This is a genomic window from Chroococcidiopsis sp. TS-821 (assembly GCF_002939305.1).
GTDB lineage: Bacteria > Cyanobacteriota > Cyanobacteriia > Cyanobacteriales > Chroococcidiopsidaceae > Chroogloeocystis.
In genome coordinates, this window is record NZ_MVDI01000013.1 from 57,245 (window position 1) to 114,613 (window position 57,369).

Consider the following 57,369-nt stretch of genomic DNA (forward strand, 5'->3'; position numbering starts at 1 on the left):
CACGATATTGTTATTGCAAATCACTTTCTGTGGTTATTGATAACGTAAAGAATAGCAGCTAAAGATAAGTCAAATTTGTGTTGAGGTTAGCATGAATGCCCGTTGGGAATTTTGGATCGATCGGGGCGGTACATTTACCGATATTGTGGCAAAAAGTCCCGCAGGCAAGTTAGTTGTTCACAAGCTGTTATCAGAAAATCCCGATCGCTACACTGATGCTCCTGTACAGGGTATTCGAGATATTTTAGGCATTGCACCTGATGCACCCATTCCCGCCGAGCAAATCGCTGTGGTGAAGATGGGCACAACGGTCGCAACGAATGCACTGCTCGAACGTAAAGGCGATCGCACAGTTTTAGTCATTACCAAAGGATTTGGCGATGCTTTGCGCATTGGCTATCAAAACCGCCCAGATATTTTTGCGCGGCAAATTGTCCTGCCAGAAATGCTCTACGAGCGCGTGATTGAAGTTGCAGAACGCTACACTGCTCAAGGTGAAGAACTTATCAAACTCGATCTCGATGCCGTACGCTGTGACTTACAAGCGGCTTATGAAGATGGTATCCGTGCGTGTGCGATCGTGTTGATGCACGGTTATCGCTTTCCGGCGCACGAGCAGGAGATTGCCACTTTAGCGAGAACCATTGGCTACACTCAAGTATCAGTATCGCACGAAGTTAGCCCGTTGATGAAACTCATTAGTCGAGGCGATACGACAGTTGTAGACGCTTACTTATCTCCAATCCTCCGCAGGTATGTAGACCAAGTATCAAGTCAGCTATCAGCGAGCAGTAAGGCAACCAACCCTTGTTTGATGTTTATGCAATCTAACGGTGGGCTGGCAGATGCTCAAACATTTCAGGGAAAAGACAGCATTTTATCAGGACCTGCGGGCGGAATTGTTGGGGCGGTACAAACAAGTTTGATGGCTGGTTTTCATAAAATTATCAGCTTTGACATGGGGGGAACGTCTACTGATGTCGCGCATTACAACGGCGAGTACGAACGGACTTTTGAAACTGAAGTGGCTGGAGTGCGTTTGCGTACTCCGATGATGGCGATTCATACGGTAGCGGCTGGCGGCGGTTCAATTTTGCAGTTTGATGGCGCGCGATATCGTGTTGGACCAGAGTCGGCGGGTGCAAATCCAGGACCTGCGGCGTATGCGAAGGGTGGTCCGTTGACCGTTACCGACTGCAATGTGATGCTGGGAAAACTACAACCAGAGTTCTTTCCCAAAGTCTTTGGTGTCAACGGCGATTTGCCGCTGGATGCGGAAGTTGTGCGGCAAAAGTTTGCCGAATTGACAAGAGAAATTGGCGATAATCGCACGCCAGAACAAGTCGCGGCGGGTTTTTTGGCGATCGCTGTCGAAAAAATGGCAAACGCGATTAAAAAGATTTCGTTGCAGCGCGGGTATGACGTCTCTGATTATACTTTGTGCTGCTTTGGCGGTGCGGGTGGACAACACGCTTGTTTGATTGCAGATGCGTTGGGAATGAAGCAGGTGTTTATTCATCCGTATGCGGGGGTATTGTCTGCTTATGGGATGGGACTGGCGGACGTGCGGGTGATTCGCGAACGTGCGGTAGAAGAGGTTTTATCTGAGGAGTTGGATTTAAAAGAGACGTTGGCGGCGTTGGAGGTTGAGGGGAGAGGGGAATTAAACCACAAAGACACGAAGGACGCAAAGGAAAGAGGTGTTGAGGTTTTATCAAAGGTGCATTTGCGGTATGAGGGGACGGATGCAGCTTTGGTGGTGGATTTTGGTGATGTGGAGGTGATGCGACGCGAGTTTGAGGATTTGCATCGTCAGCGTTATGGGTTTATTGCGCCGGAGAAGCGATTGATTGTTGAGGCAGTCTCGGTTGAAGTGGTGGCTAAGCAAGATGTTCCTGTGGAGGAGGTGGTATTACGTAAGGACAATAAAAAAGCTGTGCCTGTTGCTACGGTGCAAATGTATGCGAGGGACGCTTGGTATGCTACGCCTGTGTATCAACGCGAGGATTTGCAGCCAGAAGAGTTGATTTCTGGTCCAGCGATTATTGTGGAAGCAACGGGGACGAATGCGATCGAACCAGGCTGGAATGCGCAAGTGAACGATCGCAATCATTTAATCCTCAAACGCTCGACAAACTCAAATGACCAATTCCCAATGACCAATGACCAATTCCCAACTCACCCCGATCCCGTCATGCTGGAAATTTTTAATAATTTATTTCGGGCGATCGCTGAACAAATGGGAGTAACGCTGCAAAATACAAGTTCTTCGGTCAATATTAAGGAAAGGCTGGACTTTTCTTGCGCAATTTTTGATGGTGATGGACAGTTGGTTGCTAATGCACCACACATTCCGGTTCACTTGGGTTCGATGAGTGAAAGCGTGCAAGCACTCATTGGCGATCGCCGAACTACGCTCAAACCTGGAGATGTTTTTGCTTCTAATAATCCTTACAACGGCGGTACTCACCTTCCTGATATCACTGTCATTACTCCGGTATTTCCCGCAAATCACGACAAACCTCTTTTCTACGTCGCCTCGCGCGGACATCATGCTGATATTGGAGGGATAACTCCTGGTTCTATGCCGCCCAATAGTACTACTGTAGAAGAAGAGGGCGTTTTGCTCGATAATTTTCAGCTAATTGCTGATGGTCGATTTAGAGAAAAAGAGCTGTTGTCACTTTTAGAAGGCGGGCGTTATCCAGTACGGAACCCTAACCAAAATATTGCCGATCTAAAAGCGCAAATTGCAGCAAATGAACGCGGCGTTCAGGAACTCCAAAAAATGGTAGAACACTATCAATTGGAGACTGTACAAGCTTATATGAAGTTTGTCCAAGATAACGCTGAGGAATCAGTAAGACGTGTTATTAACGTTTTACAAGATGGCGAATTTACTTGTTATTTAGATAACGGTAGTGCCATTAAAGTAGCTATTTCTATTGATAGATCTACTCGCAGCGCTCGCATTGATTTTACAGGAACTTCACCGCAACTCGAAAGTAACTTTAATGCTCCATCTGCAATATGTAAAGCAGCAGTTTTATACGTTTTTCGGACTTTGGTAAATGATGATATTCCGCTGAATGCAGGATGTTTAAAACCTCTAGAAATTATTATTCCTGAAGGTTGTTTACTCAATCCACGTTATCCTGCTGCTGTTGTTGCAGGAAATGTTGAAACTTCTCAAGCGATTACGGATGCATTGTATGGTGCTCTGGGCGTAATGGCAGCCTCGCAAGGAACGATGAATAATTTTACCTTTGGAAGCGATCGCTATCAATATTACGAAACAATCTGCGGTGGTTCGGGCGCGGGTAAAGATTTTGATGGTACTGACGCTGTCCACACTCACATGACAAATTCTCGCCTTACCGATCCGGAAGTTTTAGAATGGCGTTTTCCTGTCTTATTAGAAAGTTTCAGCATTCGCCCCCATAGTGGCGGTAAAGGACTTCATCAAGGCGGTAACGGTGTTATCCGTCGCATCCAATTTCGCGAACCAATGACAGCTGCAATTCTTTCAGGGCGTCGTGTTGTTCCGCCATTTGGTTTATACGGTGGAGAAAATGGCGCCGTTGGAAAAAATACGGTGGAACGCAGCAATGGAACAATCGAACAATTGGGAGGTACTGCAACGGTAGAAATGCACCCAAAAGATGTGTTTGTGATTGAAACTCCTGGCGGTGGTGGATTTGGTAAATAATAGCGTTCGACTTTAATCTTGATACAATTTGACCGTTTTGGATGCAAAGAAGAACCTATTTAAATTAAATTGATTAGCTGCATTTGAGAACGCATCGTGCAGAAATCAAGATTTTTATATGAGTGAAGAGGTAACCTATCACTATAGCAGAGGTCAGAATTAAATATCATACTTATTGAGTTTGAACAAGGCATTAATGGGAGCGCGATCGATAATCTTAGCAATTCCACCATTTTTCCTGGTCAACCAGAGGCTTCGGCTTCCCCAGTTATCAACAATCAAGCTTTCAGTTAAGTTTATTTTCTACCCACTTACTTATCTTGTTTGTTCCTCTATATTGTTACAGCGATTCTCTATCATTAGACCGATTGCTAGCTGGCATGTTCTTTTAACATAATTTAAAACAAGAAGAAAATTACACAGAGGAGCATTACCTTGGCTGAAGAATTTAAAACAGGTGACAAAGTAAAGTGGAAAACTTCACAAGGTACTACAACAGGTGAAGTTAAACAAAAACTCACTTCGCCAACTGATATTAAAGGACATCATGTTGCTGCGTCAGAAGAGAGTCCTCAATACCTTGTAAAAAGTGACAAATCAGGTAAAGAAGCTGCGCATAAACCTGACGCTTTAGAAAAGATTGAGGAATAGTTTTTATGAATAAGGATGATACATCAGTTATTGATGAATTTTATAATGTTGTGAATATGTCCCCCAAGGAACTTAGTGCTTGGTTAGATACCGAAGAGTCGCAATCGGTTGGACAAAAAGACGGCGATGATGAATCAATTGGTCATAAATCTGGGAAACGCATTGTTGAACTTTTACAAAAGAAAAAAAGCGACTATACTGATGACGACTTAGCGCACATGAAGAAGGTCATTAGTTACGTCCACCGCCATACAGCACAAAAGCCATCCAGCGATCTAGAAAACTCGCGATGGCGATACTCTTTAAAAAACTGGGGACACGATCCTTTAAAGTGAAAATCGATAATCTTTTAGGAAGCCGCCCAGTCATTTTCTATCAACCAAACCAATGCGATGGTTCGAGACCACATTGCGTCGCTTCTGGAAGGTGGCGATTTACCCAATCAGCTTTCTCCTGCAAGATCGAGTAAATACCCTGATGAATCAGGTTTTCTAATTGTATTTGTTGCAGGGAACTTGGTAACTGATAATTGAGTATGATTGATTTTTGTTCTTTGTCGAGCGCGCTATAAACACACGGAATTCGATTAAGAACGTAAGCAATTAATTCTTGTCTTAAATCTGGAATTGCAAAGGCTTTTTGGTAAGGATGACACGGATACGTATCTAAAACGTTTTCAATTTCAGTAATGACTGCTTGTTGTGTTAAATTGACTACTGTTTTCAGCATCTTTAATTTTCACCTCCAATTCAATTGATGCTATATGCAGATTACAGACTCTTAACTGTCGTAACTGACACTCCTCTGGAGGTTAGCAAGGAGGCTTAGAATATTAGCGCGTTTGTCTAAAGTCATCGACGAGCCCCATCATAACTTGCCAACAGAATTTTATTTTGGAGAAATTGAAAAATTGGCTTTGTAAAAAAAGACAGCAATATCTGGATAAAACCTAACGCACTACTACCTTTATATATAAACTATATTAGTTTTCAGCGATGTTAGCGCAGCACAAATCTATACAAAACAAAATATTTTAAGCAACAGGCTCAAGCATAACTGCTGAAAACATATCGAAAAATACATTGAACAAAAAGTTAGGTAGGGTAAGTAACTTAACTCAAGGCTGGATGAGTAATACAATAGACAAGGGGAAATTAGCTAAATTTTACAAATCAATAAATCAAAATCAATTGAATTTATTTTGGCTAATTGATTGGTATTCAAAAATACCTTTAATAGAACGAAAAATAACTGATAAGCAATTGAGTATATAAGTTATGAATGCTCGTTGGCTAGATACATTATGCTCTTGCTATCAGTAGATTACGATGAAGACAATATACGCGTAACTTTGAGTTGGCTCGACAAATTGAGTGGAAAACGACTGTGAATGAGTACTCACCTGCAAAAGCAAAGAGTAGAATAAGGTAGCAAGGGTCTTGGAGGAAGCGACGTTGGACGAGCTAAGAGCGGCGCTAGAATTAGCCACTGAAGAAGAGTTAGAGCAACTGACACATATCTTATTTCGTCGTAAATTTAATCCGCTTGATTATTTACACACTCCTGAACCAATAGAAGTGCAAAGTCGCGATCGCTCTTCATGGCTCGACGCCATTGAGCAACGATTTCGCTATTTAGCTGCGGATGGCATGACTGTGTTGCAAGGGCGTACGGAACAAGTCACCTATCGTCAAACATTAATTCGAGTGTGTCGTTATTTAAAAATTCCGTTTTCGAATAGCCTAACAACAACTGATCTAGAGGCAGAAGTCTTTTTAAATCTATTAGGGCGTGCCTGGCGGCAACTACCAGCGCGCGAGCAACAAAGCTTAACAAAGCGAATCCAGCGATCGCTGACACAGCTGCATGCCGAATTTCCTTCAATTGTCCAGCAAAATCCGCTAGCGCTACTGATTAAAGGTGGGAGCGCTTTAGCTGTCAGTTCAGTTTTAAAACCAATTCTACTCCAGCAAATTGCCCGACAGTTTGCCATTCATTTTGCGAGTTATCAAGTTGCTAAACAAGCGCTCGTGAAAGGTGGTACTGCCGCAGCAACGCAGCTTCAGACTCACTTAGCAATGCAAGCGGCACAACGCGGTATGGCGATGAGTGCTGCGCGATACGGTGCAGTTCGCGGCGCGTTCGCCTGTGTCGCACCAGTACTGTGGACGTGGTTCTTTGCTGATTTAGGATGGCGCGCGATCGCCACAAACTATGGTCGTATTATTCCCACGATCTTTGCGCTGGCTCAAATTCGCCTAACTCGTGCTGAGTACTGGCAGCCTGCATAAAAAAATTGGAGATTGCCAGATGGGCAAGCGCAACCAAATATTACAATCGCACCCTGTTACTCGTTTGCGACTTGCCTGGAACTTTGCTCAGCTAGGATTACTGACTTTTTCTCTAGTTCCAATTTTGGGAGCTTTAGGGATATTTTTAGCCTTAGTCACTACTTGGCGACACAAGTACCGCCAAATCATCCGCGAACCATCAAATTGGGGGTTAGCTGTTTTAGCAAGTTGGCTGATTGTGACAACGATTTTTGCGGACGATCGCTTAGCTGCAACGTTGGGTTTATTCAACTTCTTACCTTTTTTTCTGTTATTTGCTGCCTTCAGTACGCTGATTCAAACACCAACTCAGTTGCGGCAATTGTCCCAAATCTTGGTAATCTCTTCTATCCCTGTTATTGTTCTGGGGTTCGGGCAATTATTACTCAGTTGGACAACACCCGCAGCGTTTTCAGGCTTTCTCGGTTGGACACTCGTCGCGCAAGGTAACCCTCCTGGGCGCATGGCGGCTGTTTTCATGTACGCCAATATACTTGCTGGCTACTTGGTTATTACATTTATTCTGGCATCGGGGCTATTTCTCGCGCGCATTCAAGGTACAGCCGTGCCAAGAGATTACTGGTTATCAGCAAGCACAAGTGAAACTTTCTTACTCATGGCAGTTATTGGAAATTTCGCGGCGCTGATATTGACAAATTCACGTAATGCTTGGGCGATCGCCTGCTTGGCAATTCTTGCTTTTGCACTTTATCAAGGGTGGAAATGGTTAGTCGCGGGCGTGAGCGCGATCGCAAGTGCAATCTTATTAGCTGCGTTTGCCCCTGTACCGTTGAGTAATCTATTGCGAACGATTATTCCTCAATTTTTCTGGGCAAGATTAACCGATCAATTCTATCCCAATCGAGCAATTCCTTTTTTACGTACGACTCAATGGCAGTTTGCCCTGTCTTTGACGCACCAACGTCCCCTCGTTGGCTGGGGATTGCGTAATTTTACACCTCTGTATCAAGCTCAAATGCATGTTTGGCTAGGACATCCACATAATTTTTTTCTCATGTTCGCCGCAGAAACAGGAGTTTTAGGTATTATTTTCTTAAGTCTTTGGGTTGGTTGGATTTTGTTTCGTGCTATTCGAGTTTTGCATACTTGGCACTTGAGCAACTTAGACCCTAGCACGCCAACTACTCAACATAAAATAATTTTCTTTAGTTATCTTGTCGCTTTTTTTGCTTGTGTGTTGTTCAATACTGTAGATGTCACAATTTTTGACTTACGCCTTAATACCTTAGTTTGGATACTACTCGCTGCAATTTATGGTGTTGCCAAACATACGCGTAGTTCTCAGCTTGTGCATTAATTTGGTACTGAAAATCTAGCCGCGAGTGTTAAGTTTAGTTTCAATAGCTAGACGTATACTAGATTATATGAAAGCTAGAGAAATCCTTCGTATTTGATTTCTGCTACGCCGCTCGCGGTCTTGGCAGAGATATAGCTTTAAAATAGACAAGAAGTATTGTGAGCTATGCTGAATTAAACTGCTGTGAGTCAAGACCAGGCAATACCTCAACAAAAGCGCGATCGCACAGCGTTTTGCTATCAAAACAGTCATTACGCACTGCTAGGACTTCACCCTTCAGCCTCTGCGATCGAAATTCGCCGCGCCTATCGAGAACTGAGTAAACGCTACCATCCTGACACCACAGACTTACCCAAAGCGACTGCTACGGCAAAGTTTCAGCAACTTAATGAAGCCTATGCAACGCTCAGTAATCCAGAGCGGCGCCTGCAATACGATTTAAAAATTGGCTATTCGCGAGTTGCCGTTATCCAAGCGCCGGTTGACCTCAACCGTCCTGTTGCACAAACTCCGACTTGGCGATCGCGCTCAGCTTACCTCGATCCGACGGATCGCCCTTTATCATCGGGAGAGATTTTTGCTTTATTTTTGTTACTGTTAACTTTTGTGGGCTGCGTCATCTTAGCAATTACAGTTGCAATCACGCGGGGAGATAGCTTGCCACCCACAGCTAACCTACAACCTCCCATCGCGGCGCAACACATTAGATCCAACCTATCAAATCAAACTCCTTATGCCTCTTCCTCCCGCTGATACTCCTTTATACAACCACGCCTTACCCAACATTGAAGAATGGCTAAGAAGCCAAGGTTGTCAGCAAGATAGCGAGCAACTGCACTGCTGGTACATACAACGCCCTGATTGGGAAGCTGAGCTAGTTCTTGATGTCGATCAATTAACTGTACGCTATACCAAGGTAGGCACGACATCACAAGATATCCTCCGCTCGTTCAAATACTCTTTGAGCCGTGAAGATGTCGAGCAAGCTGTTTTTTCAGGACCTTGATTGAAGAGGTCAGGGGAGTTACTCGTTAGTTAAGTGTTGAGTAAAAAAATCTATATAACTCAAAGCTCAACACTAGCCACTAACTACTACTCACTCCTTAGACTTTGCCAAATCGGCGTTCGCGCTGCTGATAAGAGCATAATGCTCGGTGAAACTCTGCACGGTCGAAATCAGGCCATAGCGTTTCGGTGATATAAATTTCCGCATAAGCCATTTGCCATAGGAGAAAGTTGCTAATGCGCATTTCGCCACTTGTGCGAATTAATAAATCAGGATCGCCAATGCCAGCAGTGTATAAATGACGTTCAAATAAAGCTTCATCAATGTCATCAGGTTGTAACAAGCCTTGCTTTACTTGATGCGCGATCGCGCGACATGCGTCTAGAATTTCTTGTCGTCCACCGTAGTTAGTTGCCACTGTAAATTGAATTCCGCGATTGTGTTGCGTTGCGGCAACCGCCCGCGCAATTTCGGTTTGTAACGATTGTGGTAGTGCACTCAAGTTGCCGACAAACTGAATGCGGACGTCTTCTTCAATCATTTCGCGCAATTCTTTACGCAACACCCGCTCAAACAATGTCATCAAAAAGTCAACTTCCTCTAGCGGTCTTCCCCAATTTTCTGTAGAAAAAGCATAGGCAGTCAGAGCAGCTACTCCCCAGTCGCGACAACAGCGTAGCAAATCTTTTAAGACATCAACACCTCGCTTGTGGCCCACGATCCGAGGTAATCCTCGATGCTTAGCCCAACGACCATTTCCATCCATAATGACTGCCACGTGCTTGGGCAGGCGTTCTCGTTTTAAATCTGGGGGCAAATCTTGTAACACAATTGGCTTTACAGTCATTTTTTGTTTCGATGAGAAGCTGATGATAAACCGAGTAAACGCGATACAAATGCCACGCCTTGATTGCTAACTTGGCGAACCCAACTTAGCACACTAGGGGCAACAGCTTCACGCTCCACAGGCGGGGAAAACTTAGCTTCTAATAATTCCTTCAGTTTACTGCTGGTGAGCGGTCTATTTAGTATTCCTTTTTCAGCAAAAGAAATAGAACCTGTTTCTTCGGAAACAACAACGCAAATACAATTATCTGGAACGCGTTCTGTAATTCCCATTGCTGCTCGATGACGAGTCCCTAGCTGCCGCGAAGCCGTGCGTGCAGTCAGTGGTAAAATAACCGCCGCAGCAACCAGCCGCGAACCGCGAATCAACGCAGCACCATCATGAAGTGGCGTTTTCGGGTGAAAGATTGTTTGGATCAGTTCCTTAGACACTTCAGCATTTAGCTGTACCCCTGCTGAATTAAAATCTGCTTCATCAATTGGACCATTCGTTTCTAAAACAATCAACGCGCCAATCCGGTTTTGTGAAAGTTCTTTAACTGCCTCGACAATTTCATCTATCACGTTATCTGGCTTAGCGATCGCGCGGCGCGACGGTTGCCATAAATGCCCTAAATCGCCGCGCCCTAGTTGTTCCAAAAACCGCCGAAAGTCTGATTGGTATGCAACAGCGATCGCCACTGCACAACCAACAACCAACTTTTCCAGCACAAAATTTAATAGCCGTAACTCTAATCTGCCACTGACTACCGAGGCTAGCATCAGGAGAATAAACCCCCGCACCATCCACAACGTCCGACGCTCGCCAATAATCACGAGCACCATGTAAGTTAACCCCAGTACTAACCCTAAATCAAGAATGTGAAGCAACACCGACTGCGTCCAGCCAAGGTAGATCAGCCATTGCTTCCACAAATCTCTCATGATCGGGGTTCAGGGGTTTAGAGGTTATGTCACGTCCGGTTCAAAACTTCTTGTTAAGGCAGCAAAGGATGAGAGGAGAAAAGTTTTTGGATTTTCTGCATAGATTCGGGAATAAGAACTAATTAGCGGGATTTTGATGTTGGAGATTAAGCAGGAAAAAATGCGAGGGATATAGAACAAGCTATTCTATCTTCCTCGATTTCAGCGCAAAAATTCCCTGAGTTATGCCTCACTCGATAATCTTGCAGGAAGACAGTCTTGCCGGATCAAGTCTTGATAAGTTTCGCGCCGCACAATTAAATTAGCTTCTCCATCTTTGACGATGACTGCTGCTGGTCGCGCCAAGCGGTTATAGTTTGATGCCATGCTGTAGTTATATGCCCCTGTTGCGAGAACCACCAAAATATCTCCTGGTTCAGATGGCGGTAAAGTTGCTTCTTTAATTAGAATATCGCCAGATTCACAGTGTTTACCGGCGATTGTAACTGTTTGTGTCGCGGGTACAGACATCTTATTGGCGAGGACGGCGCGATAAACTGATTGATAAGTAATCGGACGCGGATTATCTGACATTCCACCATCTACAGCAACGTAGGTACGAATTCCTGGAATCGTTTTTGATGCCCCTACGGTGTATGCAGTAACACACGCTGCACCGACGAGCGATCGCCCTGGTTCGCAGAGTAACTTTGGTAGTTCTAGCTGTTGCACAGTACAAGCGTCTTTAATCGCTGCGCACACAACCTTCACCCATGCATCAATACTCGGCGGATCGTCAGCTTCGGTATAGCGAATTCCTAATCCACCACCGACGTTCAATTCTTCAATTTGTAAGCCATAACCGCTCGCTTTATCTAACCATTGCACCATCACCCCTGCTAAATCTCGATGAGGTTGCTGCTCAAAAATTTGCGAACCAATATGCGCGTGTAAGCCTACGCAATTCAACGCCGAATGCTGACTAACAAACGCAAAAACTTCATCTAATTGATTGGGATCAAAGCCAAACTTACTATCTAAATGCCCCGTGCGAATATATTCATGCGTGTGACATTCGATTCCTGGTGTCAACCGCAACACGATCCGAATTGGATAATAGGTAGTGGGTAATGGGTCACTGATGTCTTCACGATCGCCTACTACCGATGACCAATTACCTAGCGTTTGCAACTCGTACCAATTATCAACAACAATTGTACAGCCTGAATCAATGGCTAATTTGAGTTCTTCTAAGGATTTATTGTTGCCATGAAGGTAAAGTTTATCGGGACTGACGCCTGCTTGTAACGCAGTGTAGAGTTCGCCGCCGGAGACGACATCAATGCCCAAACCTTCTTGATGTGCGATCGCGCATACGGCAAGACAACTCCACGCTTTTGAAGCATAAAGTACCTGCGACTCTCCTGGATAATACTTTTGAAAAGCTTCGCGGTACTGGCGACAAGCGGTACGCAACGTGTCCTCATCCAAAATATAAAGCGGCGAACCAAATTGCTGGACGAGCGTTGTGACATCACATCCGCCAATTTCGAGGCGATCGCGGTTGTTGATGCGCGCGCTCAGTGGTAAAAGTTGTTGGTTAGGGGACGCCGCGCCAGTCGAATTCGCAAGATACTGACGACCAGATTGCACCCCAGCAGGATGAGTCGATACCATAGTTGTGGATGTTTTCCTTTTAACAGGCGTAAGTAGGGTTCGTTTCCCAGTGTACAAACTGCTGTGACTTTATTAGCACTTAAATTTCTCGCCCCTGAGCATCTCAAAGCCTTGCTAGAGCTAGACCAAGCGTGCTTTGGCGGTCTTTGGACATTGGAAGCCTACCAACGCGAGTTAGACAGTCCTAACAGCGATTTGATCGGTTTAATTAATCCGTTTGATCCCCAGTCATTACTGGGGATGGGTTGTGTTTGGGCAATTCTTGAAGAAGCTCATATTACCATTTTGGCGGTGCATCCGCAATACCAACGCCAAGGATTCGGTCAAGCGCTACTTTACGGACTATTATCTGTAGCTGAAGAACGCGGCTTAGAACGCGCTACTTTAGAAGTTAGAGTTTCTAACAGTGTGGCGATCGCGCTATATCAAAAATTCGGTTTCAAAACTGCTGGACGCCGGAAACGTTACTACAAAGATACAGGAGAAGATGCTCTAATTCTTTGGCATGGTGGTTTAGCGCAACCCGAATTTCCTCAGATTTTAGCGCGTTGGGAAGCGCAAACGCGAACTCGCCTCGCCCGCTGCGGCTGGGAGCTACAAATTGCTTTATGCGGACATTCCGCGGATTCACCCTTGACAAAAAAATAAATTTTTGCTAAAAAACTACTCTTGGAGCTTAACGCTAATAAAGGCAACTATTCAGAAACAAACTTCTTTGAGTTAGGCTTGTTGTCGAGGTTTTTTACTGTTAGATAAAATTTTGAGCTAGGTGCTTTCAGGGAACCTGACACAAAAGTTGTAAAAAGTGCAAATCTTCCCAAAAAAAGAGGGAAAACCGTGCTGTAGTTTGTATCATAATTTGACAGCCGGACATGAAGCCTATGCTAAAATCAGCGTACCGGCACGACTCAGGTATGGAAGAACGCCATGTTTGAACGCTTCACAGAAAAAGCTATTAAAGTGATCATGCTGGCCCAGGAAGAAGCTCGCCGCCTGGGTCACAACTTCGTAGGTACAGAGCAGATCCTCCTGGGTCTGATAGGGGAAGGAACAGGGGTAGCGGCTAAGGTGCTGAAATCTATGGGCGTCAACCTGAAAGACGCTCGGATTGAAGTCGAAAAAATTATTGGTCGAGGCTCTGGCTTTGTGGCAGTGGAAATTCCGTTTACCCCACGGGCAAAGCGAGTTCTGGAACTTTCTCTAGAAGAAGCACGCCAGCTAGGACATAACTATATTGGTACCGAGCACTTGCTACTCGGCTTAATCCGCGAGGGAGAAGGCGTTGCAGCAAGAGTACTAGAAAACTTAGGAGTTGATTTATCAAAAGTACGCACGCAAGTGATTCGGATGTTAGGAGAAACCGCTGAGGTATCAGCAGGAACTTCGCAATCCGGTCGCACCAAAACTCCAACACTCGATGAGTTTGGCTCGAACCTAACTCAGATGGCAGCCGAGGGTAAACTCGATCCTGTTGTTGGTCGTGCAAAAGAAATCGAGCGAGTTATTCAAATTTTAGGTCGTCGGACTAAGAATAATCCGGTATTAATTGGGGAACCTGGTGTAGGTAAAACCGCGATCGCTGAAGGTTTAGCGTCACGGATTGCCAACAAAGACATTCCCGACATCCTCGAAGAAAAGCGCGTCGTCACTCTCGATATCGGCTTGCTCGTCGCAGGTACGAAGTATCGCGGCGAATTTGAAGAGCGCCTAAAGAAAATCATGGATGAAATCCGTTCGGCAGGGAACGTGATTCTAGTGATTGACGAGGTGCATACGCTGATTGGTGCGGGTGCAGCTGAAGGTGCGATCGACGCAGCAAATATCCTCAAACCTGCCTTGGCACGAGGTGAGTTGCAGTGTATCGGTGCAACAACACTAGATGAATACCGCAAACACATCGAGCGCGACGCAGCACTAGAACGCAGATTCCAACCAGTAATGGTGGGCGAACCTTCAGTAGACGAAACAATCGAAATTTTGTACGGTCTACGCGAACGTTACGAGCAACACCACAAACTCAAAATCTCGGATGAAGCACTCGTTGCTGCGGCGAAACTTTCTGACCGTTATATCAGCGATCGCTATTTACCAGATAAAGCCATCGACTTGATTGACGAAGCAGGTTCTAGGGTTCGTTTGATTAACTCGCAACTTCCTCCCGCAGCCAAAGAGCTTGACAAAGAACTGCGTCAAGTCCTCAAAGAAAAAGACGATGCAGTAAGATCGCAAGACTTCGACCGCGCGGGCGAACTCCGCGATCGCGAGATGGAAATCAAAGCCGAAATTCGGGCGATCGCGCAAAGCAAAACCAATAGCAACCGCGAAGGAGACAGTGACTCTCCAGTGGTGACAGAAGAAGATATCGCGCAAATCGTTGCTTCTTGGACAGGCGTACCTGTCAACAAACTCACCGAAACCGAATCTGAGAAGCTGTTGCACATGGAAGATACCTTGCATCAGCGACTCATCGGTCAAGAAGATGCCGTCAAGGCAGTTTCCAAAGCAATTCGACGCGCCAGAGTTGGTTTGAAAAACCCCAACCGTCCAATCGCAAGCTTTATCTTCTCTGGACCTACAGGTGTTGGTAAAACTGAGTTAACAAAGGCGTTAGCAGCTTACTTCTTTGGTTCCGAAGAAGCGATGATCCGTTTGGATATGTCGGAATACATGGAACGCCACACCGTCAGTAAACTTATCGGTTCGCCTCCGGGATACGTTGGTTACAACGAAGGCGGTCAATTAACCGAAGCGGTACGCCGCAGACCATACACCGTAGTCCTATTCGACGAAATCGAAAAAGCACATCCCGATGTCTTCAACATGCTGCTGCAAATCCTTGAAGACGGTCGCTTAACCGATGCGAAAGGTCGCACTGTAGACTTTAAGAATACGCTACTGATCTTGACCTCGAACATTGGTTCTAAAGTGATTGAAAAAGGTGGTGGTGGTTTAGGCTTTGAATTTGCCGAGAACCAAGCCGAAGCGCAATACAATCGCATTCGTTCCTTGGTTAATGAAGAACTCAAACAGTACTTCCGTCCAGAGTTCTTGAACCGCTTGGATGAAATTATTGTCTTCCGTCAATTAACCAAAGACGAAGTCAAGCAAATCTCAGATATCCTCCTCAAGGAAGTGTTTGCACGCTTAACTGAGAAGGGAATTACGCTAGAAGTCACAGAACGCTTCAAGGATCGCTTAGTAGAAGAAGGATACAATCCAAGCTACGGTGCAAGACCATTACGTCGAGCAATTATGCGCTTACTTGAAGATAGTCTTGCCGAAGAGATCTTGTCTGGACGCATCAAGGACGGTGACACGGCGGTTGTTGATGTTGACGAGACAGGGAACGTCAAAGTGCTGGCTGAACAGCGGCGGGAATTATTACCTCAAGCTGTAGAACAGTCGTAAATCGTCGGTTTTATAAAGATTCAACGGTAGAGATGAGTACACTCTCTACCGTTTTTTAGTATTAATGTTGCTTCAGGAGCACTGACCAGAGTAAAATCCCGATCCCTGCTATACTTGTGAAATCAATACATCAGACAGAGGTTAAAGCCTACTGTAATCTGTTCGCTAGACAACTCCTACTAGCCAGTTAACCAAGCTGAAATAAATTAATAGCCCTAAAAAGTCTTTGATCGTTGTCAAGAAAGGATCGGCACCAGTAGCATGGTCAAATCCAAATCGCAACAATATCCAAGGTAGTATTGCTCCTAATACAGCTCCCAGCAGGACAACTGCAAATAGTGCTAGTCCCACAGCTATTCCTAACTGCGGTACATCATTGGGCAAACCTTGCCAGAAATAGGCAATTGCCCCCGCGGCAATGCCTAATACTAGACCAATTAAAGCACCAATGGTTGCTTCTCGTGCTAGATAAGGTAAAAAGCGTTGAGCATTAATTTGTCGCCAGGCTAGACCCCGTGCAAAAATTGTGGTGGATTGAGTTCCCACATTACCGCCCATATCCATCACTAGCGGAATAAAAATAGCGGCTGCTACCACCGCTTCCAAAGTTTCCTCAAATTGATCGATCACCCCACCTACCAGAAAACCCCCAATGAGGGTGATGATTAAAAACAACAGCCGCAGTCGAATCGCATACCAAATCGGTCCACTTACTAGTCGCTGACTCCAAACGCGATCGCGTCCTTGGAGATTACTACCGACTCCTGCCTTAGAGTAAGCTGCCTCGGTTGCTTCTTCATCGATCAGATCGATAATGTCATCAAAGGTGATCGCTCCTACTAGCCGTCCTTCGCGATCGACAACTGGAATGGCAGGTAAGTCGGAGTCTTTCATGACTTGAGCAGCATGAACTTCGCGATCGATAACTCGAACAGCAGTGTTTCCTTCGATCAGTGCTTCAACCGAAGTATCTGGATGAGCCTTGACTAGCGTTGCTAACCAAACATAGCCTTGATAAAATCGTTCAGGATTAATGACAAAAACTACTTGCAGCTCATCCGCTCGCAGTTTTGAGTTGCGGACAGCATTCACTGCATCTCCCGCTGACGTGTAGCTGCGGACAGCTAAATAACGAGGACTCATTAACCGCCCAGCACTGCGTTCTGGATAGCCTAACAGCGCGTTTACACTTTCACGGGAATCTGGGCTAAGGTCTGCAATCAATCGCTTGGTTACCTTGGCAGGCAGTTCTTCTAACAATTGCACTCGGTCATCTGGATCGAGAGACTCGATCATGTCTCTACTTTCAGGAGCCTCCATTGCCTGAATTAGGTCTGCCTGTTCGTCAGGATTAAGATTCTCAAAGACTTCAATCGCCTTATTTTTATCCAGTAACCGAAAGGCAAGTACTCGCTTTCTATAATCAATCTCATTGAGTGAACGCGCTAAGTCAACACTACTCATTTGATTGATAGTCTGCTTAGTTGACTCAACTGAGGATTGCTCTAATAGTTGGTCTAGAATGTTACTCCGCATCGCCGCACTTCTTTTTTGTTTTGCAAAAAGTTTCTTCAATTTTTTTTGATGTTATCAGCCAATACTGTAATAAGCAAACAACATATTTGGTATTTTGCTTATTAAGATAGCTCTATGTAATGTTAGATTTTGGCTTTAGAAAATTTAGAAATTCCTTGACAGTAAAATTAAGTTTAGGTTAAGAATCTCAAGACTCTTAATTAAGAGAGACGCACGTAGTTAAAGCTAACTGCCAAAACATTAACGATGCACTGCGAATCATTAGAAAACAAGCAACATATAACTTGACAACTTCAAGTAATCGATTTATCAATCCGTACAAAAAATAGATAATTATACTCAAATTTTATATCTCATACGAAAGGTAGAGTTGTGCTATTTCTTTGTGTTGCTCTTTTGCTAATTTTAGACTCCTTGAAAATCACGCGAAAAGCTGTCCTCGATTTTCTTGAACCAATTATTAAGTAGAGCGTATCAAGGGATTTTGTTTAAATAAAGTGCATTAACACTGATTATGGTTAAAGCTAATGAGTTGTTCGTTTTAGTAGCATTCAATCAGGGAAACTATCAGAACGATCGACAATTAACCATCAACACAAATAAAAAGTGCAAATAGAAAGCGATTGCTGGCTTAAGCTTATGGTAAAGAGTATCTTGCAGCGGGATAATATCAACGTTCTGGGTCGCGGTTGTTAGACGTTGATTTTTGCGCGCCGTTTTGGTACAGATCAAACTGCGTTGTTAGCACTCATTTTATTAACTGTTTGCGGAAGTTTACCCTTGCAAATAGAGCAAACGCTGCTCGTTAGTGCGATTATCTTCCTCGTTGGTATATCCTCTAGCGTTTCCAGCTTCCCTAACTACGACTACCCCTGCACTATTTAGTGATGTTAGTAATGCACTAGCGCAAAACCGGTGTCTTTACATACTTTGCAATCTTTAGTTTATCACGCAGATATTGCAAATAATGGGTTAGAAATTTTAGACAGTCTACGTCGTCAGAATAATGATGTCGTGCTTGATCGTGGATGTGCAAATGCCGAAAATGGGCGGTTTGACGACAACGCGTCAGATTTTTCAAGAGTTTGGAGCACAAACTACGTCCGAGAATTATTGCAATGACTGCGAATGCGATGCAAGAAGAAAAGGAAGAATGCCTTGCCGCTGGTATGAATGATTACATTAGTAAGCCGCTCCAAGTTGAAGAACTCATGCAAGCGCTACTGAAAGTGTCAAAGTCGCATACTTCTTTTTTGCTGAATTATCTGAGGCAACCTTCTAGAGTAAATGGCAAGTGCAAGCAAAAGTGACATACCACTGCACTGCGTCAAGCTGCGCATACACTTAAATCAAGTAGCGCTATGCTGGGAGCAATGACTCTCGCACAACAAAGTCAAGAACTAGAAACAATAAGTAAAAACAGAAATCTGAGTGAGATATTATCCAAAGTAAAGCAAATTATTGCTGAGTTTACTAGAGTCCAAGCTGCGCTGCAAGCTGAACTTCAAAGAGATCGGGAAAACATAGACATACAAACGTGCGATTAAGATTAAAACATAAAGCATCGCAATCCAAAGTTTACGCCCTGACCTCCGACCCCCGATTCCTTCTTTCTAGATATGAATACTACCGATCTCGAACAAGATCCGCCGCTCGTCCTCATTGTGGATGACGAGAAATTTACGCGGTTGCAACTTCGACTGGCAATGGAACAAGTCGGCTACCGAGTGGTGGAAACGAGTAATGGTGAAGAGGCGTTAGCCGCGTACGCGCAAGTACAGCCCGACATTATCCTACTTGATGCCTTGATGCCCAAGATGGACGGATTTACGTGTAGTAGAGCATTACAAATGCTTCCTGGAGGCGATCGCACGCCAATTTTAATGATTACTGCTTTAGAAGATCGAGAGTCGGTCGATCGCGCTTTTGCAGCAGGAGCTACTGACTATATCACAAAACCAATTCACTGGGCTGTACTGCGGCAGCGAGTGTATCGTTTATTACAAGCAAGTCGAGCAACCGAAAAATTACGACAACAGACAGAACGCGCGCGCGCAAGCGAAGAAAGACTGCGGATAGCTTTAGATGCTGCGCATATGGGAACTTGGGATTGGGATTTACTCAATAACAAGATTTCGTATTCGGCTACCGCAGCAGCTAATCTTGGAGTTGCGGAGAACGCGACGGTTGACACCTACGAAAGTTTTTTAAAAAGCGTTCATCCTGAAGATCGCCAAGTTGTAGAACAAGTCATCAATAGTGCGATCGCACAGCAAACCGACTACGACGTTGAATTTCGCGTAGTTTGGGCAGATGGTAGCGTTCATTGGATTGCGGCGCGAGGTCAAGTTTACTACAACGAGACAGGGACAGCGATTCAGATGACGGGAATTAATATGGATATTACCGATCGCAAACACGCTGAAACTGAATTACAACGGCAAATATTGCGATCGCAGCTATTTGCAGATATCGCGCTCAAAGTTCGGCGATCCTTGCACATCGAGGAAATTTTACAAACGACGGTAACTGAAGTGCAAAGACTATTGCAGTGCGATCGCGTTGTCTTGTTTCAACTGTCGTCGGACGGTTCGGGTAAAGTTGTTAAAGAAGAAGTTGTTCCAGGATGTACAGCAATTATTGGGCGCAACCTCCACGATCCTTGCTTTGAAAAACAATACCTAGATAAATATATTCACGGGCATATTAGTTGTGTTGCAGACATTTATAACTCCGACATTCAAGAGTGCTACATCGACTTTTTGAAACAATTTCAAGTTGTCGCTAATTTAGTTGTGCCAATTTTTATCAAAGAAAAACTGTGGGGTTTACTCATTGCGCATCAGTGCGATCGCCCGCGACAGTGGAGTCAATTTGAAGTTGATCTGTTGCGACAACTCAGCGATCAAATTGGCATTGCTTTAGCCCAAGCGCAACTCCTCGCAGACGAAACGCGCCAACGTCAAGAACTAACGCGCGCGAATGCAGAGCTACAACAGTTTGCGTCAGTTGCGTCGCACGATCTTCAAGAACCATTACGTAAGATTCAAGCTTTCGGTAATCGATTGAAAGTCATGTACGGTGACGTACTCAACGACCAAGGGCGCGATTATCTCGAACGAATGCAAAACGCTGCGCAGCGGATGCAAGCTTTAATCGATGACTTACTCACGCTTTCGCGGATCGCAACCCGCGCCCAACCGTTCGTCCCTGTGAATCTCACGCAGATCGCACGAGAAGTATTATCTGATTTAGAAATCCTCATCCAGCAAACCAACGGGCGCGTCATGCTGTGCGAATTACCCACAATTGATGCTGACGCGTTGCAAATGCGGCAGTTGTTACAAAATTTAATTGGTAATGCGTTAAAGTTCCATCAACCAGAGCAGCCACCAATTGTGAAGATTTATAGCCAAACGCTTGCAGATTGGCAAAGCAGCGAAGATGAAGAATCGCTAGATGCTAAGTGTGAAATTATTATAGAAGATAACGGTATAGGTTTTGACGAAAAATATCTCGACCGGATCTTTAACGTTTTTCAACGACTACATAGTCGCAGCGAGTACGAAGGAACGGGCATGGGTTTAGCAATCTGCCGGAAAATCGCCGAACGTCATGGCGGTAGCATTACAGCAACCAGTAAGCCGATGCAAGGAGCAAAATTTATTGTCACACTGCCCATCAAACATAATCGAGGAGATTGAATATCAGTGAGGAGGCGTCGCACACCCGTCACAATCTTAATGGCTGATGATGATGAGGACGACTGTATGCTAGCACGCGAGGCGTTTTCAGAAAGTCGATTGGCAAACGACCTGCACTTTGTGCGAGATGGCGAAGAGCTAATGGATTATTTGCATCAACGCGGCAGATACGCTGCGGCAAATAGCGCACCTCGTCCTGGGTTAATTTTACTTGATTTGAATATGCCGCGAAAAGACGGTCGCGAGGCACTCAAAGAAATTAAGGCTGACCCAAATTTAAGACAGATTCCTGTTGTTGTCCTGACAACATCAAAAGCCGAAGAAGATATTTATCGCAGCTACGATCTAGGTGCGAACTCATTTATTACGAAACCAGTAACTTTTGCCTCGTTAGTCGAGGTAATGCGAACCATAGGTAAATACTGGTTTGAAATTGTGGAATTACCGATAGAAGGCGCGGGAGATAGGCATGGATAATCGACCAATCCGAGTACTCCTCGTGGATGATGACGAAGATGATTATGTCCTCACGCGTGATTGGTTTTCAGACCAAGGCAGCAGCTTTGAGCTAGAGTGGGTGGCAAGTTATGATGCGGCATTAGCAGCGATCGCGCAAAATCGGCACGATGTTTATCTTCTCGATTATCGGTTAGGCGATCGCAATGGCTTGGAACTGTTGCGCGCAGCGATGCAAGCTGGCTGTACTGCACCGATGATTCTCCTGACTGGGCAAGGCGATCGCGAAATCGACGTCGAAGCTATGAAAGCTGGTGCAGCCGATTATCTTGAAAAAAGTCAAATTACCGCCTATGCTTTAGAACGTTCGATCCGCTACGCACTCGAACGCAAACGCACCGAACAAAAAATCCACGAACAAGCAGCATTACTCGATGTTGCTACTGATGCAATTAGCGTCCAAGCGTTAGATAGCACAATTTTATTTTGGAACAAAGGCGCAGAAAGATTATACGGCTGGACAGCTGCAGAAGCGTTGGGGAAAAAAGCCAGCGAACTATTGTATTTAGATGTTCCAGCGCAACTAGCGATCGCGCAGAAAATTGTTCTTGCGCAAGGCGAATGGCGCGGACAGTTATCGCAAGTGACTAAAACTGGTGCAGAAGTCATCGTCGAAAGTCGTTGGACACTGGTGCGTAATGAACAAGGACAACCGAAATCAATTCTGGTCGTCAATACCGATATCACTGAAAAAAAACAATTAGAAGCTCAATTCTTGCGCGCGCAACGTATGGAAAGCCTCGGTACGCTGGCAAGTGGCATCGCGCATGACCTTAACAATATCCTCGCACCCATCTTAATGACGGCTCAACTGTTGGAAACGCAACTCCACGACGAACGCAGTCAACGACTCTTACCTATACTCGTAAACAATGCCAAACGCGGTGCAGCATTAGTCAAACAAGTGCTATCTTTTGCCAAAGGGCTGGAAGGAAAACGCAGCATTTTACAACTGCGGCACATTATATCAGAAATTAAGCAAATTACAAAAGAAACTTTTCCCAAGTCGATTGAAATTTGCATCGATGTGCCCCAATCGCTGTGGACGGTTTCGGGCGATGCAACGCAGTTACATCAGGTATTAATGAATCTATGCGTGAATGCGCGAGATGCCATGCAAGAAGGTGGTACGTTGACAATTTCAGCAGAAAATTTAGAAGTCGATCAAAGTTACGTGCGCAAACATCTTGATGCTAAGGTGGGGTCTTACGTTGTCATTACTGTTGCAGATACAGGATGTGGCATTCCACCTGAAATCATGGATCGCATTTTTGAGCCATTTTTCACCACAAAAGGAATTGGTAAAGGAACAGGATTAGGACTTTCGACAGTTCTGGGGATTGTGAAAAGTCATGGCGGGTTTATTAATGTAGAAAGTGAAATTGGCAAAGGAACGCGATTTCAGATTTATTTACCAGCAGTAGAAGCAGTAGAAGCACTTGAGGTAGAGGATTTGGATCTGCCGCAAGGGCATGGAGAATTAATCTTAATCGTTGATGATGAAGCACCAATTCGCGAAACAACAAAAACTTCCCTCGAAACTTATAATTATCGCGCGGTGACTGCGAGTAATGGCATTGAAGCAGTTGCTTTATATGCAGAATATCGCGATGAAGTCAGTGTCGTGATTACTGATATGCTGATGCCTGCGATGGATGGTCCGACAACAATCCGCACGCTACAAAAAATGAATCCGATGGTGAAAGTAATTGCAGTGAGCGGATTAGCGTCTAAAGATAAAATAAATACGGTGGCGGCGGCGGGAGTCAAAAGTTTCTTGTCTAAGCCATTTACAACACAAGAATTACTACAAACAATCGATGGAATTTTGCACCCAAATAAGCGGGTGAGTAGCACAACGCAATTATCCACGCCTCTTTAAGCTTTGCTAGTGCCCATCAGATACAATAGCGCCATCCGCACCGCAACGCCACTTGTTACCTGGGTCTGAATCAAGCTAAATTGCGGATCGTCCATCAGATCGGAACTGATTTCGACGCCACGATTCACAGGACCTGGATGCAGTACTTTAACATTATGGTGACAAATCTGCAAGCGATCGCGGGTAATCCCAAAGCGCTGATGGTACTCGCGCAAACTTGGTAACAAATACTGCGTCATGCGTTCTTTTTGCAACCGCAGTGTCATCACAAAATCAGCATTTTGCAGTGCCGGTTCGACTGTCCAATGTAAAAACAATTTACCAGGAGTATTGGTAGCGAAATCGGCAAACAACTGCGGTAATAATGTCGGTGGTGCAGCTAGGTGAACTTCTGCACCACTTGCTGTTAAGCTCCAAATATTCGATCGCGCGACGCGTGAGTGTAAAATATCACCAACAATCGCAATTTTTTTGTCTTTTAAAAGTTCCAAGCGGGGGCGATCGGGGTCAATTAATGTACATATCGTAAATAAATCAAGTAAGGCTTGCGAAGGATGTTCGTGTTGACCGTCACCCGCATTTAAGACTCCGACTCTGACTCCCAGTCGGTCCATTTCATCCGCGATCGCTTGAGGAACTCCGGCTTCGCGATGGCGAATCACCATCATATCAGTTCCCATTGCTAAATACGTTTTTGCGGTATCTAAAATTGTCTCGCCTTTGGTTAGTGATGACGTAGAAGCTGCAAAATTAAGCGTATCTGCGGATAACCGTTTGGCTGCAAGTTCAAAGCTACTGCGAGTGCGTGTCGATGGTTCAAAAAATAAGTTCGCAACAACTTGTCCTTGCAATGTGGGAACTTTCTTTGTTCGTCGCGAGAGTACCTCACGAAAGCTCGCGGCGGTTTGTAAGACTGTATTGTATTCCTCCGGTGTAAAATCTGCAAGTGAAAGAACGTGATGGCGAGTCCAAGTGGTAGTAGCCATGAGAAGTCAGCGTTCGGGGGTTTGTGTTGGGATTGTATCAAATATTTTGCTGTGGTTAAGCTTTCCAACTTCTTGAGAAGCTAATCAAGCCAAGTGTGGCGCGCGCTTTCAGTAGTGAATTTATCAGGTTTTTTCTTGAAAAAAGTTAAATCAAACTACAGCTTTTAGCGTGTATGGATATGGATATTGAGGCGCTACTTCCCACTAACGTACAGTGTTGTAGATTTTGATGTTGTTTGAAGTAGATGTTGACCGAGGCGACGCGCGAGTGCCAGGATAGTGAAAGTAGGAGAGTACGACGAACCAATGGGAAACACCGCTGAACTTGCTACATAGAGATTGTCAGTACCAAACACTCGACAATTTGTGTCAACGACACCCTCTGCAGGATGACTAGCCATTCGAGTTGTACCCATGTGGTGGGCGGCGTCGGTCATTGTTTCCAAACTCGGCGGCTTGTTCCCGAAATCAAGGGTTCCCAGCCCAACTTCTGCAAAACGCTGCGTCAACAGCTGCAGGGTTTTCGCTAGAGAATACCGATCTTGGTCGGTAAAGCACCAATCAACCTCTAGCTTGCGTTGACCTAGTGCGTCGTATTCTGTGCTTAGCTTAACGCGACTGTCCTTGTAAGGAACCTGCTCAGTTGCAAATAGGACTCGGTAGCTGGCAACTCGTCCATTACCGTCTTGACACGTAGGACGACCCCGCAAGGTTCGCCATACGGAACCTATTATTGGTATCTCGTAAATCGGTCTCAGATTCACGATATGCTCAAGCAGCTTTTGCTCTCGTTGGGTGGCGTCGTCAAGCGCAAAGCATATACCAAAACGCGGTCTTGGGTTGTGTTGTAGTTCGCGCGCATATTGTCGAGTTAAAGGACCTGCCTGTAGCCTGCCAGTAGCGTGTTTCGGATGGTCAGAATAAAAGCGACCGACTAGATCGTATGCATTGCCGATTCCATTCGGAAGTTGACGATTTGAGGCAAGTAGCAGGCGCGCGGCTTCAAAAGCCCCAGTCGCAATAATCACTACTTTGCCCTCGACGATGAGTTCTCGACCTTCCAGCGATCGGCAAACAACGGCGGTTACGCGTTGGCAGGAATCGTCAAGTCTGAGCTCGGTTGCAGTCGCGCCTAAGACAACGTGCAAGTTTTGCGAGCGGCGCATCTCGTCACCAAAGCGATTTGCTGTGCGTGTGGGTGTTTGCTCCCAGTAGAAACTGCTCATTTTCAAGCCACCTGTGGTAAGCTTGGCTCGCAGAGCCATAATTTCAGGACGTACAGCTTCTGCCTCTAAATCACCAAAACCGTAATCTTTTGCTAGCATTCGGTAGTACTCCAACAGCTCGGCGAAGCGTATTGGCCAGCTACTGTTGGCAATCCACGGTCTACCCTCAATATCTAAGGGTTGCAGGTATTTCCATTTGCCTGTCCAGATGTTGCTTGTGCCACCAAACTGACGCACGCGACTGACTCCACGTAGCTCAGGTGGTAAGTATTGATGGTAGTAAGAGTTGGGATTTCGTTCGCGATGGCGTTTGCCTATGAAGACCGTATCATTCAATGCCTGAATCGATGGCTCGAATTGCTCGCGTCCACTTTCTACAAGTATCACCTCTCGACCATGACGCGCCAGGTATGTTGCTAACTCTGCTCCTGCGATTCCAGAGCCAAGTACAACTACCTGCGCCCGTAGTTGCAGTTGCTCGCCCAACTCAAGAATATCGGTAATCATATAACATCTACTTTGTTAAGGTCTTCAATGTTGAAGTATTTACTGCCACCGTCATCGTCGTGATTTATAAATTATCAAAAATTATCTAGTTGCTCAAAGAATTATTTAAATGCGATCGCATTTTTAATGTTAATGGCAGATGGGAATATAGCTATAAGTGACTTGAATTTCTTGCAGATTTTTGCTCAACGTACACCTGCCGAAGTAAGTCTGGGTTTAGTGACAATAAAACCTGGTAGCGATCCGCAGCAAGTACAGCTATTTAAAGGCTAGATTACCTAATGATGTCAAAGTATTAACGCATGAAGAGTTTGTCAAAACGGAAAAAACATAATGGACTAATAATACGCTAATTAGGTTTAGCAGAACCAACTGCGGCTTTAGATAGCAAATCAGGACGCGATGCTGTTGTGGAGTTAATGCAACAATTAGCGAAAGAACAGGGAACGACAATTTTACTAGTGACTCGCGGTAACCGTATTTTATATTGCAGAGCGCATCATATAGAAGACGGACAATTAGCTTAAAATACCAAACTTGCAACAGCAGTATCAGATGGTTGAAACAAAAGGTGCAGTTGTTGTTATAGGTACGTCTACAGGAATTAGTGCAGCGCGTGCGCTACGTCTAGATCAATCGAAGTTTCTGGCGTACGCACAGATGCACAAGCGTTGCATGCGCAAGCCTCGCCACAGTGGACGCCGATTTTTTTTGATGTGACGGCTCTTGACTCGATTACCGCCGCTACGCAAAAGATAGCGATCGCCGACAAATCTATACTTCAATCTGTATATTGAGCTAAATATATTTGCTTTACTTATATATTTAATAATTCAAATTTAAGTTTTAATTTTCTAAAGATAAAGCTTACTTTCAATTATGAGAAAAATATGAATCAACGATGAATCGAATATGAGAAAAAAACCATAGATTTTCGCTGAAAAATCAGGTAAAACAATAGAGTAACGAAAGAAGTTAACAAGATCAATGCAACCGACGGCTACTTTAATTTTAGCACTAGGATTAGCAGCAGATGCCTTCGCAGTTTCAGTTGCTAGTGGCTTAAAAATCAAATACGTCAAAGTGCGTAAAGCTTTGAAGATTGCAGTTTTTTTTGGAGGCTTTCAAGCTATTATGCCCTTAATCGGGTGGATGGCAGGATTTAGTTTAAGAACCATTTTAGCCGCAATTAGCCACTGGGTAGCTTTTAGTATTCTTTGTCTAATTGGTGGAAAGATGATTTATGAAGCCTATCAAGAAGACGAAGAAAAGGATTTTAACCCTTTGTGTAATTCTACCTTATTGGCGTTAGCTATTGGGACAAGTATTGATGCTTTAGCAGTTGGTTTAGGTTTTGCTCTTCTAGATAATTCTGTTTTTTCTATTATTACTGCCATCGGATTTGTTACTTTTTGGTTAACATTTTTCGGCGTTTTTATTGGTAATAAATTTGGCAATCTTTTTCAAAACAAAATTGAGATAATAGGAGGGGGAATTTTAATTGCAATTGGTGGTAAAATCTTAATAGAAAATCTGGCAAATGTTTCCGTTTAAATAAACACCTAGATATGCAGGAATATTCTGGCCGTATAAAGATAGATTAAAATACCAAAAACATCGACAATCGTAGCACTGAGAGGCGCGGACATCAAAGCAGGATCGAAGCCTAGAAATTGAAAGAGAAACGGTAAAAAAGCCCCAGAAATTGTACCAATAATAGAAATAGTAAATAGGCTAAAGCCCACAATTATTGCTACAGTAGGATCGTTTTGTAGCAGTAAAGCCTCTCCAATAACAATTAGCCCTAGCATTGCTCCCAGTAAAATTCCAGCGATCGCTTCTCTTCCTAATACAGGCAATAAGCGATTTTGAGTGGGAACATCCGAGTTGAGTCCGCGTACAACTACAGTTGCTGCTTGAATACTAACATTGCCACCACTAGCAAGCAGTAAAGGAATAAAAATCGCTAAAACAACAACTTGTTGCAAGACATCTTCTTGGCTTTCGATCACTGCTGCAGTAATAGTATTTGTAATGAGTAAGACAAATAGCCAACCTATTCTTCTACGGGTGACAGCTAAGGGATTGCTAGGAAAATAACTACGAGCATCTTGAGTTTCTTCTAAATTGCTATCAGCACTTGGTGCGTACAAAAACTGAAATAGCTGTTCTTTGTCGTCCTCAGATAAATTGTTGATAACGTTGCTAGTAAGTTGATTGTGAAAATCTTTTTTTAACTGTTGCTTTAACTCACTATCTAAGAGTTCATAAACTGCGATCGCTTGACTTCTATGTAGTAGATAGAAAGCTTGACTTTGCAAATGTGATGGTAATGCGGCAATTTGGTGAGCAATCTCTGCTGGTTGCTCTTTAGCGAGTAAGTCTGTTACCTGTTGAGTCTTATTTTCCTCCAAAAGCGTTAGTAAAGGGGGAACGATAGGTAGTGCATCTACTGTTGTTTGTGTAGATGAATCTCGATCGTGCAGCAAAGTGTTTCCTCCGAAGTGTGCTTTTATTTTAGAGTGCAATAAAAAAGTAGTGTGCTTCTATATAAGCAGCTTATAGCTGCTGAATACATTACCCAGTAGAAAGAGTTGTATCATTCTCAATTCCAGTACGCGATTAGAGGATAGCCAAACCAAAGATGACTCCTTCGCAATACATAAATTCCTCATTGCGCTGAGTTAGGTAAGTAGGCGATCGCTTTTAGACTGTAAGTTTAATCGGAGTCACCCCTTGACGTAACTCGCGCTGTCGATGCAGCCAAGACAGTTTGACCGGAATGCGAATTAAAGGCGCGAGGACACTTGCGCCCCAGCGAAGGAAAGCACTATTTTCTAAAAGTTCAGCTTGCGCTGCTTCTTGGCTTTGCAACCTTTGTGCTTTAATAATCTCAGGTTCTCTTTGAGACTGAACTTGCGGTAACGCCGCATCAATTTTTGCAGGGTCACCTTGAGTCAAGCAGGGTACTAAATAATTTGCCGCAGCGATCGCATCGCGCAACGCCATATTAATCCCTTGGGCGCGGATTGGTGACATTGGATGTGCTGCATCGCCTAGTAGTAGTACACCAGGTTGATACCACTGCGGACACCGCCCGACAACAACGGATAATAATACTGGTCGTTCAATTGTCGCTGCTGACTCGCGAAAATGTTCGGCTAGCCATGCTGGAGACGCAGAGGCAAAGATTTCAGCCCAGTTGTCAACTTGCTGCCAATCTTGCGAAAAATCTTTAGGAAGTGTCCAACCTAAGTGTAAATCTCCTTCGGAACCGCGAAACAATCCGAACGCGTAGCGATCGCACACAATCGAATAAAAGATATTCTCCGACGGCAAACGCGGACTATCGGCTAATTTGAACCACAAAATATCAAAGCTGTGCGATTGTTGCTCTAAAGCTAAGTTCGCGCGTTGCCGTACAATTGAATTGCGCCCGTCGGTGCCAATTACTAAATCTGCATCAAAAGAACGTCCATCACTTAGTTTGACGCCGCTAACTCGTTGATTCCACAATAAATCTTGTACCGCAGTTCCTTGAACAAACTCAAAATGAGGATAATTGCTAGCTGCATCCATCAAGGCTTCTAGTAAAGCTGGTTGCGAAACCAACGTGCAAGGCTGACCATTCGGTTCAATTGGTTCATCCACGCGGAAAAGCGATCGCTTGTTAATAATGATCTCCCAAGCATCTAAAGGTTGATGTGGAATGCGTTCTATAATAGGTAATAATTCCATTTGTGCGAGCGCATCCAAGCCACTCGGCATTAATCCTTCACCGCGAAAAGTTCGCCGAAAGTTACGCGCTGCTTCAATTAACGTGACACGAATACCGCGTTTTACCAACAGAAGTGCTAGCGTTGCACCCGCAGGACCTGCTCCGACAATGATGACTTGAGACATATCCTTAATTTAGCTTAAGAAGGCAGAAGGCAGGTGACAGGAGGCAGAAGTTGAGAACATTGTATTTCTGGTGCTACGTGTCTCAAAACATATCTTTTTTGTTTGTTTCCAGTAAATTGAGTACGTTGCAGCCATCAATATTGAGACAAAATAAATTCTTCTTTTCTACCTTCAGTCTTCTTCCTTCTACATTTCTTTCCTATATCAATCTTGAATAGACCTGCTGCAAGAAGACTAGAAAAGCGTGGCAGTTGGAAACAGGGGGTTGCAAAGAGGAGTAAAAGTATGGTGAGAGTCAACAAATCGAGGCACTGCCATGTCTGACACTGATTGACAAAACCTTTCAACCACAGAGTTCCAGCGATTATGTGGAATCAGTCGCGCTTTGTTGGACGAGATGGTTGCGGTCTTGCGTCCTGACGTAGAGCGCCAAGGTCGTCGTGGCGGACAAAACAAATTGAGCGTTGAAGACCAATTGCTTGTGACGTGAAAGTAGGGGCGTGCATCACGAGCGCCAGTTTCAGAGTGCCACCAGTTGGGGACGGCACGCAACGACGGTTAGTCGCATCATCAGGAAAGTCGAAGACTGGTTAATCAAATGTGGCAGGTTTCGATTGCCAAGCAAGCGTCACTTGTATCAACCTGGATGGGAGTGCAAGGTGTTCGTGGTCGATGTCGGTGAAATGGAAATCGAACGTCCAAAAAAACAAAAACGCTACTACTCTGGCAAGCAGAAACGTCACACAATAAAGTCATAACTGTTAGTCGAATTTGAAACTGGCAAGATTATTGCTACGGCAGTTGAGAAAGGGAAAACGCACGACTTCAAGCTACTCCAGCGCCGTCTTCTGCCATTTGTACCGTCGCAATTGTGTCTAACTGACCGAGGCTATCAGCGATTTGGCAAGCTCCATAGGAGTGCTTGCTTGTCTTCCCACCAAGCAACCGCGAAAATAACTACTGCTGGATGCCGAGCAGCAACACAATCGAGCGTTAGCTAGGTTGCGAGTGCGAGTTGAGCATGTGCTTCGCCGCTTCAAGATTTTCCGCATCTTTTCTGGGCGCTATCGCAATCGGAGAAAGCGCTTTGGCTTACGCTTAAATTTGATTGCTGGTTTGCTGAACTACCAACTGGCACATGCTGCTTGATTCATGCAGGAGGTCTAATGACCCCACCTTCCCCTTGATTGCTATAACAGTAAAACAGGTTAAAATGTCTCCAAAATCTCAACATTCAGCAACGCTCTTCTACCTCCTGCCTTCCACTATATATAACCACAGCACAAATTAGATAAATTTATACCGAGAAAAAACCGCAGCTTGACCCCAGTTTTGGTTTTCAGCATCAATCACATTCCAAATTATCCCATCTTCGATATAGAATCGCTGACCAGTTTTTGAGATGCGGACGCCAGAATAGTGACAATAACCTTTATGAGTTGTTTCTGCAAGTAGGCGATCGCGTTCCTGTTGTATCACCTCTTCAGCCGATTTGCGCGAAGGCAATGTCGTAAACTCTTCCCAAGAAAATTCCCACAGTGCTAGCGCCTGCTGATTGCCATAGTTAAAAATGGGGTCGGCTTGTATACCATGCGAAACGACAACAAACGGTGCAGTAAACAAAGCTTGGGCAATTTCCGCTGGTGTTCCCGTAATATCGAGTAAGGCATTCCCTGTCCAGTACTCAAAACTGTACATTAATCGCTGACTTTGACAGATAACTTCCTTCTGCTGCCAAACAAACATGAATCTCTATTACCAGTGACCCTTTACCAAAATGTTTTCAATGTCCCAATAACTTATCACGCAGATGCTTAATGCGATCGCGATACTTCGCTGCTTCCTCAAACTCCAAATTCTTCGCTGCTTCCTTCATCTGGGCTTCTAACTGCGCAATCAATTCGGGAATATCCGCTAACGGTAAATCATCCGCTTGTTCGTATGCTTCTTCGAGTTGCTGCGAATTCAACCGCCGCGACACTTCTAAAAACGACAAAATCGCATTATTTGTACGTTTAACAATCGGTTGCGGTGTAATGCCGTGTTTCTCGTTGTATTCTAGCTGAATTGCGCGGCGTCGCTCGGTTTCCGAGATTGCCTTGAGCATACTATCCGTTAGATTATCCGCATACAAAATCGCTTGTCCGCGAACGTGACGCGCCGCCCTACCAATTGTTTGAATCAGCGATCGCTCCGCTCGTAAGAAACCTTCTTTATCTGCATCTAAAATCGCCACTAAGGAAACTTCCGGTAAATCTAACCCTTCCCGCAGCAAGTTCACCCCGACTAAAACATCAAAATTGCCTTGACGCAACTCTTGCAAAATCTCAATCCGCTCAATCGAGTTAATTTCAGAATGCAGATACCGCACGCGAATTCCCTGATCTTGCAAATATTCCGTCAAGTCTTCTGCCATGCGCTTTGTCAAAGTTGTCACTAACACTCGTTCGCGACGTTCAACGCGTTCTTTCACTTCTCCTAAAAGATCGTCAATTTGACCTTCGGTAGGACGCACAAAGATTTCCGGATCGACAACGCCAGTGGGACGAATCACTTGTTCAACAACTCGACCTTCCGATAGCTCCAACTCCCAATCGCCTGGCGTTGCTGATACAAAAATACACTGATTAACCTTCGCCCAAAATTCTTCTGCTTTCAACGGGCGGTTATCGGCGGCGCTGGGTAAGCGAAATCCATGCTCAATTAAAACTCGTTTCCGCGCTTGGTCGCCATTGTACATCCCGCGAATTTGTGGAACTGTAACGTGCGATTCATCGACCACAAGTAACCAGTCGTCAGGGAAGTAGTCGATCAAACATTCTGGCGGTTCGCCTGGTTGACGCCCTGCTAAGTGACGCGAATAGTTTTCCACACCGTTGCAGTAACCGACTTCGCGCAACATTTCCAAGTCATACCGCGTCCGCTGATCCAAGCGTTGCGCTTCTAAGAGCTTGCTTGCTTGCTCTAATTCGGCTTTGCGTTGCTTGAGTTCAGCTTCGATCGCATCGCACGCTGCTTCTAAACGTTCTTCTGGTGTGACAAAGTGACGCGCTGGGTAGATATTCACCGCAGACAAGCTTTGAATAATTTCACCTGTTACCGGATCGACGTAGCGAATCGCATCAATTTCATCGCCAAAAAATTCAACGCGAATAATGCGATCTTCGTAAGCAGGACCAATTTCTAACACATCACCGCGTACCCGAAACCGACCTCGCCCCATTTCGACATCGTTGCGGCTGTATTGTACCGTAGCCAAATCGCGCAAAATCTGTCTTTGATCGACTTCCATTCCCATTTTCAAAGGAATTGCGGCTTTAAGATACTCCGAGGGAATCCCTAAACCATAGATACAACTAATCGAAGCAACAACGATCGCATCGCGGCGTTCAAACAGCGATCGCGTCGCCGAGTGTCGCAACATATCGATTTCATCGTTGATCGAAGCACTTTTTTCAATATAAGTATCTGTAACGGGAATGTACGCCTCAGGTTGATAGTAATCGTAGTAACTGACAAAATACTCGACTGCATTGTTGGGGAAGAATTCGCGTAACTCATTACAAAGCTGCGCGGCGAGCGTTTTATTGTGCGCTAGCACGAGCGTTGGTTTCCCAATTTTTTCAATCACCGCAGCAATGGTAAATGTCTTTCCGGTTCCCGTTGCGCCGAGTAAAGTTTGGTACTGATTTCCTTGTTTGACGTACTGAGTAAGTTGGGCGATCGCCTGAGGTTGATCGCCAGTCGGTTGAAATGGTGCTTGCAGACAAAATTCTGTCATACAGTTTTATGAATCCCTTCACTTATCTTTACATATTTAGTTTTCTTTATGCATACCATGCGAACTTATTTAGACCTAAAGAATGTTTTTTCCAGTAAACTCAAAATCAATCACAAAAACATTTTTCTAATTATTAACAAAAATTTGATATCAAGAGGAATAAAACTATGGTTGCAAGTAGTACTGCTCAAGCAAACGAAACGCTCAGCAACACCAATTCTAGTTCAGAATTATCTACGCAAATCAAAGGCGATCGCGTTCAATCAAGCCCCTTACCAGGTCAGCGTCCCATCGCCTCTAGCACGTTTGAAATTCGCGATACCGTTAATATTCTAGGGATGCGTCCTATCGTTTCTAGCGATCTTCAAGTTTCTGATACAATTAACTTAGCCGGAGTGCGTCCTATCGTTTCTAGCGATCTAAAAGTTTCTGATACAATTAATTTAGCTGGAGTGCGTCCTATCGTTTCTAGCGATCTAAAAGTTTCTAATACCATAGACTTGCTGGGGATTCGTCCTATTGCTTCAAGTGGAATAGAGGTTTCTAAAACAATTACAACTTCTGGAATTCGCCCAATCGCTGCAAATAGCTTAGAAAAATATGACGAGCTTATGGGTTACATAGATTAGTTTAAAAATTAATAGTCTCTTTTGGTAACTGGTGTTGTAAAAACGCCAGTTTTTTTGTGTATAAGTATGTTTCTCCTCATTTAGGTATAGTCGTCAACAAACTGCGACTTTTCTCATTCTTTATACTGATTACTTTAATATGTCTTCTGACAGAAGCATGTATTGTTGTATTTCGGATAAGTTGTAAACGTAAGCACAAACAAACTTTAAAGTTACTCGATAACGAGAAAAGTTTGTTGAGGAACAAGGAGAAAGAAAATGAGTTTAGAAGATAGAGCTAAAGCTACAGGTAAAAATATCGAAGGTAAAGCTCAAGAAGCTTGGGGAAACGTTACAGGAGATCCTGAAGACAAAGCGGAAGGCAAAGCAAAGCAAGCAGAAAGTGAAGTACGTCATGGTGTAGAAGACGTAAAAGATAACGTTAAAGAGAAGCTTGACTAATTGCTAATTAATTAACTTAAAAGGTCTAGGGAAACTAGACCTTCATAATTTATAAAGTCTCATAAAGTTAAACACAAATAAGCAATTAGTTTTGCAATTCTGTAAAAACAGGAGGAAAATTAAAGTGAATTTTATGCAGAGATTTCGTAAAGTTCTGACAGCGCTAACATTGGTGTTAGTTCTTACGATGTCTGTTGCTTGCAGCAGCGCAGTTAATGCAAAAGCCCCAAGAACAAGTTTACCACCAGCTGCAGATACAACAGGAAACTATGCATTGTTAGAGCGTGGCAATACTTCCGCAGGACAAGACTTTGGTAACTGGGTAGTCCAGACAGGGAGAGGATTAATCCAAGACGCCTACGTACGCGACCAAAACAAGTTGGGTGTTGTGATTACGCCCCAAGTGCGCCCTAACGAAGTAAGACCTTTAGCAAAATCACTGCTCCAAGGATTTCATCGGACTTTCCCTAATCAAGATTTAACAGTTTTGATGTACGCTCCTGATAAAAAACTGATTCTGACCGCTCAATACGATATGCAGTCAAATCAAATCAAATATCAATAATGCGGTAGATGAATCAACGATAGCTTGAGCAATCGGACAATTAGCTGCAAGAAACAAGTTGAAAGCACAACACGCCACAGCGCAAATTAAGCAAGGAGAGGAAAATGTATAACAGCGAGCAATACAAACGCCAAATAATGAATGACTTGGCGCAAGGCGATACCGAAACAATGGAAGAAGTATCCACAAACGAGCGCCAATACGAAAATTTCGATGATTTTGCACAACGCTCGTCGCACGCAGAACGCCGTCAACTGTTTGGACGTTCTTTGCACCCCGATCGCATTCCTCCTAGCCAAATGGAGCCAGAATTGCAAAAAGCGATCGCGCAAATTAAGCCCAATGAAAGAGACGATGTCGCCCGCGCGTTTTTCAAGCACCTTAAAGGAAGAGGGCTAAGCGATCGTCAACTCGAACAACAACTAGCTTTATCAACGCACAATCCTAATAAAATGACTGCGGATGATGTGAGTAAGCTTGCGACCTTTGTTTACCACAATCATCCTGACATCTTCCAAGAAGTCATGGCGGAGCAACCAGCTATTATCAAATTCCTCAGCAATCCGATCGTTGCTGCTGTCCTTGGAATTGCTGCGGCTAAATGGTTAGGTAGTCAACGTAAATAACTAGCGTCGTACCTATTTCTTCCCAATAGCTAAAAAGAGAGTAGATTTTAAACCACAATCTGCTCTCTTTCTTTTGTCTATTTTGTCAAAATAATCAACTTAAACTGTTGCTAATTCTGGAGTAGGACGCTTGCTGTTCCGAATACCTTCGATCGCTTCAGCGTAATCTTTAGCATTAAATACCGCAGAGCCAGCAACGATCGCATTCGCACCCGCTTCAATCACTTGCCAAGTATTATTAGCCTTTAAGCCACCATCAACTTCAATCCAAGGGTCGAGACCGCGCTCGTCGAGCATTTGACGTAGTTTGCGAATTTTAGGCAATACAGCAGGGATAAAACTTTGACCGCCAAAGCCAGGGTTGACGCTCATGATCAAAATCATGTCACAAAGCTCTAGCACGTATTCAATTAACTCTAGTGGAGAACTAGGATTTAAAACAACACCGGCTTTTTTGCCCAACTCTCTAATTTGACCGAGCGTGCGGTGCAAGTGCGGTGAAGCATTGTGTTCAGCATGAACGTAAATGTGGTCGGCTCCAGCCTTCGCAAAATCTTCAACGTATTTTTCTGGTTCCACAATCATCAAGTGGACATCTAATGGCTTTTGAGTAACAGGACGAATCGCTTCTACGATTAATGGACCAATCGTGATATTGGGAACAAACCGTCCATCCATCACATCAACATGAATCCAGTCGGCTCCTGCTGCATCTACTGCCCGAATTTCGTCACCTAGACGTGAAAAATCTGCTGATAGTATAGACGGAGCAACTACAATAGGCTTTTTGCTGGCTTGGGTCATGCTAATCGTTCTCCTGCTTCCTCGATTGTATGCATTTTAACAAAATCTTTAGTATTAAACGTGCGATCGCGAAAACTTCTCATAGCAATATTGCACTGCTTATAAAACAAAATTTCTTATCAATTTATGCAACGGCTTAGAAGACTCGCTACAAAATAAAGAAGTGAGGAGCAAGATTTTATAAATCGAGTCAGCAGTAGTTAATTATAATTTTTTGCCCAAAAGTGAGTAGATTTAGAAATCAATGGTAAGAAAACTTGTCTGGCTAGTAGGAGGGCTAAGCGCTTCCTGTATCAGTCTTCCTGTCTTCGCATTAGAAACCACCTCAGTAGGAGAAGCAGGAATTAATGCGTTACGATTACACAGTGCGCCTTACAACCTAATTGGTCGGAAAATCGGTATTGGTCAAGTAGAAATTGGACGTCCTGGACAATTTGGCTTAGATAAAGCTGTAGTGCGTAACCAACGCATGAGTTTAGCAGGTGTATTTTTGCGCAATCAGCCAGCGAAACCTAACACGAATATCGACCCACACGCGCAAAACGTTGCAAGTGTGATGATTAGTAACGATAAAGCCGTACGGGGTGTCGCACCAGGAGCGCGACTTTATTCAACTGCGGTTGGTTCGCTGAGAACAGGTGGTCAGCCAGAAGAATGCTTATCTACACAACATATTGCACAGCAAAACGGCGGTGATGTGCGCGCCATTAACTTTAGCTTCGGCGAGACGTTAGAGCGCGATCCGCGACCCAACGCACTTTTAGATGGTCAAGCTTTGCTAACGCAATGTATCGATTGGTCTGCTCGCGTTCATAATGTGCTGTATGTCATTGCCGGTAATCAAGGTAAAGGCGGAATTCCCATCCCTACGGATAACTTTAATGGTATTAACGTTGCGTTTACAACTCGCAGGCAAGGAATCTTCACGCGGCTAGATGTGTCTAATCTAAGCGATGCGATTTCCGGAGGTGTTGGTGGGAGACTTAATGGTCGGGAAGTCAATCTAGGTCCGCGACGCGCGATCGGGTTAGTTGCTCCTGGAAATAAAATTACGTTGCTCAATCCAGATGGTAAGACGACGCAAGTGAGTGGGACAAGTTTTGCCGCACCTCATGTCACCGCAACGGTTGCGTTGCTACAAGAATACGGCGATAAGCAGCTGAGTTCGCGTCAGCCAAACTGGAGTTTAGATGCGCGGCGTCAGGAAGTCATGAAAGCCGTCATGCTCAATTCGGCGGATAAATACCGAGATCCAGGAAATGGATTGCTGCTGGGAATGAGCAAAACCATTTTGGATAAACAAAATCAGCACTGGTTAAATTCAGATGCTTACCGCGACCCGAAAATTCCTCTACAAGCACAGATGGGAACAGGTCAACTCAACGCCTATCGCGCTTATCAGCAATTTAGTGCAGGTCAATGGCACCCCGCAAGACCGGTTCCCGCGATTGGCTGGGATTATCGAACAGTCAACGATAGTGCACATCACGATTACGTATTAGCGCAACCATTACAGCGCGATAGTTTTGTATCGATTACGTTAAATTGGAATCGCTTGGTAGAGTTGAACGATACAAACAAAAATGGCAGATTTGACGTAGGCGAAACTTTTCGCGATCGCGGTTTAAATAACCTTGACCTTTACTTGCTAAACGCTGATTCCGGCGCAATTATTGATACAACTTGCACTTCCACCAGCGAAGTCGATAGCGTCGAACACATTTTTTGTCGAGTCCCCAATACGGCTAGATACAAAATTCGCGTTCAGTTTCGGCAAAAAGTAAATCACGCTGTTCAACCTTATGCGCTAGCGTGGTGGACTGTACCGGCGAGAAATTGACCTCCGACAACTGTTGTTGCAAAAAACGTAACCACACGGCGATCGCTACCACAACGATGGCATAGTTCGCATAACGAGCTAAGGTGATAGTAGAATGCAGCCTTTCCTGCTAAGACGCTATGCAATTCGCCTCGGAAGACGTTATGTCCTGGCGGCGACAGGCATCATTTTTCTAGGAATTATGGGATGTTCCAGAATCGATCGCATCGATTCGGTTGTCGCCCAGCCTCGCTCCTTAAATCGTCAAGATCCCGATAATATACAAGTGACACCATCGGCAGTGGATAACAAATTAGTTGCGGCAAATACGCGGTTTGGGTTCAAACTCTTTTCGGAGATCTTAAGACAACAGAGCGATCGCAATATTTTTCTCTCGCCTACCAGTGTGGCAATTCTGCTAGAAATGCTCTACAACGGTGCTGCTGGCGAAACGCAACAAGCAATGGCGAAAACTTTAGAATTACAAGGCATTAGCCTCCAAGATATTAACGCTGCCAACACCGCGCTGCTTAACACGCTCGCAAATCCCGATGCAAATGTGCAACTGGCGATCGCAAACTCACTCTGGGCAAAGCAAGAATACCCTATTAGACCAGATTTTTTGCAGCGAACTCAAAGCTTTTACAAAGCACAAGTCAGCAATTTAGACTTTGATTCTCCCGATGCGACAAACACAATTAATCAATGGGTAAACCAAAACACGAATGGCAGAATCGAGCAGATTGTAGACAAGATTAATCCTGAAGACGTGCTGTTTTTAATCAACGCGATTTACTTTAAAGGTCAGTGGACCGACGAGTTCGACAAAAGCCAAACAACAGAGGCACCATTTTATCTAGCAAGCGGTACGGCAAAACAACACCCACTGATGTCGCAAACGGGTAGATACCGATACTACGAAAACCCACAGTTTCAAGCTGTTAGCCTACCCTACGGCGAAAATGGCAGACTCAGCTTATACGTCTTTTTACCTCGCCAAAACTCGAATCTATCAAACTTTTACCAACAACTCAATTCGGCTAACTGGGAACAGTGGCTAACTCGGTTTAACTTGCGCGAAGGTACTGTACGGCTACCGCGTTTTCAAATGGAATATGACGTAACACTCAATGATACCCTTAAAGCGTTGGGTATGGGCGTTGCGTTTGCAGATAATGCGAATTTTTCGGGTGTTGGTGACGATTTAGCGCTGAGTGAAGTCAAGCATAAAACCTTTGTCGAAGTGAATGAAGAAGGAACCGAAGCGGCTGCGGTGACATCAGGAAGAGTGATGGCGGTATCAGCACCCATTGCAGAACCTTTTGAGATGACGGTGAATCGTCCTTTCTTCTGTGCGATTCGCGATAACCAAACAGGAACCATTTTATTTATGGGTTCTATCGTCGAACCGCAAGCTTAGCTGTATCCAACGATCGGGTTTGCCTTTCTACACCTGATACGAACCTTTTGGGGGAAGCTCTTCAGTAGCTTGTTGTTGCGTGATTTCTACGGTTGTTTGCGAGGCATCGTGGCTTGGTTCAGCGGGGACATCATGTACGGCTTCGTGTTCAGAAGAACGCACTGCGCTTAAAGCCGTTTTAATCACAACCGCAGTTGGTACGGCGACGATTACGCCCAATAAACCACCGATTCTCGCTCCGGTTAAGACCGAAACTAATACCCATACAGGATTTAAACCTGTCACACTTCCCAAAATGCGCGGCGCAACTAGGTTATCGAGAATCTGCTGTACAATCACTGCCGCAATTAAAACGCGCGTACCTAGCCAAAAGTCTTGCAATGCGACCAGTAATGTGGTAATAGCAATACCCACAGTTCCCCCAAAGGGAACCAACGCCATAATACCAATCGTGATACCAAACAGTAACCCAAAGGGTACTTTTAACCATAGAAAGATCGCCGTGAGCGAACACCCCATGCACAAACCGAAAATTAGCTGTCCGATAAAGAAATTTTGGAAGCTAAGGCGTAATGTTTGCGAAAAAGGAGTGCGCAGCTTTGTCGGTAGCCATTGAACTAAACTTTGCCAGAGGTCATCGCCATGCTGCAATAAGTAAAATGCCAAGACCATCGTGAGCAAAAAGTCTAACAGACTCGTTAGCGTGACGACCGCGAGGTTTAAAACTTGCACCGCGATCGCTTGCAGTTGCCCTTTAACGCGATCGTTAATTTGTACCACCAAAGCATCAAGATTCAATGGTAAACCTTGATTTTCTGCCCACTCATTCAACAACATCAACTGATGTCGCCCTGAATCAATTAACTCTGGTAACCGCGCTACGAGTTGCTGGGCTTGCATCAATACTAAGGGTACGAGCGTCACCCCTACCGCCAGCAATATCGATAATGTCAACAAGAATACTAAAACCGCAACCTGTTCGCGCCTTGCGCCTTGGCGTTCCATCCAACTAACAGGATAGTTCAGCAAAAATGCTAACAGTGATGCCCCAACTACAATCACAATCAACGAGTGGAAGTAATCAAAAATCGTCGATACTGCCACAGCATTCAAAACAAGCAGGGGAGCGAACAGCGCGATCGCTAACAGCCGCCCAGTCGGCGTCATCACCTGCCACCAATTTAGGAGTTTGCGTGTTTGCATTTACCAACTGCCAAATAGAACAAACTCAATTTCTTTTTCCTTGCAGCCTATTATCTCTAACTCTATCGCTTTGACTCATCCATCTACCTCAGGATTCTGAAAACTGTTATGAACGATCGTCAAATCAGGGCAACTAGCCCTCTTAAGTTCACTCTACACGAGCAAAAGGGTAGGGAAAGGTTACTAGAGAATGAATTGGTAACTTCCTCCCAGCGTCAGCAGCCCACTCAAGATGCCCAGTTTTCCACTCCTCCTAACCGTCTATTATTATTGTTCTATCTCATTCCTGTGGTTGGCTTTTTTCCATCGCTTTGGACTTTGTATCGCCGTCAAGGGAGCAGAGAACAATTTGCACTTAGCCGTCTATCGATTACCTTAGCAGGTACTTGGTTGTTAGGTTATCTGTTGATGAGTTTTGGTGCGGAAACGTCTGATTTTCTGGCACTGCGCCTATTAATTTTAAACAGCTTTTTGACTTCGGGTTATTTTCTCGTCAGTCTTTGGTTAATGTTTTTGCTCATCCAAGGTAAAGCAGTGCGTCTACCAGGATTTAGTCAATGGGCGGAGCGCATTTTAAGTAAGCATTTGCCCTGATTCAAGAGGTTTGAGTGATGAGTGGTAAGTGGTGAGTCATACAAAACACTATTCTTCCTCTGCCCCTCTGCCCCTCTGCCCCTCTGCCCCTCTGCCCCTCTGCCCCTCTGCTTCCTCTGCTTCCTCTGCTTCCTCTGCTTCCTCTGCTTCTTCTACTAAGGGTGGTTAAACTGCACAAATCCAGTTAAACTCCAAACAGCAAAAACTCAAATTTCTAGCGAAAGTTCCGATATCCTGCTAGATGTGTCATATTTATTGCTATTTATGGCTCACTACAGTTGATACCTGAAAGCTAGCTCGATCTAGCGTCTTTTGCTCTCTTGTTCTTAAATGAACTGTTGTATTTGTTACGTGTGAGGATGTCTGTGCCAATTCATAAAATTTCTGCTCGCAATCCCTCTGTAGCTGCGTCTCCCCGAATTGTCCATACCAAGTATTCTTCCGCTAAGTCAGGGCGTTGGCTGTGGTTTTGGGTGGCAATGTCTGGTATCGCGATGTTGTCAGCAACGGCTGGAGCGCTGTTAGCTGTATCTTTATCCAGTACCCCGTTAATGCAATCGCGGCTTACCCCAGAACAAAAGGCAATCTTTGGGCGAGGCGATCGCATTTCTAAAACTGGTTTACGCCTTGCTGAATTGACTCGCCCTGTGAATATTCTCGTTTTAGGCATCAAGGTTCTCTCTTCGGATGTTGACGATCCTGATATTAGGTCAGAAGACTTAGGCTACCACGCACTTGTTAATTCTTTTGAAGGTCTTTCGGATACGATGCTGCTATTGCGGTTCGATCCAGAAACCGAAAAACTGGCAGTTCTTTCAATTCCTAGAGATACGCGTACCTATGTCGAAGGGCTAGGCATCACAAAAATTAATGCCGCGAATGCTCGAGGCGGTCCCGCACTAAGTGCACAAGCTGTCAGCGATCTTTTAAATGGCGTACCGATTGACCGCTATATCCGCATTAACGTTCAAGGTGTTGAAAAGCTCGTTGATGCTTTGGGTGGTGTTACGGTTTATGTCCCCAAAGATATGAAATATCAAGATGACAGCCAACATCTATATATCAATTTGAAAGCAGGAAGACATCATCTCGACGGCAATCAAGCATTGCAACTACTACGCTTTCGCTACGACGAATACGGCGATATTGGTCGCATCCAACGCCAGCAAATGGTGATGCGGGCTTTGATGGAACAAGCTCTAAACCCAGCAACTTTGGCGCGAATGCCGCAGATTATGTCGGTGATTCAAACGCATATCGATACTAACTTGACCGTTGAGGAGCTCATGGCACTCGTCGGCTTTGGCGTTCAAACAGATCGTTCGGATGTTGAAATGCTGCTGGTTCCAGGGACTTTTAGCACGCCAGACCAATACGTTGCAAGTTATTGGCTACCCGATAAAGAACGAATTGCCACAATGATGGCAAAGCACTTTAATGTGCCTACCGATTCAGAAATTGATGATGTCGATCCGGCAAGGTTGCGAATCGCAATTCAAGATAGTACAGGTAGCGATCGCGCGATCCGATCGCTAGCTAACTTTCTGCAATCATCTGGTTATCGACGCGTTTACGTTGCGAACCCTTGGAATGAACCATTAGAAGTGACGCGGATTGTGGCGCAGCAAGGTGATGTCGATAGCGCGCAAGCGATTCGCAATGCTTTGGGATTTGGTGAAATCCGCGTGGAAAGCACGGGTAATCTGCGTTCGGATGTGACAATTCAACTAGGTCAAGATTGGTTGCGAGTGCACGAAGCGCAGTAGATTAAATTTGCTGTGCAATCCATTCTTGTAATATCGGATTGACTTTTTCCGGTGCTTCATCTTGGGGACAATGCCCAACACCTTCAATGGGAATAAACGCTTTTACTTGTGGGTAGTTCGCTAATTGTTTACCCAACTCAAATGGTTCCCACGGATCGGCAGTTCCCCACAAGATAATTGCTGAACATGGTAGCTGTGGTAACAAATCTTCGGGTAATGGACCGGAAGAATACGCCGTAAAAGCTAAAAAAACGGCAACAGCACCTGGATCTTTGGTTGGTGCCATCAAAATATCAACAAGTTCATCTGTCACAACTTCCGCATTCGCATACGCCTGAAGCAAAATCTTGCGCACAGTTTTTGGCTTGGCAATTTGATGGAAGAAAAAGTTGCCAATCGGCTTGACGGCGAGGAGTCGTTGCACCAAAGGCGCACCAAAACGGCGATACCAAGGTAAAGTTGCCCGTTTGCGGTCGTGAAGCAGTCGCAACGAACAGTTTAATAGCGCAATACTTCGAGCGATATCTGGACGATCGACAACGGCTTGCATCACCGCAATACAACCAATCGAATTTCCTACTAAAAACGCCGGTTCGCCCACAACCTCACGGCAAAAATCGGCAATTTGCTGTCCCCACGTTTCAAACGTATACTGCATTTCTTCTGTGGGTTCCGGTTTGGCAGAACCACCAAAGCCAATTAAATCAATCGCATAGACACGGCAAGTTTCGGCAAGTACGGGAATGTTTTTGCGCCAATGCCACCAGGAAGCACCAAAGCCATGAATTAACACAACCGCAGGTCCTGTTGTGCCTTGCGTTTGATAGCAAATCGGAAACCCTTGCCAAATCCAAGTTTTCGTCGCGGTGAAGGATGGGGTGGAAACTGTCATAGATCTTCTAAATTAAGCGATCGCCTTAACTGTATTGTGACAATTCTTCACAAAATTCTAAATTTTATTTTATTATTTCTATTAATCTAGAAATATGGAATCAAATACGGCAAAATATGCAGATTTATTTGCAGCACTAGCGTCAGAACCTCGGCTAGAAATTATGCGCTTACTCTTTGCAACTTATCCGCAAGGAATGATCGTGAGTGATATTCAAGCCAAATTACAAATTCCCAATTCCACACTGTCGCATCATCTAGAGAAACTGCGACAAGAGCATCTCATCAGTTCTAGGAAAGAAAAGCAATATATTTGGTACGCAGTCAACACCAAGACAATCGAAGATTTATTAGCTTTTCTCTTTAACGGCTGTACGATCGCCCATCCTCGCAGTCAAGACAAGCTAGACCCTGTTCAGAATCCATTCACGGAGGCAGGATTTATGTTTGAAGGGTTCTTAAGTTCGCTCGAAAGCCTATTTGGTAGCGTGTTTGACCGCATTGTGCTGCCCAGAGGTTTTGAAAGATTTACGCGAAAAGCAACGCAAGTCATTGCGCTAGCCCAAGATGAATCGCGCCGTTTGGGACATCAATACGTTGGCACCGAACAACTTTTATTAGGATTACTCAAAGAAGGAACCGGAACTGCTGCACAAATTCTTTTAGCCGAAGGACTCAATGTAGAAAATTTGCGCACAGAAGTCGAAAAACGTATTGGACGTGGGAAAGGAACGCCGTTAGATATTCCATTTACACCAAGAGCTAAAAGAGTTTTAGAGCTTTCTGTAGAACAGTCGCAGCGCCTAGGCGATCAGTATATAGGTACTGAACACTTGCTGTTAGGAATTTTGCGCGAACGCGGCGGAATGGCAGTTCGGGTACTGGAAAACTTAGGAGTTAACCCAGATAGCTTAGAGCAGCGAATTTTACAGTGGAATGGCTCTAATTAGTCGTGCAGCGATCGCCCACAGTATGCCAGGATGGTTCGTGTTGTGTTCCTATTAAACTCAATTTGTCATGCTGGCTCAAACTTCTACAGCGGTTACACCCTTCCTCGGCGCAGACGTCGCGGCGGATTATGCGGCGGCACAAGTCGTCATTTTACCAATTCCCTACGAAGCAACAACAACGTATCGGCGTGGTTGTGAAACTGGTCCTGATGCAATTCTCGCAGCATCGCAGCAAGTGGAATACTATGACGAGGAACTCGACTGGGAAACAGGACTTGATGTAGGCATCTATACGCATCCCTCGATTGCAGATACTCGCAAAGGGGCTGTCACCTCCGAGGAAATGTTGCAAGTTACCAGAGAAACTGTTTTCAAGCTCGTGCGAGACGGTAAATTTGTCATTTCCTTAGGCGGCGAACACAGTATTACCACAGGCGTTGTGGAGGCGTATCGTCAAGCGTATCCTGATGAATCCTTTACCGTTGTCCAAATTGACGCGCATGGAGATTTACGCCACGAGTACGAAGGCTCAATTCATAACCATGCTTGCGTGATGCGACGGATTGTTGATATGGGATTACCGACGGTTCAAATTGGCATTCGCGCGATTTGTAAAGAAGAAGCTGATTTGATTAAAGAAAAAAATCTCACCGTGTTTCGCGCGCGGGAAATTGCTGCACAACCGAATTGGATCGAAAACGCGATCGCCGCAATTCCCACAGAAAAGGTATTTCTGACGATTGACTTAGATGGCATTGACCCCACACTGATTCCTGGTGTTGGAACTCCTGAACCTGGCGGTTTGAACTGGTATGCACTGACAACATTTCTGCGTGGCGTCTTTGACAAACATCAAGTTATCGGCTGCGACGTCATGGAATTAGCCCCAGTAACTGATTCGGTCGTTTCAGAATTTACCGCCGCTAAGCTCGTTTACAAACTAATTGGCTATCAAGCCGTCGCTCAAGGCTGGGGGAAGAATTAAGCACAGGTGCAGAGGAGAATAAATAATGATAAATGAGCGTTAACTCAAAACTCACAACTCATCACTACCCACTCTTTCACTAACCACTAGAGTAACTAGAGACACAGAACCCCTCTGCTGCTATCTTAAATTGGAGGCAATTGCAATCAAATTTATCCTAAATGCATGGGAAAACCTTACCGGCGGATTTTACTAAAACTGAGCGGTGAAGCCTTGATGGGAGACCTAGGCTATGGGATCGACCCAACCATCGTTCAAGAAATTGCGGCAGAAGTCGCAGAAGTAGTAAATAGTGGCGTACAAGTAGCTATTGTAGTAGGTGGTGGCAACATCTTTCGTGGCGTCAAAGCGTCAGCTGCTGGAATGGATCGGGCAACAGCCGACTACATTGGTATGATTGCAACGGTGATGAATGCGCTCACGCTCCAAGACGCTTTGGAACGGATGGAAGTGCAAACACGCGTGCAAACAGCGATCGCCATGCAAGAAGTAGCGGAACCGTATATTCGACGTCGAGCAATTCGCCATCTCGAAAAAGGACGAGTGGTGATTTTTGGCGCGGGTTCGGGAAATCCGTTCTTCACAACCGATACAACAGCAGCGCTAAGAGCCGCTGAAATTGACGCTGAGGTGATTTTTAAAGCCACCAAAGTAGACGGAGTATACGATTCCGATCCCCACAAAAATCCTGATGCTAAACGCTATCAAACGCTTAACTATGTTCACGTTTTGACTCAGGATCTGCGGGTGATGGATAGTACTGCGATCGCTTTATGTAAAGAAAACAATATTCCGATTCTTGTCTTTGACCTCTCGGTGCGAGGTAACATCCGCCGAGCGGTAACAGGAGAATCGATCGGAACCCTTGTGGGAGGTTTCTGTGAAGTTAGCTGAAGCTGAGAGTTCGATGCAAAAAGCCGTTGATGCAACGCAACGCGCTTTTAATACAATCCGCACTGGTCGCGCTAATGCGAGTTTACTTGACCGCGTGATGGTGGAATACTACGGTACCCCCACCCCGCTTAAATCACTGGCGAATATTAGTACGCCTGATGCTGCGACAATTACAATTCAACCGTATGACCGTAGCAGCCTTAATCTCATTGAAAAGGCGATTTCGATGTCGGATGTCGGACTAACCCCGAACAACGACGGCTCGATGATTCGTCTCAATATTCCACCACTTACGAGCGATCGCCGTAAAGAACTGGTGAAACTCGCCGCGAAGTATGCGGAAGAAGGACGCGTTTCAATTCGTAATATTCGCCGCGATGCTCTTGATACCATCCGCAAACAAGAGAAAAATAGCGAAATTTCAGAAGATGAAGCGCAAGACCTTCAAGATAAACTGCAAAAGTTGACGAACAAATACACCAACAAAATCGATGAATTGCTAGCAGAAAAAGAGAAAGATATCACAACTGTTTAAGTCATTTTTATGGCTAATAACTTGTGATATTAGCTATAACCAATCAATAGCAAGGGGTAAAAGTTAAAAAGTGATTTTTTGACGGAACTTTTACCCCCCAATTTCATATGTTTTTTCAGATTTATAGCCCAGAATTGCTCGAGGTTTTGCAATCGGTAGTAGTTCCGAGTCATCTGGATAAGGCAACGTAGCATTAAAAATAGAACGCGTGAGAACCCGCAGCTTTACAAAAGCTTTATCAAATTGACTTGTAATTCAACTAAATCTTCATAGATAAAATCAGTCAGACAGAGTCAGACAGAGATTATAGATATGGTAACTTAAATGTTAACTTCAACTTAACAAAGGAGATTTTCACGACTTAATCGTTTGATAATCGACAAAAAGGCATCTAAAAATACTGCAAAAAAATACAAAATGAACGAGTTGTAGGCAGGTAACTTGTGATGTTGAGGCGATCGCATTGCCACGATTGACGGGCAAAATGAGTTAGAACCTGCTTAAGAATAAAGTTAGCCAACTTAGGAGCAAAACTGTAGCATCATGTACGATTGCATAATTGTCGGTGCCGGACCTGCTGGCGGTACAGCAGCCTATCATTTAGCGAAAAGGGGACGTTCAGTATTAGTTTTAGAGAAAGAATCACTACCGCGCTACAAGCCCTGTGGAGGTGGAGTTTCACCCGCGATCGCTAAATGGTTTGACTTTGATTTTTCCCCAGCGATTTCTACAAAGGTCAATACCATTCGCTACACCTGGAAAATGGGCGATCCGGTGCAAGCTAAATTGCAAACTCCTGAACCAATGTGGATGGTACGGCGCGACGTATTTGACCACTTTCTAGTGCAACAAGCGCAAAAACAAGGAGCCGAACTGCGCGACAACACCGAAGTCAAGGGAATTCAGTTTAACAGCGACCACTGGCAAGTTGATACAGCGAATGGTCCGGTCGCCGGTCGTTATATCATCGCCGCAGACGGTGCGAAAGGCTCGATGGCAAAGTGGTTAGGCTTTAAAGACCGCAAACGCCGCTTGGCAGGCGCATTAGAAGCCGAAGCCCCCGCTAAGGTGGAAGATGGTCATATTGCCCATTTTGAGTTTGGCATGGTCAAAAACGGCTACATTTGGAACTTCCCGAAAGCCGACGGTTACTCAATCGGTGTTGGGACATTTATTGGTGGCGAACCGCAAGATTTTAAAGGAATTTTGAGCGAGTACGGTAATTTATTTGGCTTAGATATCAAAACCTGCAAGCAGTACGGTCACGCGCTGTGTTTGTGGAATGGCAATCAAAAGCTACATACGCAAAATGCTGTATTAGCAGGGGAAGCCGCGTGTGTTGTCGATCCCTTAACCGCCGAAGGCATTCGCCCATCAATATTTAGTGGTGTCAAAGCAGCCGAAGCTATCGATCGCGCGATCGCAGGCGATATCGATGCTCTAGAGCGCTACTCGCAAGTCATCAGCGACGAGTGGGGTGCTGATATGGCGTGGGCACAAAAACTAGCCGGAGTCTTCTACCGCGTTCCTGGTATTGGTTACAAAGTCGGCGTGAAACGTCCCACAGCAACACAACGCATGGGTCAAATTCTCTGTGGGGAAATGAGTTATGGTGATGTCGCCGGTCGCGCCCTTAAGCGCCTCAGTGGTAGCTTAATCCCAGGAATGGGCGGGTAAAAAAGTGAATGAGGGGTGAGGAATGAGGGGTGAATGACTAGTGCTGAGTTTTGAGTTGTGAATTTATCAAAAAGAGCATTCTCCTCTCAAACCGTGCACCTAAAGCTCCCTCTGCTCCTCATGATTGACTATCCCTTCCCATTTCCTTTAGCAGATGCTCCTGAGCCTTGGTAAATACGCTGCTGTTGCTCGGGAGTTAACCACGCGGCTCTAGGTAATCGAGTTTCGGGCGCGACAAATTGACGTCGCACTGGATCGTATTCGAGGATTTCTCCGGATTCGATATAATACACCCAACCGTGTAGCTGAATCTGACCAGAGTGCAATCGGGAATGAATCACTGGATAAGTACGTAAATTTTCAAGTTGAGTCAGAATATTTTCTTCCACGGTTGCTTGCAGCAGTTTTTCGCCTTCGTAGTCTTGATAATTTTCCTTAATCATTCGCCGAGTTGCTTCAGCGTGTTTGAGCCACTCATAAACCGCAGGCATTTCTTCTTCTAACTTATCTAGCTTGAGCAATCCTTTCATCGCTCCACAGTGCGAGTGACCGCACACGATGACTTGTTTAATACCCAAAGCATGAATTGCATACTCAACAGCAGCACATTCCCCTCCATTAGTCGCACCGTAAGGCGGAATGATATTACCCGCATTGCGAATAATAAACATTTCCCCAGGCTCGGCTTGCGTGATTAAATTTGGGTCAATCCGTGAGTCAGAGCAAGTAATAAATAAAATTCGTGGATGCTGACCTTGCGACAGCAACTCAAACATCTCGCGGTGGGTACTCAAATAATTGGTTTGAAACGAATGAATACCCTGAATCAGCTTTTTCATACCTATTCCCCTAGCGGTGCAAAGCGCCGCACCTTCTTACTTAACTTAAGTTTATGAAATAATCGCCCCTGATAGGCTAATCAAAGATTTTTTCTCAAAATCACTTTGATTAAAACGTGAAATCATACCCGCAAATATTGCAATTTTCTGACACTGAAGTCGATCGCGAATCGAGAAAACGCTGAAGATCTTGACTAATTCCCAAAATAAATCACTCAAATAAGTATATGTTCCCCTAAAATAAGGAGCGAGTAAGCGTAAAGAATTATTATTTATGCGAGTAGTAGCCCTAGTGCCTGGCGGCATCGGCGACCAAATCCTATTTTTTCCCACTCTTGATGACCTAAAACAAAATTATCCTAATGCTCGAATTGATGTCGTGGTAGAACCACGCGCTAAAGAAGCATACCGCATCTGCAAGGCTGTCAATGATGTTTTAGTATTTGACTACCAAGACCGAAACAGCGCAGCGGATTGGGTCAATTTAGTAGGTATTCTACGCGATCGCGAATATGACGTCGTCATCTCCGTGGGGCAACGCTGGTTTGTCGGTTTATTGCTGTGGTTAACCGGAATTCCTATCCGTATCGGCTACAAAGGAGCAGGTAATATATTCCTGACAAATGCTGTCCCGCTCAAATCACAGCAGTACGCAGCAGCAATGTACCACGATTTGCTGCAAGGGTTAGGAATCAATTCTCCCTGTCCAGAGTTGACAGTTAATGTGCCAGCCGCAGATATTGACTGGGCAGAAAACGAAAAAAAACGATTGGAAATTCAAAGCAGTGGCTATGTTTTACTGGCAGATAGTTTTGAGCAATCTATGCCAAATAACAGCTACCCGATTGAAAAATGGCAGCAAATCATTGCAGACTTTCGCCAGAAACAGCCTGATTTACCTTTAGTCGCTCTTCAACCACCAGACGATCCGCGGTGGACACAACTAGCACAAGCAAATTCTGAGCTTAAACTGACATCGCCACCTGATGTAGGTAAGTTAGCCGCAATCATTGCGGGTGCAGATTTGTTACTGTGTACCGAGGGTGTACCGCTACAGCTGGCTGTTGCAGTCCAAACGTATGCGATCGCGCTATTCGGAGCGACCGATCCGGCAAAATTCTTGCCAAAAAGCGATCGCTATATCCCCATCAAATCTCCTAGCGGAAAAATTGCGGATATTTCGCCCCAAACTGTTTTAGAGCGCATCTGGCGAGGCTAATATCATGTCTAATAAAAGACCCGTGAAGGCAGCTAGCTTCAAAAGCAGGGGAGAGTAGAGAATTCCAACGAATTGACCGGACTTGATATAAGTTAGAATTCAAACATTTCAAAGAATGTATCCTCTAAGTCGTAGCCAAACATTTGTCCCATCGACTTGAGGCGCGAGCGACTGGGGATACCTTGCTGTTGCAGCCAATCGTGCAAAATAAAGATTTTGTGCATCAAGAAAATCTCCAAGGCTTCAGGATTATACTGGATGCCTTGTTTGGCACTAAATTGATGCGGTACGAGCATCGCCGTATAGCGGGCAAGTTCCCCTGTCCAATCGAGTAAAAATGGCAACCAAGGATACTGAGCATCTAGACGAATAAACCACAGCCGAATCTCTGGAATTTCTGAAAGTTCGCGCGGGTCGTCAGGCTCGCGCGGATAATTAATCTCAAAGCGCAGCTGTTGTTCGTGGGTAGCAATTGTTCCTGCTTGCAACAAAGTTTCGATCGTCGTTTGCGCCGGAGATAAATCCAAGGTATTGATTTGCTCAAAATTAAGTGCGATCGCCAATGTCATGGAATAACCACAATCTCAAAGTAAGTTCATTGTCGCATTAAGCACAGTTGAGAATTAACGTCTCAGTTCCCAAAGTTTCTGTACGCATTCATCGGCTTTAATTTAGGTGTCACCCCTTTATCTACCAACTTACTGTACAAAGCTGTACGCGGTAAGACGCGGAGAACTTCCTCGACTGTTGTTAAACCATTTGTCACTTTCTCAACAGCCGCGGTGCGGAACGAAGCAAAATGAATTTCGCGCAAGTAACGATGTAATTGCGTGAGGGTACCTTCATAAATAATTTCCCGCACCGTATCATCGACATCTAATAGCTCAACAACGGCTTCGCGTCCCAAGTAACCTGAATTGAAACATATTCCACAACCTTTACCTTTACGCCATTGCCCTGCATGCGCGTGTTGCGAGTCAATTCCGAGTACGCGTAAATCCGCTTCTGTTGGAGTATAAGGTTCGCTACAGTGCGGACACACTCGGCGGACAAGTCGCTGTGCCACAATTCCCAACAACGCATCGCTGAGTAATCCAGGATCGGGACCAATATCGCGCAATCGCGGAATCGCACCTACAGCATCGTTTGTGTGCAGTGTCGTAAATACCAAGTGTCCTGTGAGCGCGGCACGTACTGCGGTTTCTGCGGTCTCGCGATCGCGGATTTCTCCCACCATGATGATATCAGGGTCTTGACGTAAAATGGCGCGTAAACCCGCTGCAAATGTCATTCCTGCGGCTTCGTTAACTTGTGTTTGCGTAATGCGTGGCAAGATGTACTCGACAGGATCTTCGACGGTAACGACGTTGACATTTTCAGTAGCTACCGCTTGCAAACTTGTATAAAGAGTACTTGTTTTACCCGAACCCGTGGGACCTGTAAGGATAATCATCCCTTGCGGTTGTTGCAGCCAAGATTTATACACCTGTAAGGTTTGTTGCGAAAATCCCAAATTTTCGAGTTGTGAAAATGGATTTTCACGCGGTAGTAAGCGAATCACCGCCTTTTCGCCATTGACGCAAGGAAGCGTACTGACACGCATATCCATGCCCATTTCCGCGTTTTCATCAATCGTGTATTTTTCTTCAATACGTCCATCTTGCGGGCGGCGACTTTCAGAAATGTCCATTTTAGACATCACCTTGATCGCCACAATGACGCGACGGCTTAATTCTTGGGGTAGCATTGTGATATCACGCAGCACTCCGTCAATGCGATAGCGCACGCGCAAACCTTCGGTGGTAGGTTCGAGGTGGATGTCACTCGCTCGATTGCGCAATGCTCCAGAAAGCAAAGTTTTGATGCGTTCAATTTGATCCGCCGAGCGCGATAAATAGATTTGCGTTGTTTCTGTAATGTTTTCGGCTTCTTGCTCGCCTGTGAGTGGATTGACAAACGGTGTCGCCGTGATGCGGTTCGTATTAAGATTTTGGGTGTGAAACCAGGTACGGTAACTATTGTCTGATATCGGAATGATTTGGATATTGCTGCCAGTCCGTTCGGCTAAAAAAGCGATCGCCTGCGAATCAATCTCAACGGGACTACCTAAATAGTAACAACCGCGCCACAATAACAATGGAATTACGGGAGGAACACTGCTTTTGTCAGGAAAGTGACGCAAAAATCGAGAATTCACATCGCGATCGAGTAGTTCGGTATTCACGCTTCCGCGATCGTCTACAAGCAGCTTAAGTGCTTCAGCACAGCTAATTTCTTGATTTTTGAGTCTTTGCCAAGCTGAGGGAGTTGCCGATTGCATAATTAATTTAGAGTTAATAAGTTTGAACTATTCGTTTGAAATAACTTCTTGGCGAAGTTGTTCGATTACGGATTCGCACGTCTTCTTTACTTATACCTTGTCACTACTCAAGCAGCTACTTGCAAATTAGTCAACTGCATTTCATTAATATTAAGTAGATTTAGCTATCTGATTTTTTTAATAGTTTTTTATATTTATATTTTAATTATAAAAGTCAGGATTTTTTATCTATGTGAGAACAGATACTAGCAATGCTCACTTTCCAGAGCTTAACTATACGTAAGAGCATTGAATTCAAAAATATTTGGCTTAATTAAGTTTTTACCTTACACTCAATAGTTGAATTTTCTGCAAATAACTCAGTTCGTCAATAAACAACTTTGCCTCAGTTCAATCACTTGAAAATCATTAAATTTCTGATAGCAGCGTGTAAAAAGTAAGTTTTCTGAAGCGAGCGTTTGCCTAAATAAGTACCTTTAGTATCAACTGAACTTGCAGCAGGTTAGACGAGTCAGGCTAAGGCTTGTAGACATTTATGGCAAATATAAGTTAAAGTTGTAATGAGTTTGTTTACCAAGTAACATTAACTGCTTATTAGGTCGATAGCAGATGGCATCTACTGCCAAAGGTTATAGGTAGCAACTCGCGGGTAAATAGCAGTTTATATGGAATGCTCATTTCTCCAATGCAATTACCCATTTCGGTAAAATAATCAACAAGGGGTAGATTTGCTACCCGATCGCAAAAGAAGTTTCAGCCATGCAAAAAGAAGCGGCAGCTACCAAACCAATTCGCTCATTTGAAGATGCTGTTGCCCAGTGTCAAGCACTGGGTATGCGCTTGAGTCGCCAGCGTCGCTTCATCTTGGAGCTACTTTGGCAAGCGCAAGAACATCTATCAGCAAGAGAAATTTACGATCGCCTCAATCAACAAGGAAAAGCGATCGGACATACATCAGTGTATCAAAACTTAGAAGCACTTTCGAGTCAAGGCATCATTGAGTGCATTGAACGCTCCGATGGACGCCTTTACGGAAATATCAGCGATTCGCACAGCCACGTGAATTGCTTAGATACAAACCAGATCTTAGACGTAGAAGTAGAACTTCCAGAAGACTTGCTAGCAGAAGTCGAGCGCAGAACTGGAGTCAAAATTACTGACTATAGTATTAACTTTTACGGATATCGGCAGACACAAGTGTAAGATGTGCGCGTACGCTGAATGTGGAGACCATATCAAACACAATGAGCGATCGCACCATCAAGCTACTCTTAGTCGATCCTGACCCGATTTTCCGGATAGGATTTTCGCGACTTATCGCTGAGTCATACCCTGATATCCAAATCGTTGCAGAAGCTGAAACCAGCTCTGTGGCACGAAAAATCTTAGCAGACTTTGCCAGAGAGAACGCAACGGCATTCTCTAGTGGTTTACCTTCTGATGCAGCGGTTAACTTAGTTGTTCTAGAGCTACAGCTAGGACTAGAGCTTTGCCAACAGCTAAAATCCCATTATCCTGACTTGCCGATATTGATTCTCAGTTCGGTACAAGAACCTGCCTTACTAGCCTCAGCAAAGGCGATAGGAGTTGAAGGCTACTGTCCTAAAGGAACTGCGATTGTTGAAGTCGTCGCAGCTATCCGCCAGGTCGTCTCCAAGAGAACTTATTGGATAGAAGCCGAAGTTCTGCAAAATCCTTTAGCTGCGCCGAGTATCCTTGCTTTAGTCCGAAATCATCTTCGGTGGACGGGATTGCAGCAGATTGATACGACATTAGCAGCAGTCACAGCACGATTACAAGTTCCTGATTTGTCATTACTCGATCGCGCCTTTTTAGCAGGACAACGTCGAGAACTCCTCGCCTCGCGTTGGCTAGTCACGCACTTATTACCTCTACCAAAAGCGAGTTACAAAACGGTTGCGAATCATTCCGCGATCGCAGGAACAAAAAATACAAAAGAAGGAGACCTCGCACAGTCATCCGTGACAGATACTAGCGAAGGTGTCTCCGCATTATTGCCACAGCCAAGCACGGCGGCGGTATCAATTGTGCATTTAGAAAATGGTAACTTGAGCCACCGAAAGGAAGCACGCGAGATTCTTGAGTTCACTGCAGCTAAACTCGATCAAAGCTTACAAAACTTGACCGCGATCGCGCTCGAAACTGATATTTTTCGGGAGGGAAAGAAGCGCGAGTTACTCAAGACCATTTTACAAAAAGTTGTAGAAGTTTTAGAAGATTTACGTTTCGCGCAAGTTCAGCCAGAGCAGTTAATTGAAATGCAGCGTCTAATTCTCCGCGATTTGTGGCAAGGCGCAACCGCAGACTTTTTTGGTAGATATGCCATGCTTCAAGTAGGCGATCGCCAGTTAGAAATTGTAAATCTACTCTTACAAGATGTCGAAATTGTTCAAGTTGAAATTCTTAATAAAATTCCCTTAGTCAGTGACTTATTTTCGTATTTATTATTTCAAACACCGCTAATTATTGATAATTTCCCCTACAAAGCTGATACACCAGAAGCCAAAGCCCGCGCTGAATTAATTTTACACAATCTCTTAATTCATGTGGCAAATGCTGTAGCACAACCTTTGTTAAATAGGCTCGCTGATGTAGAAATTATAAAGCAAAACTTTTATGATAGTCGATTAATTTCTACGCGAGAAATTGAGAAATTTAGAAATAATTTATCCTGGAAATATCGCTGGAATAAATATTATATTGAACCCAAAGCAATTTTTGAAAGTCGCTACGATTTATTAATTTTCACTGGTAGAGGTATTGCTCAAACTTCGATTTATGCTCCGCGCGGACAAGAATTACAACAACTTTCTGGTATTCCGCAAGTAGTCACGTTAGCGCTCGAACTCCGCGATGCGATCGCCCCTCGGTTCCGCGCCGTCATTGCGTTTTTAGGAAGTGGCGTTGTGTATGTTTTGACACAAGTTATTGGGCGTGCGATCGGTTTAATTGGTCGCGGTATTCTGCAAGGAATCGGTGGTTCAGTATCAGAAGGAAGAAAGAAGAAATTTTAGAATAGCAGAGGTCAGGGTATTGAGAGCAGAGAAGCAGAGAAGAAATACTACATATAAACTTCTCTTTCACTACCACTAGTCAATAGCAACTAACTACTGGCTCCTTTTTCGATATTCCATAAGAGGAGTTTCCAAGACAATAGAATTAAGCTTCCATGATGTCTAATACCAATATCCTTAAAAAAGAGCTACAAATAATCTCTCCCCTACTCCTCTGCTCCTCTGCTCCTCTGCTCCCTTCTATACGTATCTTCAGCAAGAATTTGAA

At 44.6% G+C, this 57,369-nt stretch carries 52 protein-coding genes and 1 pseudogene; 36 read left to right on the forward strand and 17 right to left on the reverse strand.

Translation table 11 applies throughout. The features are described from left to right. The first annotated feature begins 91 nt into the window (after positions 1-91). The 3 genes from B1A85_RS21415 to B1A85_RS21425 all read left to right on the forward strand — a co-directional run bounded on the left by B1A85_RS21415 (position 92) and on the right by B1A85_RS21425 (position 4,695). A complete protein-coding gene (locus B1A85_RS21415) occupies positions 92-3,709 on the forward strand; it encodes a hydantoinase B/oxoprolinase family protein (RefSeq protein WP_104548753.1) in 3,618 nt (1,205 codons plus the stop codon). A 435-nt stretch (positions 3,710-4,144) separates the two neighbouring features. Further along, positions 4,145-4,360, forward strand: coding sequence for a DUF2945 domain-containing protein (locus B1A85_RS21420; protein ID WP_104548754.1), 216 nt, complete (start codon positions 4,145-4,147; stop codon positions 4,358-4,360). Positions 4,361-4,365: 5 nt separating this feature from the next. Then, complete coding sequence (locus tag B1A85_RS21425; protein WP_104548755.1) at positions 4,366-4,695, forward strand: DUF3140 domain-containing protein; 330 nt, start codon at positions 4,366-4,368, stop codon at positions 4,693-4,695. A 40-nt stretch (positions 4,696-4,735) separates the two neighbouring features. On the opposite strand, the gene B1A85_RS21430 is transcribed toward B1A85_RS21425, so the two are convergent. After that, positions 4,736-5,089: a late competence development ComFB family protein gene (locus B1A85_RS21430; RefSeq protein ID WP_104548756.1), complete on the reverse strand. Its 354-nt coding sequence runs from the start codon at positions 5,087-5,089 to the stop codon at positions 4,736-4,738. Between the two features lie 725 nt (positions 5,090-5,814). Here B1A85_RS21430 and B1A85_RS21435 point away from each other — a divergent pair. From B1A85_RS21435 to B1A85_RS21450, 4 genes are all read left to right on the forward strand, one after another. Next, positions 5,815-6,651, forward strand: a complete 837-nt coding sequence (locus B1A85_RS21435) for a YaaW family protein (RefSeq protein ID WP_104548801.1) — start codon at positions 5,815-5,817, stop codon at positions 6,649-6,651. Between the two features lie 19 nt (positions 6,652-6,670). Beyond that, entirely contained in the window at positions 6,671-8,008 is a 1,338-nt protein-coding gene (locus B1A85_RS21440; protein ID WP_104548757.1) for an O-antigen ligase, read from the forward strand. A 183-nt stretch (positions 8,009-8,191) separates the two neighbouring features. Continuing rightward, positions 8,192-8,761 (forward strand): J domain-containing protein, encoded by a 570-nt coding sequence (locus B1A85_RS21445; RefSeq protein ID WP_104548758.1) that lies wholly within the window; start codon positions 8,192-8,194, stop codon positions 8,759-8,761. Continuing rightward, positions 8,742-9,014, forward strand: a complete 273-nt coding sequence (locus tag B1A85_RS21450; protein WP_104548759.1) for a DUF3143 domain-containing protein — start codon at positions 8,742-8,744, stop codon at positions 9,012-9,014. The genes B1A85_RS21445 and B1A85_RS21450 overlap by 20 nt, the downstream gene beginning before the upstream one ends. 97 nt (positions 9,015-9,111) lie before the next feature. Here B1A85_RS21450 and B1A85_RS21455 read toward each other — a convergent pair whose 3' ends face one another. The 3 genes from B1A85_RS21455 to lysA form a co-directional block, all read right to left on the reverse strand. After that, the gene (locus B1A85_RS21455; RefSeq protein WP_104548760.1) at positions 9,112-9,861 is read right to left on the reverse strand and encodes an isoprenyl transferase; all 750 of its coding nucleotides are present in this window, start codon (positions 9,859-9,861) and stop codon (positions 9,112-9,114) included. Further along, on the reverse strand, positions 9,858-10,784 hold the full coding sequence (cdaA, locus tag B1A85_RS21460) for a diadenylate cyclase CdaA (protein ID WP_104548761.1): 927 nt from the start codon (positions 10,782-10,784) through the stop codon (positions 9,858-9,860). Before cdaA ends, B1A85_RS21455 begins: the two co-directional genes overlap by 4 nt. A gap of 222 nt (positions 10,785-11,006) precedes the next feature. Continuing rightward, positions 11,007-12,440 carry a diaminopimelate decarboxylase gene (gene lysA, locus B1A85_RS21465; protein WP_104548762.1) on the reverse strand — a complete coding sequence of 478 codons (1,434 nt, stop codon included), beginning with the start codon at positions 12,438-12,440 and terminating at the stop codon, positions 11,007-11,009. Between the two features lie 63 nt (positions 12,441-12,503). Here lysA and rimI point away from each other — a divergent pair, with 63 nt between their 5' ends. After that, positions 12,504-13,088, forward strand: coding sequence for a ribosomal protein S18-alanine N-acetyltransferase (gene rimI, locus B1A85_RS21470; protein ID WP_104548763.1), 585 nt, complete (start codon positions 12,504-12,506; stop codon positions 13,086-13,088). Positions 13,089-13,367: 279 nt separating this feature from the next. Further along, positions 13,368-15,848 (forward strand): ATP-dependent Clp protease ATP-binding subunit, encoded by a 2,481-nt coding sequence (locus tag B1A85_RS21475; RefSeq protein ID WP_104548764.1) that lies wholly within the window; start codon positions 13,368-13,370, stop codon positions 15,846-15,848. A gap of 165 nt (positions 15,849-16,013) precedes the next feature. Here the strand turns inward: B1A85_RS21475 and mgtE are convergent, their stop codons facing one another. Beyond that, positions 16,014-17,384 carry a magnesium transporter gene (gene mgtE / locus B1A85_RS21480; protein WP_104548765.1) on the reverse strand — a complete coding sequence of 457 codons (1,371 nt, stop codon included), beginning with the start codon at positions 17,382-17,384 and terminating at the stop codon, positions 16,014-16,016. A gap of 915 nt (positions 17,385-18,299) precedes the next feature. Between mgtE and B1A85_RS24955 the strand changes: the two genes are divergently transcribed. The 6 genes from B1A85_RS24955 (at position 18,300) to B1A85_RS21505 (ending at position 23,486) form a co-directional block, all read left to right on the forward strand. Next, positions 18,300-18,506 carry a hypothetical protein gene (locus B1A85_RS24955; RefSeq protein WP_210404651.1) on the forward strand — a complete coding sequence of 69 codons (207 nt, stop codon included), beginning with the start codon at positions 18,300-18,302 and terminating at the stop codon, positions 18,504-18,506. Between the two features lie 11 nt (positions 18,507-18,517). Further along, the gene (locus B1A85_RS26345; protein WP_371681699.1) at positions 18,518-18,694 is read left to right on the forward strand and encodes a hypothetical protein; all 177 of its coding nucleotides are present in this window, start codon (positions 18,518-18,520) and stop codon (positions 18,692-18,694) included. Positions 18,695-18,706: 12 nt separating this feature from the next. Next, on the forward strand, positions 18,707-18,931 hold the full coding sequence (locus B1A85_RS26350; protein WP_371681701.1) for an Hpt domain-containing protein: 225 nt from the start codon (positions 18,707-18,709) through the stop codon (positions 18,929-18,931). 72 nt (positions 18,932-19,003) lie between these two features. Further along, the gene (locus B1A85_RS21495) at positions 19,004-21,088 is read left to right on the forward strand and encodes a response regulator (RefSeq protein WP_104548767.1); all 2,085 of its coding nucleotides are present in this window, start codon (positions 19,004-19,006) and stop codon (positions 21,086-21,088) included. A gap of 39 nt (positions 21,089-21,127) precedes the next feature. Continuing rightward, complete coding sequence (locus tag B1A85_RS21500; protein ID WP_104548768.1) at positions 21,128-21,565, forward strand: response regulator; 438 nt, start codon at positions 21,128-21,130, stop codon at positions 21,563-21,565. Beyond that, on the forward strand, positions 21,558-23,486 hold the full coding sequence (locus tag B1A85_RS21505) for a PAS domain-containing sensor histidine kinase (protein WP_104548769.1): 1,929 nt from the start codon (positions 21,558-21,560) through the stop codon (positions 23,484-23,486). The genes B1A85_RS21500 and B1A85_RS21505 overlap by 8 nt, the downstream gene beginning before the upstream one ends. Here B1A85_RS21505 and B1A85_RS21510 read toward each other — a convergent pair. Both B1A85_RS21510 and B1A85_RS21515 read right to left on the reverse strand, forming a co-directional pair. After that, positions 23,483-24,472, reverse strand: coding sequence for an aspartate carbamoyltransferase catalytic subunit (locus tag B1A85_RS21510; protein ID WP_104548770.1), 990 nt, complete (start codon positions 24,470-24,472; stop codon positions 23,483-23,485). The two genes, B1A85_RS21505 and B1A85_RS21510, sit on opposite strands and share 4 nt — an antisense overlap. Before the next feature lie 194 nt (positions 24,473-24,666). After that, on the reverse strand, positions 24,667-26,205 hold the full coding sequence (locus B1A85_RS21515) for a GMC oxidoreductase (protein ID WP_104548771.1): 1,539 nt from the start codon (positions 26,203-26,205) through the stop codon (positions 24,667-24,669). A gap of 132 nt (positions 26,206-26,337) precedes the next feature. On the opposite strand from B1A85_RS21515, the gene B1A85_RS24085 reads away from it, so the two are divergent. The 4 genes and pseudogenes from B1A85_RS24085 to B1A85_RS21525 all read left to right on the forward strand — a co-directional run bounded on the left by B1A85_RS24085 (position 26,338) and on the right by B1A85_RS21525 (position 27,759). Then, positions 26,338-26,478, forward strand: a complete 141-nt coding sequence (locus B1A85_RS24085) for a hypothetical protein (RefSeq protein WP_168192455.1) — start codon at positions 26,338-26,340, stop codon at positions 26,476-26,478. Positions 26,479-26,570: 92 nt separating this feature from the next. After that, positions 26,571-26,732 (forward strand): annotated as a pseudogene (locus B1A85_RS26355) (ABC transporter ATP-binding protein); the annotation flags it as partial. A gap of 28 nt (positions 26,733-26,760) precedes the next feature. Further along, positions 26,761-26,925 (forward strand): hypothetical protein, encoded by a 165-nt coding sequence (locus B1A85_RS24090; RefSeq protein WP_168192456.1) that lies wholly within the window; start codon positions 26,761-26,763, stop codon positions 26,923-26,925. Positions 26,926-27,192: 267 nt separating this feature from the next. Next, positions 27,193-27,759, forward strand: a complete 567-nt coding sequence (locus B1A85_RS21525; RefSeq protein WP_104548772.1) for a manganese efflux pump MntP family protein — start codon at positions 27,193-27,195, stop codon at positions 27,757-27,759. A gap of 8 nt (positions 27,760-27,767) precedes the next feature. On the opposite strand, the gene B1A85_RS21530 is transcribed toward B1A85_RS21525, so the two are convergent. Then, entirely contained in the window at positions 27,768-28,694 is a 927-nt protein-coding gene (locus tag B1A85_RS21530; protein WP_168192457.1) for a magnesium transporter, read from the reverse strand. 217 nt (positions 28,695-28,911) lie between these two features. After that, positions 28,912-30,108 (reverse strand): FAD-dependent oxidoreductase, encoded by a 1,197-nt coding sequence (locus B1A85_RS21535; protein ID WP_104548774.1) that lies wholly within the window; start codon positions 30,106-30,108, stop codon positions 28,912-28,914. Positions 30,109-31,131: 1,023 nt separating this feature from the next. Between B1A85_RS21535 and B1A85_RS26360 the strand changes: the two genes are divergently transcribed. After that, a complete protein-coding gene (locus B1A85_RS26360; protein ID WP_371681702.1) occupies positions 31,132-31,257 on the forward strand; it encodes a hypothetical protein in 126 nt (41 codons plus the stop codon). Positions 31,258-31,395: 138 nt separating this feature from the next. Here B1A85_RS26360 and B1A85_RS21545 read toward each other — a convergent pair whose 3' ends face one another. Together B1A85_RS21545 and uvrB are read right to left on the reverse strand one after the other, a co-directional pair. Further along, the gene (locus B1A85_RS21545; RefSeq protein WP_104548775.1) at positions 31,396-31,854 is read right to left on the reverse strand and encodes an MEKHLA domain-containing protein; all 459 of its coding nucleotides are present in this window, start codon (positions 31,852-31,854) and stop codon (positions 31,396-31,398) included. Between the two features lie 37 nt (positions 31,855-31,891). Next, complete coding sequence (gene uvrB, locus B1A85_RS21550; RefSeq protein WP_104548776.1) at positions 31,892-33,889, reverse strand: excinuclease ABC subunit UvrB; 1,998 nt, start codon at positions 33,887-33,889, stop codon at positions 31,892-31,894. 167 nt (positions 33,890-34,056) lie between these two features. On the opposite strand from uvrB, the gene B1A85_RS21555 reads away from it, so the two are divergent. The 4 genes from B1A85_RS21555 to B1A85_RS21570 all read left to right on the forward strand — a co-directional run bounded on the left by B1A85_RS21555 (position 34,057) and on the right by B1A85_RS21570 (position 36,150). After that, positions 34,057-34,518: a hypothetical protein gene (locus B1A85_RS21555; protein WP_104548777.1), complete on the forward strand. Its 462-nt coding sequence runs from the start codon at positions 34,057-34,059 to the stop codon at positions 34,516-34,518. 258 nt (positions 34,519-34,776) lie between these two features. Continuing rightward, entirely contained in the window at positions 34,777-34,959 is a 183-nt protein-coding gene (locus tag B1A85_RS21560) for a CsbD family protein (RefSeq protein ID WP_099702568.1), read from the forward strand. Positions 34,960-35,083: 124 nt separating this feature from the next. Then, on the forward strand, positions 35,084-35,524 hold the full coding sequence (locus tag B1A85_RS21565) for a hypothetical protein (protein ID WP_104548778.1): 441 nt from the start codon (positions 35,084-35,086) through the stop codon (positions 35,522-35,524). A 104-nt stretch (positions 35,525-35,628) separates the two neighbouring features. Next, positions 35,629-36,150: a hypothetical protein gene (locus B1A85_RS21570; protein ID WP_104548779.1), complete on the forward strand. Its 522-nt coding sequence runs from the start codon at positions 35,629-35,631 to the stop codon at positions 36,148-36,150. Between the two features lie 99 nt (positions 36,151-36,249). Here B1A85_RS21570 and rpe read toward each other — a convergent pair whose 3' ends face one another. Beyond that, the gene (rpe, locus tag B1A85_RS21575) at positions 36,250-36,954 is read right to left on the reverse strand and encodes a ribulose-phosphate 3-epimerase (RefSeq protein WP_104548780.1); all 705 of its coding nucleotides are present in this window, start codon (positions 36,952-36,954) and stop codon (positions 36,250-36,252) included. A 244-nt stretch (positions 36,955-37,198) separates the two neighbouring features. On the opposite strand from rpe, the gene B1A85_RS21580 reads away from it, so the two are divergent. Together B1A85_RS21580 and B1A85_RS21585 are read left to right on the forward strand one after the other, a co-directional pair. After that, positions 37,199-38,794: a S8 family serine peptidase gene (locus tag B1A85_RS21580; RefSeq protein ID WP_104548781.1), complete on the forward strand. Its 1,596-nt coding sequence runs from the start codon at positions 37,199-37,201 to the stop codon at positions 38,792-38,794. 94 nt (positions 38,795-38,888) lie between these two features. Continuing rightward, a complete protein-coding gene (locus B1A85_RS21585; protein ID WP_104548782.1) occupies positions 38,889-40,193 on the forward strand; it encodes a serpin family protein in 1,305 nt (434 codons plus the stop codon). Between the two features lie 27 nt (positions 40,194-40,220). Here B1A85_RS21585 and B1A85_RS21590 read toward each other — a convergent pair whose 3' ends face one another. After that, positions 40,221-41,396 (reverse strand): AI-2E family transporter, encoded by a 1,176-nt coding sequence (locus tag B1A85_RS21590; protein WP_104548783.1) that lies wholly within the window; start codon positions 41,394-41,396, stop codon positions 40,221-40,223. 108 nt (positions 41,397-41,504) lie between these two features. Between B1A85_RS21590 and B1A85_RS21595 the strand changes: the two genes are divergently transcribed. Continuing rightward, a complete protein-coding gene (locus tag B1A85_RS21595; protein ID WP_210404655.1) occupies positions 41,505-41,990 on the forward strand; it encodes a hypothetical protein in 486 nt (161 codons plus the stop codon). A gap of 359 nt (positions 41,991-42,349) precedes the next feature. Beyond that, positions 42,350-43,756, forward strand: a complete 1,407-nt coding sequence (locus tag B1A85_RS21605; protein WP_104548786.1) for an LCP family protein — start codon at positions 42,350-42,352, stop codon at positions 43,754-43,756. Between the two features lies 1 nt (position 43,757). Here B1A85_RS21605 and B1A85_RS21610 read toward each other — a convergent pair whose 3' ends face one another. After that, positions 43,758-44,648 (reverse strand): alpha/beta fold hydrolase, encoded by an 891-nt coding sequence (locus B1A85_RS21610; protein ID WP_104548787.1) that lies wholly within the window; start codon positions 44,646-44,648, stop codon positions 43,758-43,760. 94 nt (positions 44,649-44,742) lie between these two features. On the opposite strand from B1A85_RS21610, the gene B1A85_RS21615 reads away from it, so the two are divergent. From B1A85_RS21615 to B1A85_RS21635, 5 genes are all read left to right on the forward strand, one after another. Beyond that, positions 44,743-45,597 (forward strand): helix-turn-helix transcriptional regulator, encoded by an 855-nt coding sequence (locus B1A85_RS21615; protein WP_104548788.1) that lies wholly within the window; start codon positions 44,743-44,745, stop codon positions 45,595-45,597. 67 nt (positions 45,598-45,664) lie between these two features. Then, complete coding sequence (gene speB, locus B1A85_RS21620; protein WP_104548789.1) at positions 45,665-46,582, forward strand: agmatinase; 918 nt, start codon at positions 45,665-45,667, stop codon at positions 46,580-46,582. A 165-nt stretch (positions 46,583-46,747) separates the two neighbouring features. Then, positions 46,748-47,476: a UMP kinase gene (gene pyrH, locus B1A85_RS21625; protein ID WP_104548790.1), complete on the forward strand. Its 729-nt coding sequence runs from the start codon at positions 46,748-46,750 to the stop codon at positions 47,474-47,476. Continuing rightward, positions 47,463-48,011 carry a ribosome recycling factor gene (gene frr / locus B1A85_RS21630; protein ID WP_104548791.1) on the forward strand — a complete coding sequence of 183 codons (549 nt, stop codon included), beginning with the start codon at positions 47,463-47,465 and terminating at the stop codon, positions 48,009-48,011. Before pyrH ends, frr begins: the two co-directional genes overlap by 14 nt. A 543-nt stretch (positions 48,012-48,554) precedes the next feature. Continuing rightward, complete coding sequence (locus B1A85_RS21635; protein WP_104548792.1) at positions 48,555-49,688, forward strand: geranylgeranyl reductase family protein; 1,134 nt, start codon at positions 48,555-48,557, stop codon at positions 49,686-49,688. Positions 49,689-49,816: 128 nt separating this feature from the next. Here B1A85_RS21635 and B1A85_RS21640 read toward each other — a convergent pair whose 3' ends face one another. Then, positions 49,817-50,527, reverse strand: a complete 711-nt coding sequence (locus B1A85_RS21640; RefSeq protein ID WP_104548793.1) for a carbonic anhydrase — start codon at positions 50,525-50,527, stop codon at positions 49,817-49,819. A 274-nt stretch (positions 50,528-50,801) separates the two neighbouring features. Between B1A85_RS21640 and B1A85_RS21645 the strand changes: the two genes are divergently transcribed. Continuing rightward, positions 50,802-51,746, forward strand: a complete 945-nt coding sequence (locus tag B1A85_RS21645; protein WP_104548794.1) for a glycosyltransferase family 9 protein — start codon at positions 50,802-50,804, stop codon at positions 51,744-51,746. A 92-nt stretch (positions 51,747-51,838) separates the two neighbouring features. On the opposite strand, the gene B1A85_RS21650 is transcribed toward B1A85_RS21645, so the two are convergent. Together B1A85_RS21650 and B1A85_RS21655 are read right to left on the reverse strand one after the other, a co-directional pair. Then, positions 51,839-52,315, reverse strand: coding sequence for a CRR6 family NdhI maturation factor (locus B1A85_RS21650; RefSeq protein WP_104548795.1), 477 nt, complete (start codon positions 52,313-52,315; stop codon positions 51,839-51,841). A 62-nt stretch (positions 52,316-52,377) separates the two neighbouring features. Then, a complete protein-coding gene (locus B1A85_RS21655; RefSeq protein WP_104548796.1) occupies positions 52,378-54,066 on the reverse strand; it encodes a GspE/PulE family protein in 1,689 nt (562 codons plus the stop codon). A 759-nt stretch (positions 54,067-54,825) separates the two neighbouring features. On the opposite strand from B1A85_RS21655, the gene B1A85_RS21660 reads away from it, so the two are divergent. Both B1A85_RS21660 and B1A85_RS21665 read left to right on the forward strand, forming a co-directional pair. Next, entirely contained in the window at positions 54,826-55,269 is a 444-nt protein-coding gene (locus tag B1A85_RS21660; RefSeq protein WP_104548797.1) for a Fur family transcriptional regulator, read from the forward strand. A gap of 41 nt (positions 55,270-55,310) precedes the next feature. After that, positions 55,311-57,101: a DUF3685 domain-containing protein gene (locus B1A85_RS21665; protein ID WP_104548798.1), complete on the forward strand. Its 1,791-nt coding sequence runs from the start codon at positions 55,311-55,313 to the stop codon at positions 57,099-57,101. The last annotated feature ends 268 nt before the right edge of the window (positions 57,102-57,369 follow it).

Bases quoted from the DNA above. Each gene is read 5' to 3' on its own strand.
- B1A85_RS21415 (WP_104548753.1), top strand. From the start codon at position 92: ATGAATGCCCGTTGGGAATTTTGGATCGATCGGGGCGGTACATTTACC.
- B1A85_RS21425 (WP_104548755.1), top strand. From the start codon at position 4,366: ATGAATAAGGATGATACATCAGTTATTGATGAATTTTATAATGTTGTG.
- B1A85_RS21430 (WP_104548756.1), bottom strand. From the start codon at position 5,089: ATGCTGAAAACAGTAGTCAATTTAACACAACAAGCAGTCATTACTGAA.
- B1A85_RS21440 (WP_104548757.1), top strand. From the start codon at position 6,671: ATGGGCAAGCGCAACCAAATATTACAATCGCACCCTGTTACTCGTTTG.
- B1A85_RS21450 (WP_104548759.1), top strand. From the start codon at position 8,742: ATGCCTCTTCCTCCCGCTGATACTCCTTTATACAACCACGCCTTACCC.
- B1A85_RS21455 (WP_104548760.1), bottom strand. From the start codon at position 9,861: ATGACTGTAAAGCCAATTGTGTTACAAGATTTGCCCCCAGATTTAAAA.
- cdaA (WP_104548761.1), bottom strand. From the start codon at position 10,784: ATGAGAGATTTGTGGAAGCAATGGCTGATCTACCTTGGCTGGACGCAG.
- lysA (WP_104548762.1), bottom strand. From the start codon at position 12,440: ATGGTATCGACTCATCCTGCTGGGGTGCAATCTGGTCGTCAGTATCTT.
- B1A85_RS21475 (WP_104548764.1), top strand. From the start codon at position 13,368: ATGTTTGAACGCTTCACAGAAAAAGCTATTAAAGTGATCATGCTGGCC.
- mgtE (WP_104548765.1), bottom strand. From the start codon at position 17,384: ATGCGGAGTAACATTCTAGACCAACTATTAGAGCAATCCTCAGTTGAG.
- B1A85_RS26345 (WP_371681699.1), top strand. From the start codon at position 18,518: ATGCAAGAAGAAAAGGAAGAATGCCTTGCCGCTGGTATGAATGATTAC.
- B1A85_RS21495 (WP_104548767.1), top strand. From the start codon at position 19,004: ATGAATACTACCGATCTCGAACAAGATCCGCCGCTCGTCCTCATTGTG.
- B1A85_RS21500 (WP_104548768.1), top strand. From the start codon at position 21,128: ATGGCTGATGATGATGAGGACGACTGTATGCTAGCACGCGAGGCGTTT.
- B1A85_RS21505 (WP_104548769.1), top strand. From the start codon at position 21,558: ATGGATAATCGACCAATCCGAGTACTCCTCGTGGATGATGACGAAGAT.
- B1A85_RS21510 (WP_104548770.1), bottom strand. From the start codon at position 24,472: ATGGCTACTACCACTTGGACTCGCCATCACGTTCTTTCACTTGCAGAT.
- B1A85_RS21515 (WP_104548771.1), bottom strand. From the start codon at position 26,205: ATGATTACCGATATTCTTGAGTTGGGCGAGCAACTGCAACTACGGGCG.
- B1A85_RS24085 (WP_168192455.1), top strand. From the start codon at position 26,338: ATGGCAGATGGGAATATAGCTATAAGTGACTTGAATTTCTTGCAGATT.
- B1A85_RS24090 (WP_168192456.1), top strand. From the start codon at position 26,761: ATGGTTGAAACAAAAGGTGCAGTTGTTGTTATAGGTACGTCTACAGGA.
- B1A85_RS21525 (WP_104548772.1), top strand. From the start codon at position 27,193: ATGCAACCGACGGCTACTTTAATTTTAGCACTAGGATTAGCAGCAGAT.
- B1A85_RS21535 (WP_104548774.1), bottom strand. From the start codon at position 30,108: ATGTCTCAAGTCATCATTGTCGGAGCAGGTCCTGCGGGTGCAACGCTA.
- B1A85_RS21545 (WP_104548775.1), bottom strand. From the start codon at position 31,854: ATGTTTGTTTGGCAGCAGAAGGAAGTTATCTGTCAAAGTCAGCGATTA.
- uvrB (WP_104548776.1), bottom strand. From the start codon at position 33,889: ATGACAGAATTTTGTCTGCAAGCACCATTTCAACCGACTGGCGATCAA.
- B1A85_RS21555 (WP_104548777.1), top strand. From the start codon at position 34,057: ATGGTTGCAAGTAGTACTGCTCAAGCAAACGAAACGCTCAGCAACACC.
- B1A85_RS21560 (WP_099702568.1), top strand. From the start codon at position 34,777: ATGAGTTTAGAAGATAGAGCTAAAGCTACAGGTAAAAATATCGAAGGT.
- B1A85_RS21570 (WP_104548779.1), top strand. From the start codon at position 35,629: ATGTATAACAGCGAGCAATACAAACGCCAAATAATGAATGACTTGGCG.
- rpe (WP_104548780.1), bottom strand. From the start codon at position 36,954: ATGACCCAAGCCAGCAAAAAGCCTATTGTAGTTGCTCCGTCTATACTA.
- B1A85_RS21580 (WP_104548781.1), top strand. From the start codon at position 37,199: ATGGTAAGAAAACTTGTCTGGCTAGTAGGAGGGCTAAGCGCTTCCTGT.
- B1A85_RS21585 (WP_104548782.1), top strand. From the start codon at position 38,889: ATGCAGCCTTTCCTGCTAAGACGCTATGCAATTCGCCTCGGAAGACGT.
- B1A85_RS21590 (WP_104548783.1), bottom strand. From the start codon at position 41,396: ATGCAAACACGCAAACTCCTAAATTGGTGGCAGGTGATGACGCCGACT.
- B1A85_RS21595 (WP_210404655.1), top strand. From the start codon at position 41,505: ATGAACGATCGTCAAATCAGGGCAACTAGCCCTCTTAAGTTCACTCTA.
- B1A85_RS21605 (WP_104548786.1), top strand. From the start codon at position 42,350: ATGTCTGTGCCAATTCATAAAATTTCTGCTCGCAATCCCTCTGTAGCT.
- B1A85_RS21610 (WP_104548787.1), bottom strand. From the start codon at position 44,648: ATGACAGTTTCCACCCCATCCTTCACCGCGACGAAAACTTGGATTTGG.
- B1A85_RS21615 (WP_104548788.1), top strand. From the start codon at position 44,743: ATGGAATCAAATACGGCAAAATATGCAGATTTATTTGCAGCACTAGCG.
- speB (WP_104548789.1), top strand. From the start codon at position 45,665: ATGCTGGCTCAAACTTCTACAGCGGTTACACCCTTCCTCGGCGCAGAC.
- pyrH (WP_104548790.1), top strand. From the start codon at position 46,748: ATGGGAAAACCTTACCGGCGGATTTTACTAAAACTGAGCGGTGAAGCC.
- B1A85_RS21635 (WP_104548792.1), top strand. From the start codon at position 48,555: ATGTACGATTGCATAATTGTCGGTGCCGGACCTGCTGGCGGTACAGCA.
- B1A85_RS21640 (WP_104548793.1), bottom strand. From the start codon at position 50,527: ATGAAAAAGCTGATTCAGGGTATTCATTCGTTTCAAACCAATTATTTG.
- B1A85_RS21645 (WP_104548794.1), top strand. From the start codon at position 50,802: ATGCGAGTAGTAGCCCTAGTGCCTGGCGGCATCGGCGACCAAATCCTA.
- B1A85_RS21650 (WP_104548795.1), bottom strand. From the start codon at position 52,315: ATGACATTGGCGATCGCACTTAATTTTGAGCAAATCAATACCTTGGAT.
- B1A85_RS21655 (WP_104548796.1), bottom strand. From the start codon at position 54,066: ATGCAATCGGCAACTCCCTCAGCTTGGCAAAGACTCAAAAATCAAGAA.
- B1A85_RS21660 (WP_104548797.1), top strand. From the start codon at position 54,826: ATGCAAAAAGAAGCGGCAGCTACCAAACCAATTCGCTCATTTGAAGAT.
- B1A85_RS21665 (WP_104548798.1), top strand. From the start codon at position 55,311: ATGAGCGATCGCACCATCAAGCTACTCTTAGTCGATCCTGACCCGATT.